At 65.2% G+C, this 56,523-nt stretch carries 48 protein-coding genes and 2 tRNA genes (2 of these 50 cut by a window edge); 24 read left to right on the plus strand and 26 right to left on the minus strand.

The genetic code is table 11. The annotated features are described in order from the left end of the window. Both OKA04_RS08945 and OKA04_RS08950 read right to left on the minus strand, forming a co-directional pair. On the minus strand, positions 1 to 304 hold the 5' portion of the coding sequence (locus OKA04_RS08945; RefSeq protein ID WP_264500808.1) for a pirin family protein. It extends 422 nt beyond the left edge of the window; the window shows 304 of its 726 coding nt (coding positions 1-304); its start codon is at positions 302 to 304; its stop codon lies off the left edge, out of view. 553 nt (positions 305 to 857) lie between these two features. After that, positions 858 to 3,611 carry a phosphoenolpyruvate carboxylase gene (locus OKA04_RS08950; protein WP_264500809.1) on the minus strand — a complete coding sequence of 918 codons (2,754 nt, stop codon included), beginning with the start codon at positions 3,609 to 3,611 and terminating at the stop codon, positions 858 to 860. Positions 3,612 to 3,781: 170 nt separating this feature from the next. Between OKA04_RS08950 and OKA04_RS08955 the strand changes: the two genes are divergently transcribed. The 3 genes from OKA04_RS08955 (at position 3,782) to OKA04_RS08965 (ending at position 6,559) form a co-directional block, all read left to right on the plus strand. Next, positions 3,782 to 5,209, plus strand: a complete 1,428-nt coding sequence (locus OKA04_RS08955; RefSeq protein ID WP_264500810.1) for a phospholipase D-like domain-containing protein — start codon at positions 3,782 to 3,784, stop codon at positions 5,207 to 5,209. Between the two features lie 103 nt (positions 5,210 to 5,312). Continuing rightward, the gene (locus tag OKA04_RS08960; RefSeq protein ID WP_264500811.1) at positions 5,313 to 5,756 is read left to right on the plus strand and encodes a hypothetical protein; all 444 of its coding nucleotides are present in this window, start codon (positions 5,313 to 5,315) and stop codon (positions 5,754 to 5,756) included. 92 nt (positions 5,757 to 5,848) lie between these two features. Further along, on the plus strand, positions 5,849 to 6,559 hold the full coding sequence (locus tag OKA04_RS08965) for a PIN domain-containing protein (protein ID WP_264500812.1): 711 nt from the start codon (positions 5,849 to 5,851) through the stop codon (positions 6,557 to 6,559). A gap of 466 nt (positions 6,560 to 7,025) precedes the next feature. On the opposite strand, the gene OKA04_RS08970 is transcribed toward OKA04_RS08965, so the two are convergent. Both OKA04_RS08970 and OKA04_RS08975 read right to left on the minus strand, forming a co-directional pair. Then, positions 7,026 to 9,761, minus strand: a complete 2,736-nt coding sequence (locus OKA04_RS08970) for a helicase-related protein (RefSeq protein ID WP_264500813.1) — start codon at positions 9,759 to 9,761, stop codon at positions 7,026 to 7,028. A 177-nt stretch (positions 9,762 to 9,938) separates the two neighbouring features. Beyond that, complete coding sequence (locus OKA04_RS08975) at positions 9,939 to 10,895, minus strand: thioredoxin family protein (RefSeq protein ID WP_264500814.1); 957 nt, start codon at positions 10,893 to 10,895, stop codon at positions 9,939 to 9,941. Positions 10,896 to 11,260: 365 nt separating this feature from the next. Between OKA04_RS08975 and OKA04_RS08980 the strand changes: the two genes are divergently transcribed. After that, positions 11,261 to 11,647 carry a hypothetical protein gene (locus OKA04_RS08980; RefSeq protein WP_264500815.1) on the plus strand — a complete coding sequence of 129 codons (387 nt, stop codon included), beginning with the start codon at positions 11,261 to 11,263 and terminating at the stop codon, positions 11,645 to 11,647. Positions 11,648 to 11,694: 47 nt separating this feature from the next. Here OKA04_RS08980 and OKA04_RS08985 read toward each other — a convergent pair whose 3' ends face one another. Further along, entirely contained in the window at positions 11,695 to 12,129 is a 435-nt protein-coding gene (locus OKA04_RS08985) for a hypothetical protein (RefSeq protein WP_264500816.1), read from the minus strand. Between the two features lie 172 nt (positions 12,130 to 12,301). Here OKA04_RS08985 and OKA04_RS08990 point away from each other — a divergent pair, with 172 nt between their 5' ends. Next, on the plus strand, positions 12,302 to 13,090 hold the full coding sequence (locus OKA04_RS08990) for an EI24 domain-containing protein (protein WP_264500817.1): 789 nt from the start codon (positions 12,302 to 12,304) through the stop codon (positions 13,088 to 13,090). Positions 13,091 to 13,188: 98 nt separating this feature from the next. On the opposite strand, the gene OKA04_RS08995 is transcribed toward OKA04_RS08990, so the two are convergent. Then, positions 13,189 to 13,986 carry a hypothetical protein gene (locus tag OKA04_RS08995; RefSeq protein WP_264500818.1) on the minus strand — a complete coding sequence of 266 codons (798 nt, stop codon included), beginning with the start codon at positions 13,984 to 13,986 and terminating at the stop codon, positions 13,189 to 13,191. Between the two features lie 131 nt (positions 13,987 to 14,117). On the opposite strand from OKA04_RS08995, the gene OKA04_RS09000 reads away from it, so the two are divergent. After that, complete coding sequence (locus OKA04_RS09000) at positions 14,118 to 14,582, plus strand: hypothetical protein (RefSeq protein WP_264500819.1); 465 nt, start codon at positions 14,118 to 14,120, stop codon at positions 14,580 to 14,582. 55 nt (positions 14,583 to 14,637) lie between these two features. Here the strand turns inward: OKA04_RS09000 and OKA04_RS09005 are convergent, their stop codons facing one another. From OKA04_RS09005 to OKA04_RS09025, 5 genes are all read right to left on the minus strand, one after another. After that, complete coding sequence (locus tag OKA04_RS09005) at positions 14,638 to 16,224, minus strand: DmsC/YnfH family molybdoenzyme membrane anchor subunit (RefSeq protein ID WP_264500820.1); 1,587 nt, start codon at positions 16,222 to 16,224, stop codon at positions 14,638 to 14,640. A gap of 27 nt (positions 16,225 to 16,251) precedes the next feature. Beyond that, a complete protein-coding gene (locus tag OKA04_RS09010) occupies positions 16,252 to 18,003 on the minus strand; it encodes a NirA family protein (RefSeq protein WP_264500821.1) in 1,752 nt (583 codons plus the stop codon). 137 nt (positions 18,004 to 18,140) lie between these two features. Further along, positions 18,141 to 18,749: an RNA polymerase sigma factor gene (locus tag OKA04_RS09015; protein WP_264500822.1), complete on the minus strand. Its 609-nt coding sequence runs from the start codon at positions 18,747 to 18,749 to the stop codon at positions 18,141 to 18,143. Then, positions 18,746 to 19,237 carry a Spy/CpxP family protein refolding chaperone gene (locus OKA04_RS09020; protein WP_264500823.1) on the minus strand — a complete coding sequence of 164 codons (492 nt, stop codon included), beginning with the start codon at positions 19,235 to 19,237 and terminating at the stop codon, positions 18,746 to 18,748. Before OKA04_RS09020 ends, OKA04_RS09015 begins: the two co-directional genes overlap by 4 nt. Next, a complete protein-coding gene (locus OKA04_RS09025) occupies positions 19,234 to 19,539 on the minus strand; it encodes a hypothetical protein (RefSeq protein ID WP_264500824.1) in 306 nt (101 codons plus the stop codon). The genes OKA04_RS09020 and OKA04_RS09025 overlap by 4 nt, the downstream gene beginning before the upstream one ends. Before the next feature lie 101 nt (positions 19,540 to 19,640). Here OKA04_RS09025 and OKA04_RS09030 point away from each other — a divergent pair, with 101 nt between their 5' ends. Next, the gene (locus OKA04_RS09030; protein WP_264500825.1) at positions 19,641 to 20,201 is read left to right on the plus strand and encodes a hypothetical protein; all 561 of its coding nucleotides are present in this window, start codon (positions 19,641 to 19,643) and stop codon (positions 20,199 to 20,201) included. A 218-nt stretch (positions 20,202 to 20,419) separates the two neighbouring features. Here OKA04_RS09030 and rplI read toward each other — a convergent pair whose 3' ends face one another. The 7 genes from rplI to OKA04_RS09065 form a co-directional block, all read right to left on the minus strand. After that, the gene (gene rplI, locus OKA04_RS09035) at positions 20,420 to 20,893 is read right to left on the minus strand and encodes a 50S ribosomal protein L9 (protein WP_264500826.1); all 474 of its coding nucleotides are present in this window, start codon (positions 20,891 to 20,893) and stop codon (positions 20,420 to 20,422) included. Positions 20,894 to 21,432: 539 nt separating this feature from the next. Further along, positions 21,433 to 22,854 carry an Asp-tRNA(Asn)/Glu-tRNA(Gln) amidotransferase subunit GatA gene (gatA, locus tag OKA04_RS09040; protein ID WP_264500827.1) on the minus strand — a complete coding sequence of 474 codons (1,422 nt, stop codon included), beginning with the start codon at positions 22,852 to 22,854 and terminating at the stop codon, positions 21,433 to 21,435. Between the two features lie 50 nt (positions 22,855 to 22,904). Next, positions 22,905 to 23,198 carry an Asp-tRNA(Asn)/Glu-tRNA(Gln) amidotransferase subunit GatC gene (gene gatC, locus OKA04_RS09045; protein ID WP_264500828.1) on the minus strand — a complete coding sequence of 98 codons (294 nt, stop codon included), beginning with the start codon at positions 23,196 to 23,198 and terminating at the stop codon, positions 22,905 to 22,907. A 252-nt stretch (positions 23,199 to 23,450) separates the two neighbouring features. Next, a complete protein-coding gene (locus tag OKA04_RS09050) occupies positions 23,451 to 24,251 on the minus strand; it encodes a PEP-CTERM sorting domain-containing protein (RefSeq protein WP_264500829.1) in 801 nt (266 codons plus the stop codon). A 135-nt stretch (positions 24,252 to 24,386) separates the two neighbouring features. After that, positions 24,387 to 24,545 (minus strand): hypothetical protein, encoded by a 159-nt coding sequence (locus OKA04_RS09055; RefSeq protein WP_264500830.1) that lies wholly within the window; start codon positions 24,543 to 24,545, stop codon positions 24,387 to 24,389. A gap of 12 nt (positions 24,546 to 24,557) precedes the next feature. Continuing rightward, entirely contained in the window at positions 24,558 to 25,427 is an 870-nt protein-coding gene (locus OKA04_RS09060; RefSeq protein WP_264500831.1) for a nucleoside hydrolase, read from the minus strand. A 98-nt stretch (positions 25,428 to 25,525) separates the two neighbouring features. Next, on the minus strand, positions 25,526 to 26,377 hold the full coding sequence (locus OKA04_RS09065) for a helix-turn-helix domain-containing protein (protein ID WP_264500832.1): 852 nt from the start codon (positions 26,375 to 26,377) through the stop codon (positions 25,526 to 25,528). Between the two features lie 141 nt (positions 26,378 to 26,518). Here OKA04_RS09065 and OKA04_RS09070 point away from each other — a divergent pair, with 141 nt between their 5' ends. The 7 genes from OKA04_RS09070 to OKA04_RS09100 all read left to right on the plus strand — a co-directional run bounded on the left by OKA04_RS09070 (position 26,519) and on the right by OKA04_RS09100 (position 39,782). Next, positions 26,519 to 27,226 carry a PEP-CTERM sorting domain-containing protein gene (locus OKA04_RS09070; RefSeq protein ID WP_264500833.1) on the plus strand — a complete coding sequence of 236 codons (708 nt, stop codon included), beginning with the start codon at positions 26,519 to 26,521 and terminating at the stop codon, positions 27,224 to 27,226. A 102-nt stretch (positions 27,227 to 27,328) separates the two neighbouring features. Beyond that, a complete protein-coding gene (locus tag OKA04_RS09075; protein ID WP_264500834.1) occupies positions 27,329 to 27,697 on the plus strand; it encodes a hypothetical protein in 369 nt (122 codons plus the stop codon). 322 nt (positions 27,698 to 28,019) lie between these two features. Continuing rightward, positions 28,020 to 28,592: an ECF-type sigma factor gene (locus tag OKA04_RS09080; RefSeq protein ID WP_264500835.1), complete on the plus strand. Its 573-nt coding sequence runs from the start codon at positions 28,020 to 28,022 to the stop codon at positions 28,590 to 28,592. 5 nt (positions 28,593 to 28,597) lie between these two features. Beyond that, positions 28,598 to 30,871 carry a serine/threonine-protein kinase gene (locus tag OKA04_RS09085; protein ID WP_264500836.1) on the plus strand — a complete coding sequence of 758 codons (2,274 nt, stop codon included), beginning with the start codon at positions 28,598 to 28,600 and terminating at the stop codon, positions 30,869 to 30,871. Positions 30,872 to 31,302: 431 nt separating this feature from the next. Then, positions 31,303 to 34,692, plus strand: a complete 3,390-nt coding sequence (locus tag OKA04_RS09090) for a hypothetical protein (protein ID WP_264500837.1) — start codon at positions 31,303 to 31,305, stop codon at positions 34,690 to 34,692. A gap of 11 nt (positions 34,693 to 34,703) precedes the next feature. Beyond that, on the plus strand, positions 34,704 to 35,381 hold the full coding sequence (locus OKA04_RS09095; protein WP_264500838.1) for a hypothetical protein: 678 nt from the start codon (positions 34,704 to 34,706) through the stop codon (positions 35,379 to 35,381). A gap of 60 nt (positions 35,382 to 35,441) precedes the next feature. Further along, the gene (locus OKA04_RS09100; protein ID WP_264500839.1) at positions 35,442 to 39,782 is read left to right on the plus strand and encodes a LamG-like jellyroll fold domain-containing protein; all 4,341 of its coding nucleotides are present in this window, start codon (positions 35,442 to 35,444) and stop codon (positions 39,780 to 39,782) included. Positions 39,783 to 40,311: 529 nt separating this feature from the next. On the opposite strand, the gene OKA04_RS09105 is transcribed toward OKA04_RS09100, so the two are convergent. Further along, positions 40,312 to 41,859, minus strand: coding sequence for a sialidase family protein (locus tag OKA04_RS09105; RefSeq protein ID WP_264500840.1), 1,548 nt, complete (start codon positions 41,857 to 41,859; stop codon positions 40,312 to 40,314). A gap of 22 nt (positions 41,860 to 41,881) precedes the next feature. Beyond that, complete coding sequence (locus OKA04_RS09110; RefSeq protein WP_264500841.1) at positions 41,882 to 43,075, minus strand: sialate O-acetylesterase; 1,194 nt, start codon at positions 43,073 to 43,075, stop codon at positions 41,882 to 41,884. Positions 43,076 to 43,154: 79 nt separating this feature from the next. Here OKA04_RS09110 and OKA04_RS09115 point away from each other — a divergent pair, with 79 nt between their 5' ends. Both OKA04_RS09115 and OKA04_RS09120 read left to right on the plus strand, forming a co-directional pair. Next, a complete protein-coding gene (locus tag OKA04_RS09115) occupies positions 43,155 to 43,742 on the plus strand; it encodes an RES family NAD+ phosphorylase (protein WP_264500842.1) in 588 nt (195 codons plus the stop codon). A gap of 155 nt (positions 43,743 to 43,897) precedes the next feature. Next, entirely contained in the window at positions 43,898 to 44,161 is a 264-nt protein-coding gene (locus tag OKA04_RS09120) for an MbcA/ParS/Xre antitoxin family protein (protein ID WP_264500843.1), read from the plus strand. Positions 44,162 to 44,174: 13 nt separating this feature from the next. Here the strand turns inward: OKA04_RS09120 and OKA04_RS09125 are convergent, their stop codons facing one another. From OKA04_RS09125 to OKA04_RS09140, 4 genes are all read right to left on the minus strand, one after another. Further along, entirely contained in the window at positions 44,175 to 45,170 is a 996-nt protein-coding gene (locus OKA04_RS09125; RefSeq protein WP_264500844.1) for a metallophosphoesterase family protein, read from the minus strand. A gap of 87 nt (positions 45,171 to 45,257) precedes the next feature. Continuing rightward, the gene (locus OKA04_RS09130) at positions 45,258 to 46,691 is read right to left on the minus strand and encodes an aldehyde dehydrogenase family protein (RefSeq protein ID WP_264500845.1); all 1,434 of its coding nucleotides are present in this window, start codon (positions 46,689 to 46,691) and stop codon (positions 45,258 to 45,260) included. A 90-nt stretch (positions 46,692 to 46,781) separates the two neighbouring features. Beyond that, on the minus strand, positions 46,782 to 48,014 hold the full coding sequence (gene phnA, locus OKA04_RS09135) for a phosphonoacetate hydrolase (protein WP_264500846.1): 1,233 nt from the start codon (positions 48,012 to 48,014) through the stop codon (positions 46,782 to 46,784). 204 nt (positions 48,015 to 48,218) lie between these two features. Then, positions 48,219 to 49,169, minus strand: coding sequence for a hypothetical protein (locus OKA04_RS09140; RefSeq protein ID WP_264500847.1), 951 nt, complete (start codon positions 49,167 to 49,169; stop codon positions 48,219 to 48,221). A 176-nt stretch (positions 49,170 to 49,345) separates the two neighbouring features. On the opposite strand from OKA04_RS09140, the gene OKA04_RS09145 reads away from it, so the two are divergent. After that, the gene (locus OKA04_RS09145; protein ID WP_264500848.1) at positions 49,346 to 50,044 is read left to right on the plus strand and encodes a hypothetical protein; all 699 of its coding nucleotides are present in this window, start codon (positions 49,346 to 49,348) and stop codon (positions 50,042 to 50,044) included. 51 nt (positions 50,045 to 50,095) lie between these two features. Here the strand turns inward: OKA04_RS09145 and OKA04_RS09150 are convergent, their stop codons facing one another. Beyond that, complete coding sequence (locus tag OKA04_RS09150; RefSeq protein ID WP_264500849.1) at positions 50,096 to 51,409, minus strand: bifunctional UDP-3-O-[3-hydroxymyristoyl] N-acetylglucosamine deacetylase/3-hydroxyacyl-ACP dehydratase; 1,314 nt, start codon at positions 51,407 to 51,409, stop codon at positions 50,096 to 50,098. A 106-nt stretch (positions 51,410 to 51,515) separates the two neighbouring features. Between OKA04_RS09150 and OKA04_RS09155 the strand changes: the two genes are divergently transcribed. Genes OKA04_RS09155 through OKA04_RS09165 form a run of 3 tightly spaced genes read left to right on the plus strand, consistent with a single transcriptional unit; the run spans position 51,516 to position 53,608 of the window. After that, positions 51,516 to 52,244, plus strand: coding sequence for an RluA family pseudouridine synthase (locus tag OKA04_RS09155; protein WP_264500850.1), 729 nt, complete (start codon positions 51,516 to 51,518; stop codon positions 52,242 to 52,244). A gap of 46 nt (positions 52,245 to 52,290) precedes the next feature. After that, entirely contained in the window at positions 52,291 to 53,046 is a 756-nt protein-coding gene (locus OKA04_RS09160) for a Nif3-like dinuclear metal center hexameric protein (protein WP_264500851.1), read from the plus strand. 4 nt (positions 53,047 to 53,050) lie between these two features. Beyond that, positions 53,051 to 53,608, plus strand: coding sequence for a DNA-3-methyladenine glycosylase (locus OKA04_RS09165; RefSeq protein ID WP_264500852.1), 558 nt, complete (start codon positions 53,051 to 53,053; stop codon positions 53,606 to 53,608). Positions 53,609 to 53,776: 168 nt separating this feature from the next. On the opposite strand, the gene OKA04_RS09170 is transcribed toward OKA04_RS09165, so the two are convergent. Further along, positions 53,777 to 53,847 (minus strand) — tRNA-Gly (locus OKA04_RS09170). Positions 53,848 to 54,010: 163 nt separating this feature from the next. Between OKA04_RS09170 and OKA04_RS09175 the strand changes: the two genes are divergently transcribed. From OKA04_RS09175 to OKA04_RS09190, 4 genes are all read left to right on the plus strand, one after another. Then, a tRNA-Gly gene (locus OKA04_RS09175) sits at positions 54,011 to 54,081 on the plus strand. A gap of 41 nt (positions 54,082 to 54,122) precedes the next feature. Continuing rightward, a complete protein-coding gene (locus OKA04_RS09180; RefSeq protein ID WP_264500853.1) occupies positions 54,123 to 54,716 on the plus strand; it encodes a hypothetical protein in 594 nt (197 codons plus the stop codon). Positions 54,717 to 54,773: 57 nt separating this feature from the next. Further along, on the plus strand, positions 54,774 to 56,003 hold the full coding sequence (locus OKA04_RS09185; RefSeq protein WP_264500854.1) for an outer membrane beta-barrel protein: 1,230 nt from the start codon (positions 54,774 to 54,776) through the stop codon (positions 56,001 to 56,003). A 146-nt stretch (positions 56,004 to 56,149) separates the two neighbouring features. Then, positions 56,150 to 56,523, plus strand: partial view of a polysaccharide biosynthesis tyrosine autokinase gene (locus tag OKA04_RS09190; RefSeq protein ID WP_264500855.1) — the start only. The gene runs 1,810 nt beyond the window's last position; only the first 374 of its 2,184 coding nucleotides appear in the window; its start codon is at positions 56,150 to 56,152; the stop codon falls past the right edge of the window.

A 56,523-nucleotide genomic window follows, 5' to 3' on the forward strand; every position in this document is an offset into this window, starting at 1 on the left:
CGCTCATGAGCTGGATCTGGCCGGGCTTCAGCACGCGAGCATTTCCCATGCTGTCCTGGTGGGCGAGGCTGCCCTCCAGGATGTAGGAAAAGATTTCCATGTCCCGGTGCGGGTGCGTGGGGAAGCCGCCGTGCGGGGCGATGCGGTCGTCATTGATGACGCGCAGCGAGCGGAAGCCCATGTGCGCGGGATCGTAGTAGTCGGCGAAGGAAAAGGTGAAATGGCTGTCGAGCCAGCCGTGGTTCACATGACCGCGCTCGCCGGAGCGGCGGATGTTGAGGTCGGTGTTCGTGTTCGCTTTCACGTCCCCATCCTGCCATGGAATCGCCGGGCGGCTAATGCCGTGTGGGTAGGCTGAGCATGCGGGAAGCGGGGGGGAAGACAGTGTGCCGGGTGATCAGTGACCAGTGATCGGTGGAAAGGCAGGCGGGTCGGTGGAGCGAGCGGTGACGAGTTGGAGGGGCGCGCGGGAGTGCTGTCGGTTCAGTTGGAGTCGCTCGTGGGATCGGGGCGGCTTGGGTCGAATGTCTTTTATAACAAGGATGTCGTCGCGCTGAACGAATCCGGCGGTCGCGGACTGTGGCGGACAGATCGCGCGGGACCGCGTAGCGGTCAAGGAGGGTAGCCGTGGGTTTCAACCCACGGACCCCGGGGCGTGGTCCGCATGGTGTCACGTCGTGACACAGGAACCGGCCCGGTGCGGATCGGCATCCGGAGGGCGGTCCGCCCGTGGGGTTCCGGTGTCGCTACGCGACACGTTGCGCACGCCGGTCCTCATCCGTGGGTTGAAACCCACGGCTACCGTCCTTCACCGCTACGCGGTGGTAGAGGGTCACGCGTCTGCGCGAAACCATCTTTCAGCCCGTCGTGCGGAGGCCGGAGGCAATGGCGTTGATGGAGAGCAGCATCTTCGGGAACATCGCCTCGGCTTCGGCTTCCTTCTCGTCGGCCACAAGTCTGCGCCATTCGCGGAGGATGGCGATCTGCTGGCGGTGCAGCGTTTTCAGCGGGGCCTCGCGGATGGCGAGGGTCTTCGCCATGCGCGGGCGGCGGCCATTCAGGTGGCCGTCGTAGAGGCTCTCCAGGAGATCGCGCGTGCGGTGGAATTCCGCGACGATGATGTCCATGAATCTCGCCCGCAGCGCCGGGTCCTCCACCAGCGAGGCATACTCGTTCATCAGGTCGAGGTTCGCGGAGGCGAGGTTCGTTTCCACGTTCGTGAAGACGTAGCCGAGGAAGGTGGACTTCTTCAGCGCGTCCTTCAGCGCCTGGAATTCACCGGGCGTGGTGGTTTGCAGCGCCTCCAGCGCGGAGCCGACGCCGAACCATCCGGGCAGGTAAAAGCGCGCCTGGGTCCATGAGAAGACCCACGGGATCGCGCGGAGGTCGGCGATCGAGTGGCCCTTCTTGCCGGTGCGGCGTGCGGGGCGGGAGCCGATGCGGGAGTTCTCCAGCGCATCGATCGGCGTGGCTTGGCGGTAGAAGTCGATGAAGCCGTCCGTGCGGAGTAGCGCCTGGTAGGCCTGCTGGCTCTTCTCCGCGAGGAAGGGCAGGAAGGGCTCGGCGGGGTCCGCCTTTGGCTCGGTGTGGCGGTGCGTCGCGGTGGTGATGGCGGCACCGGCAAGCAGCAGTTCCAGGTTGTAGGTGGCGTTGGCGAGGTTCGCGTATTTCTGGGCGATCGTCTCGCCCTGCTCCGTCATGCGGAATTCCCCGCTCATCGCGCCGTGTGGGAGCGAGGCCATGAACCAATGCGTGGGACCCGCGCCGCGGGAAATCGTGCCGCCGCGGCCGTGGAAGAAGCAGAGCTTCACGCCGTGCTCGTTGCCGGTCACGGTCAGTGCCTCCTGCCCGCGGTGGAGCGCCCATTGCGCGGCGAGGATGCCGCAGTCCTTGTTCGAGTCGGAGTAGCCGAGCATCACCTGCTGGCTGGGCTTGCCGGTGCCGGCGCGCATCGCATTCGTGCGCCGGGTGATGGGGTGATCGAGGAAGGGGCCGAGGATGCCGGGCGAGCGGTCGAGATCGTCCATCGTCTCGAAGAGCGGCACCACCTCCAGCGCGCACCACGAGCCCTCGGCATCGTGCTCCATCAGGCCGGCCTCGCGGGCCAGCAGGAAGACGCCGAGCAGGTCGGAAAGCTGGCGCGTCATCGAGACGATCAGCGCGCCGAGGCCCGCATCGCCCCACTCCGCGCGGTGCTTCACCAGCACTCGGTAGCAATCGAGCACCAGATCCGCCTCGCCGCCGATGCGGGCGGTGTCGTGGAGGAAGGGGCGCGGGGACTTCAGCTCCTCCATGAGGAAGGCGAGGCGCTTCTCCTCCGGCCACGAGGCGTAGCTGTCGCCCTCGGGAATGCTGGCCGCGGAAAGCAGCAGCGAGATCGCCTTGTCGTGGAATTCGGAATTCTGCCGCACGTCCAGCAGCGCGAGGTGGAAGCCGAAGATATCCAGCTTTTGCCGCAGCGGGCGGATGAGCTGTTCATCGATGAGCGCGCAGCCGGTGCCGCGGATGCCGGTGGCCAGCAGCTCCAGGTCGGCGTCGAGTTCCTTCGGCGTCCTGTAGCCGTCCTTCCCGTCGATCTGGCGCTGCAGGCGGGCTGCGATCAGGCCGCCGAGGTGGCGCCACGGCTCCTCGTGGTGGCGGTCGTGCAGGTCGTTTGCCACGTCCTCGTCGCCGAGGGAGAAGGTGATCTCGTCGATGCGGCGCTCGAGCGCGTCCGGGATCTCATTGAGCTGGCGGGAGAGGGTGAGCTGCCCGGCGGTCTGCTCGACCTCGCGCTTGATGAGCTGGAAGGCGGCGCGGCGCATCATTTCCAGCGCCTTGCCCGTCACGTCCGGCGTCACGAGCGGGTGGCCGTCGCGGTCGCCACCGATCCACGAGCCAAAGGACAGGCGCGGGATGTTCCCGGCGGCGCGCAGCATCTCCAGCGGGAAGCCGGCGTCGCGCCACGCCTCGGTGAAGTGCATGTCGAGGCGGTTCAGCGCGGCGGGGAAAAGGTCGCGGAGGTAGTGGATGGCATCCCGCAGCTCGCGGAAGATGTCCGGGCGGACGAGGTGGATTTCTCCCGTGCGCCACAGCGTCTCCAGTGCGGTCACGATGCGCTCGCGGATGCGGTTCCGCTCGCGGTCCGTGTACTTCGGGTATTCGTTGCGGACGAGCTCCTCGTAGAGCGCGCGGTGGCGCTCGCGGACGGAGGCGCGCTTCGCCTCGGTCGGGTGGGCGGTCAGTACGGGCTGCACGTCCACCTCGGCCAGCACTTCCAGGATTTCCTTCGGCCCCAGGCCGAGCGACGTCATGTCGCGCAGCGCGCGGGGCCAGAGGCCGCGGATGGAGCCGGCGCCGAGCACCTTTTCGCGTTCGCGGCGGATCGCGGCGGCCACGCGTTCTTCCACCATGTTCAGTAGCTGGAAGCCGATCGAGTAGAGCTGCTGGGTGCCCTCCGGCGGGTGGCTGTCCGGCACGGTGCCGGACCACGGCAGGTAGGGGAGCAGGGCTTCCTCGCCCATGCTTTTCAGGGCATCCCCCAGACAGCCGATCAGGAAGGCGAGGGTGTCATCGATCAATTCGAAGCCTTCAAGGCGGAGCTGTTCGCGGGTCGGCTGGGGTTCAGTCATCGGCGCGGCCAGTGAAGCAGCACGGATGCCGGGGCGTGAAGCCGAATGAGTGGCAGGGGCGTCACTCCTTGGATTTGTGGGAAAAAGAACGCCGGGCAATGACACGAAAGCCCGCCTTGCAAGACGGCTGTCCCCGGCTTGATTGGTGGATGCTGTCATTCTCCCGGCGGGTGCCCCGGCTGCTCCTGCCCCTCTCCCCGCTGCTTTTCTCCGCCTGCGCCTCGCTGCACTCGAATGCCGACCGCTCCACGGACCGTCGTCCGGCGGCCAGCGACCCTGTCACGGGGAATACCCAACTGGTGGTGAGTGCCTTCCGCGCGACCACCCTGGCCGCGGTGCGCCAGCCCTACACCACCGTGCGCACCGGTCTCGCCGTCTTCTGGCACCGGCCAAAGGAGATCGTGAGCGGGAATATCCCCGTCCGCCTGGAGCTGACCCCGCCGCCGACCGAGGTGCCGGGAACGCCTGAATTCGAGGCGCTGCTCGACCGCTCGGGGCTGCCGGAGACGGAGACCGGGCGGCTGACGTGGCTGGTGGACGGGCCGGGATTTTTCCCGGAATTCGACCGCCAACTCGAGGCCGCCCAGCACCGGGTGGACATGCAGTTCTTCATCTACGACAACGATGACATCGCGGTGAAGTACTCCGACCGCCTGAAGGCAAAGGCGGAAAAGGTGCCGGTGCGCATCCTCTTCGACGATCTCGGCAGCACCTTCGCCCACACCGCGGCACCCGAGACGCCCGCACCGCCGGGATTTGTCCCGCCGCCGGACATCGCCGCGTATTTGAAAAAGGACTCGGAGCTGGAGGTGCGCCGCACGCTGAATCCGTGGCTGGTGTGCGACCACACGAAGCTGCTCGTCTTCGACCACCGCGTCGCCTTCATGGGCGGCATGAACATGGGCCGCGAGTACTACTCGGAGTGGCACGACCTGATGGTGAAGGTGGAGGGCCCGATCGTGGGGACGCTCCAGCGGGAATTCAGCCGGGCGTGGCGGAAGGCGGGACCGTGGGGCGACCTGGCGATGTTTCAGAAGCCGCGGTTCTTCCGGGAGCCGAAGCCGGTGGCGGACGGAGTGCCGCTGCGCCTGCTGCGCACGGATGCCGCGGCCGGGCAGGAGCACGTGCTGAAGGCGACACTGCTGGGCATCCGTGCCGCGAAGAAGCGCATCTGGATCGAGAATCCCTACTTCGCCCACGATGACATCGCCATCGCTTTGGAGGCGGCGGCCCGCCGTGGCGTGGACGTGCGCGTCATCTTGCCCGCGCGAGGCGACTCGACCATCATGGACGTGGGGAATCTCGGCACCGCCCGCGGTCTCATCGCGGCGGGGGCGCGGGTCTATCGCTACCCGAAGATGACCCACATGAAGGTGATGATCTGCGACGGCTGGGCACAGATCGGCTCGGCGAATCTCGACATCCTCAGCATGAGGATCAACCGCGAGCTGAACATCGCCTTCTCCGACCCCGCCACGCTGCGGGAGCTGGAGCGCAAGGTCTTCCTGCCGGACTTCCGCGCCTCGGAAAGGATCCGCTACGAGGAGACCACCATCCCCATCGCGCCAATCGCGGAGGCGGTGGCGGACCAGCTCTAACAGGTGCGGGAAGCCCATCTGGGTGTGCAGGGCGAGATATGGTTTTCCTGAGGGAACGAAGGTAGTGGTGACATTTCCGGTTCATCGGTTAGAGCACTGCGTCATGAACAGGATACCCATATATGCGAGCCAGCTGATGGCGGGGCTCGTGCCGGCTCGGTTTGACAAATGGAAGCTCGCACGATGGAAGGTGGGAGACGGCGAGGTCGTGGAGGGTCCGGTGATCATTGCCGAACTGCAGTGCGACTTTGCTGTCGTGCGGCATGAGGTGTTCTACAGCGGGCGGCTCCATCATCGGATTGCCGAGGGGGAGTCGTTCATGGTTTACCAACCTATTGCATCCATCAGCTGCTCCGATGAGGAATATGCGGCTTATCTCCAGGCAGAGAACGCGCGCCATATTCGCGTCTACATCGAGCCGGATGAGCTCCGGGAAGTGGAGGAGTTCAAGTCCGAGGAGACCAACGAAGCTTTCGTGACCCGCATTTTCCGAGCCGGCCTGAAGCAACTCAGGAAGAATCGTGAATCCGCGGAGGACCCGCTTTGAAATCCGTCAACGCGCGAGGAGGCGGCGATGGTTGAAAGATCGAAGCTACTTGTGGCGTCAGAGGCGACTTGCTGTTAGACTGAAGCTTCCCCATGCATTCCGACCCCGCCAGCTCCCCGGTGAACCACTTCTTCGTGGATTTTGAAAATGTGAAGGAGAAGGACCTGCCCGTGCTCGGGCGGGAGGACCACATCGTGTACCTCTTCCTCGGTCCCCTGCACAAGAAGCTGGACGTGGGCATGGTGGAGCGGTTGTTGCAGAACTCGCAGGCGGTGAAGATGATCCGCAGCCCGAGGCCGGGGAAGAATGCCCTGGACTTCGTGCTGGCGTATCACTTGGGTCAGGCGGTGCAGACCGATCCGCGTGGCATCTTCCACCTGATCTCCCGCGACGAGGGATTCGACTCGCTGGTGGACCTGCTGAAAGGCCGGGGCGTGCGGGTGAAGCGCCATGATAGCTGGGCCGCACTGGAGAGTCCAAAGCCCGCGGAGAATGGGAATCATGCCGCCTCGCGGACAGGCGATCTGAACGGCGGCCCGGCGACGAACGGCTCCGGCCGGGTGCCGGAGAGCGATGAGGAAGCGGAGGCGTCCGCCATTTCCTACGGCGCGGAGAAATTCCTGCGGAACCTGAAGAAGTCCGCGAAGAACCGCCCGAAAAAGAAGTCCACGCTGGTGAGCCACGCCAAGAGCATGCTCGATAAGGACGCGGGCGAGGAGGAGGCGGAGAAGGTGGTGGAGGAGTTGCTGAAAGCCGGCAGCCTGAAATTCGACAGCAAGGGCGAGGTGACTTACTTGCTGTAGTTGCGCGCCTGCGTCACCTCACTTTCGTGCTTGGACCCGCGCCGCGGCGTGGGAGGATGGCACATGCTCCGTGCGATCCTGATTGGTCTGGCGATTTTGCCCCTTGCTTCCTGTGTCCGGACGGTGGAACCCACCGCGGAGGAGCGCTTGCAGATCGACGCGGGTAGGGAGCTTGAGAAGATGGAGTGAAGGCTGCATCGGCAGCCATGGAGCTGCCCGGATACATCACCCGCCAAGTGCATCGTCCCGGCATCGTGGTCCGCATCGCTCAGCGTGCGGTGCGCCGGTGGGGAAGTCATCAATGAAGTCCGCATTCCCTCTCGTCCTCCAAGAGCCGAAGTTAAAGCCCTCCGCCATATGGCTTCGCCGCACGCGGAGCGATGCGGACCACTATGGCACCGGGTCTCTATCAGCTTCGCGGGTGGCTTCGGGCCGGTCTAATGACCGGCGCTCCGAGTGTCTGATCTCACACGGCCGGGGCCTTCCAGACGAGGCGCACGGCATCGACGCGGACGCGGGCGTTCGTGATGGCGGTGGCGAGTTCCACCTCGCGGGCGACGAGTGCGGCGACTTCCTCGGGGCGCACGTGGTCGTTCGCGGCGGCGAGGTCCTTCAGGCGGTTGATCTCGCTGTCGAGCTGGGTACGCATGGCCTGCATGGCGCGGTCGATGACGGCGCGGCTGGCCTCGGTGCCCAGCTCGCGGACGCGGTCGAGCATGGCGGGCAGCACCTTGCGCTTCACGGCTTCATTCCGCAGCAGGGCGGCCGGGTCGCCGCGGCGCAGCTTCGCCGAGGCGAGCGAGGCATCCGCGGTCTGGTCGCCGCCGGCGTGGTCCACGGCGATGCGCAGCGGCACGGGCGGCAGGAAGCGCTCCGCGTGCAGGTGGGCGGGGGCGACGCACTCGACGACCACCCATGCCTCCAGCAGCATGCGCTTCTCGGACGGCGACTCCCAGATGCCAAAGGTGGCATTCCCCGCCTCCGAGCCGAGCAGCAGATCGAGAGCCGCGCGGGTCATCGGGTGATCCCACGTGAGGAAGGCCTCCTGCTCGCGCTCCAGCGCGCGCTGGCGATCCAGCGTCACGGTGATGCCTTCATTCGGCAGCGCGGGGAAGGCGTCCGATTTCAGGTTCCCCGGCAGCAGGAAGTAGCGGCGGCGGCCCAGCTCCTCGATGTGCAGGCCGCAGTGCTCGAAGAGACGGAGCAGGAATTCCTCGAACTCCGCATCGTCATCCCACGCCTTGATGGCGGCCACGGCCTGCGCGGCTTCCTCGGGACGATGCGAGCATTTCTCTAACAGACGGTCCTGCCCGCGGGCGAGGCGTTCGGAGATCCGCTCGCGGCATGCCTGGGTCTCCGCCAGCAGGCCTTTCAGCTTGCGTGAGTTTCCGAGGGCGGCTTCGAGGGAGTCTGCGAGTTCCCGCTGGATCTCCGCGGCACCGTGCGGGCTGGCGCGGAAGGCATCCAAGCCCTCGTCCATCCAGCGCACGCGCGTCTCCTCCTCCGTGCCCTTCAGGTAGGGGACGTGAATGTTGATCGTGCCTTTTTGCCCGATGCGGTCGAGTCGTCCGATGCGCTGCTCCAGCAGGTCGAGATTCTCCGGCAGGTCGAAGAGTACGAGGTGGCGGGCGAATTGGAAATTGCGGCCCTCGCTGCCGATCTCCGAGCAGGCGAGCACGCGCGCGCCATCCTCATCGGCGAAGAAGGCGGCATTCCGGTCTCGCTGGATGAGCGTGAGGTCCTCGTGGAAAAGCGCGGCGACCGAGCCGGTGGCATCGCGCAGGGACTCCACGATCTGCTCCGCAAGCTCGCGCGTGCGTGCGATGACGAGCACCTTTTCCTCGGCGGGAAGCTTTTTCAGCAAGCTGCCGAGCCACTTGATCTTCGTGGCGACCTCGTCCTCGCCCTTCAGCGGGGCGAGCAGCGGCAGGCGCTCCGGGAAGCCGCCGAGGCGGGCCCGGGTATTCCGGAACATGACGCGGCCGATGCCGCAGCTATCGAGCAGGTCGCGGGTCAGCCGTTCGCGTGCGCCGGGCTTGTCCAGCATGAAGTCGGCGGCGGCCTTCATCAGGCGCGGGCGACCCTTCGTCAGCGCGCCGAGGCGGTCGCTGCCCTTGCCGCCCCCGGCGAGCGATTCCACCACGTCCGCGACTTCCTCGTAGTGGCGCGTCTCCTCGCGATAGCGGGCGAGATCTCCGTAGCGGCCGGGATCGAGGAGCTGCAGGCGGGCGAAGTGGCCTTCCGGGCCGAGCTGTTGCGGCGTGGCGGTCAGCAGCAGCAGGCCTGCCGTCTCCGCGGCCAAAGTACGGACCACCTCGTAGTTCGCCCCGGCTTCCTCCGGCGACCACTCCAGGTGGTGCGCCTCATCGACCACGAGCACGTCCCAGCCCGCCTCGCGTGCCTGGGCGGCGCGGGCCTCGTCCTCGGCGAGGAAGTCGAGCGGCGCGAGCACGAGCTGGCTGTCCAGGAAGGGATTGCACTCCGGATCACCCTCCTCGATGGCGATGCAGCGCTCCTCATCGAAGAGGTCGAAAGTGAGATTGAAGCGGCGCAGCAGCTCCACGAACCACTGGTGGACCAGCGGCTCCGGCACCAGAATGAGCACGCGGGACGCGCGGCCGGTGAGCAGCAGGCGGTGGACGATGAGGCAGGCCTCGATGGTCTTGCCGAGGCCGACTTCATCGGCGAGCAGCACGCGCGGCTGCAGGCGGCCCGACACCTCGTCGGCGATGAAGAGCTGGTGCGGGATGAGATCCACGCGGGCGCCCGCCAGGCCGCGGGCCGGGGAGCGGCGCATCTCGGCGCGGCGGCGCAGTGCCTCGCCGCGCAGGTCGAAGTCACCGGGGTCATCCAGCTTCCCGCCGAAGAGCCTTTCCTCCGGCTTGCTGAAGCACATGGAGTCCGCGAGCTGGGCCTCCGTCACCTCGCCATCCGCGGTCTGGTAGATGCGCAGGCCGCTCTCCTCGCGCACCTGGTCCACCACCGTCTCCACGCCCTCGTGGGTCGTGATTTTGTCACCCGGCTGGAATTTCACGCGGCGCAGCGGCGCGGTGTCCACGGCGTAGCAGCGCTGCTCCCCGGCGGCGGGGAAGACGATCTCCACGCGGCCGTGGGAGCCATCGAGGATGATGCCGAGGCCGAGCTCCGGTTCGCTATCGCTGACCCAGCGCTGGCCGCGCTTCCATGTGGTGGTGACTGGCATTCGTGGGGAAAAGGGGCGCGCACCCTACGCACGACGCCCGACTCCGCAAGCACCGGGAGCGGGAAGTTCGGAATTCACGGAGGCTCATCCGCAGACCGGTGCTCCCGCAGAAAGGAAAAAGCCGCCCGGGCGGACCCGGGCGGCTGGGAAATGTCGGTGAGGACAGGTGGATGCGGCTTATTCGCCCGCGTCTTCCTTGCCTTCTTCTTTCGGAGCGGCGGCAGCCTTGGCCTTGGCGGCTTCGACGTTCTTCTTGAAGTTTTCGAGTTGGCCGACCATCGCGCTATCGGGAGCGATCGCCTTGGCCTCGTCGGCGGTCTTGATCGCCTCGTCGAACTTGCCGGTCATCGCGTAGATCTGTGCCTTGATGCCGACGATCTGCTGCTTCTGCTCGCCCTCGAACTCACCCTCGGACTTCTCGACGAAGGCCAGTGCTTCGTCGTGGTTCTTGGATTCGTTGAGCTTCTTGCCGAATTCAGCGAACTTCTGCTTCATGGCCAGCTTCTTGGCGTAGCCGGTCTCGTCCTTCGGGTCGGCAGTCTTGATCTGCTCCACCACGTCGCCGTAGAAGGCACCAACGGTCTCGTCCTCGAGCTCCATGGCATCGAGGGCGGCCACGAGGGCCTTTGCCTTGGCGGTGCCTTCAGCCTTGCCGGCATCGGCGAAGGCCTTGTCGCGGGTCTCCTTCTTCGCGCGGAGTTCGTCGAGGTGGGCGACGTACTTCTCCGGGCCGCCGGCCTGGTAGCCGGTCTTCGCGAAGGGCTTGCCCTCGGCGTCGCAGAGCAGGATGGTCGGGAAGCCTTGGATGCCGTACTTGCCCTGCAGCTCCTCGTTCTGCTTCTGGGTCTCTTCGGAAAGCTTGGACTTGTCCTCCGGGTAATCGAGCTCCACGAGGACGAATTTGTCCTTCACGCCGGTCTTGAAGGCGTCGTGCTTGAAGACCTCGTCATTCAGCTTGATGCACCAGCCGCACCAGTCCGAGCCGGTGAAGTCCATGAGCAGGTCCTTCTTCTCGCTGTCGGCCTGTTTCTTGGCCGCGGCGAAGTCGTGGGTCCATCCCTCGCCGCCAGCGAAGGCGGAGGTGACGGCGAAGGTGGCGGCACAGGCGGCCGCGAGGATGTGTCTGGTATTCATTATGGTATCGGGACGGATTGCCCTCGTCTGAGACGAGCCGAGAGCGTTGCAGGTGACGCCCTTTTTCCAACTATTTCTCGGAGGCGTTATAAAATATTCCTGTGACGAAAGCGGTCTATTCCGGGTGGAAAACTCAGGATTCCCGGCGGGCGGAACAACGTGCGTGTCCGGGCAGTCCGCCAGCGGAATTTTCAACGGGCGGCAATACCTTGAACCGATGAACCGCATGGAAAATCGGTCGTAGATCATCATGGCATCGCCCGGGCGATCGAGATGAGGATGTGAACATGATCGAGTGTCTGCCACGCGGGATTTGTTCGTGGGACTATGAGTTGCGCGGCTCAGCTCATCACGCTCGCACCGAGATGCGTTGGTATAGTGAGCGAGGAGGACTGTGGGTGGATGGCGAATCCTTCACGGTGTGCAAGGGCGGGGCATGGAGCGGCCATTGGCGTCTGGAAGGGGCGGAGGGAGTGCTATTCACCGCGCAGAAGATATCCGCTTTCCGAAGAAGCTTCGAGATCAGCGGTCATGGGGTGAAGGCCACGCTGTGTGCCGAGTCGGCCTTTGGCCGGGCGATGAGGCTGGAAGGCGGAGGGATGAACGTGCTGATCCGGCCCGTGCATCCCTTCACCCGCCGTGCGGAAATCCATGGGGAGGTGCGCGACTTCCGGCTGGTAGCCTTTGCCTTCTGGCTGACGGCCCTGATCTGGCGGCGCGCGGCGTCTTCGAATAACGGTGCGGGCTCCTGAACGCGCATCAGGCAACGGGGGATATGGCGCGACTGCCCGTCACCCATTCAAGCGCCGTATCCGATGATGAAGGAAACGAGATTCCCGACCGCGGAGATCACCAGCGCTTGCTTTGGCGTGAGGGGCTTCTCGGAAAACCGCCGGGTGATGGCGACCATCCCTCCGGCCTCCACCAGCCAGATCAGGAGCTCGATGAGCAGCACCAGCCCGGTGATGGGATAGAGCATGCGGATGAAGACGGTGTAGCTGAGCGCATTCAGCACGGCGAAGGCGAGGACCACCTGCGGGCGCTGTGCGCCACGGCAGATCAGGATGGCGGCCGTGGATGTCACGACGACTTCTGCGGCCAGCGCGAAGACCACCGCCGCGATCCCGATGCCATTGGCGAGGCCTGAGGTGGGATCGAGCGAGACGGGGTTCGCCAAAAGAGTACCGGTCAGCAGGAAGGGCAGGGCACACAGGGCGATCCGGAGTCGAGGCATCGGGGCAGGGGAGGGTAAGGGAATGTCTCATGCGAGCGTGCCCGCCACTGCCAGACAAGTGCGGATTTACCGGGGTGACGTCAGATCGCGCGTGCACCGACCGGGTCGAGAATCCGGGCGCTTTTATACTTCTACCGATCCTGCCCGCGATTGAAGGATAGGAGGAGCAACGATGGAACTTCCTCCCCCCGGTCCTACCCGTGCCCCGGCGCTTGGCTTCGGCCATGGCGTGCGGGCGGTGCCGCAGGCGCTCGGCATCATCCGGCGGCGGCCGGGGGTGCTGCTGTGGATGGTGCCGCCCTTCCTGATCACGCTGCTGCTGGACGTGCTGGTCTTCTGGTTCGCCTTTGGCTGGATGCAGGAGCGCATCGGCGGGTGGCTGCCGTCGTGGGCACAGGCCGGCTGGGTGATCACCGGCGCGCAGGCCTTTGCGGCCATCGGGCTGCTCTTCGTGCTGGGGTGGACCTTTGCGTGGAGCTTCCTGCTGCTTTCCAGCCCCTTCCAGGACTACATCTCCGCCGCGGTGGAAAAGGACCGCGGGAACTACGTGCCAGATCCCGAGGGCATCCGCGGCTTCCTGAAATCCACCTCTCTCGGCGCCTTCCAGGCCCTCGTGCTGATGGTGCTCACCCTGCCGGTGATGCTTCTCGGCATCATCCCGGTCTTCGGCACCATCATCGTCTTCGCTTGGAGCGCCTTTGTCATGGGCTTCTCCTTCTTCACCATCCCCGCCGGGCGCACCGCCCGGCGCCTCTCCGACCGCGTCGCCCTCGTCCGCCAACACCTCCCGGCCATGCTCGGCCTCGGTGCCCTCGTCGCCGCCGCCGCCCTCGTCCCGCTGCTGAATGTCCTCTGCCTGCCCGTCTTCATCGTCGCCGGGACGCTGCTCTATCTGGAAGGAGAAGGCGTGGTCCCGGAAGACAGGCCGACCCCCGATGGCGAGGCGAATGCCGATGGGTGAGGTGACGCTGTTAACCACTAGGTCGTAGGTTCGATCCCTACCGCCGGAGCCAATCAGGAGATTTTATCCCACTCTCGCAACTGGGCACGGGATTGAGTTCATTCCGAGGGTTCCGATTGATGACGAGGATCGCCATGACCCGGTTCGGGCCCGGAAGGAGCGGCGGGTCGTTCAGCATCGCCATGTCCGCCTCCGTTTTGTTCCGGACGATCGCCGAGGTAATGGACTGCTCCATGTTGCGATAGCCCGAACAGTGCCTTTTTGCCCCAGCCCGAATACAAGGCTATCACAATCAGCTTCTCGGTCTTCGCTTCGCCAATGGGTTCGGTGAAGGTCGTGCCGAGGATGAAGGGTACGCCCACCTCTGTCGCGAAAACCACCTTCGACCTCCACCTGCCAGTGTTGCTCCTTGAGAGAAGATAGGCTTTCCCTTCAGTGATGCTGAGATGCGCCAGACCACCCGCCACAAGGTAAGTGTCTCCCTCGAATCTCTCCAGGTGCGTCACATGGGCATCGACGACCTTGGTCCACCGCTTTGCCCCGTGCTGTGAAAAAAAGAGAGCGCCACCGAACTCCCCGGCGTCAAACGAGGCGAGAAATCCTCCATCGATGCGCCAGATCTTGTCAGGGGTTTCGAAAGCTTGATTGAATGTCGTCGGTGCTGCCACATCAGGCCAGTCTTCCTGAGGCACGAGTGGTGGACTCCATCCCTCGGGCGGCTTCACCTTCAGTCCGAGATCGGTCATCAATTCTCCTTTGAGTGGCTTCGGCTCATCGACGTAATGACTGACGGAAGAATCCGATCCTGCGTCCGGCGCAGGATCGGCAACTCCCGTGATCGTTGCGAAATTCGCAATCGCAAGCGAGTAGATCAGGCCGTGCATTTGATTCTTCATTTTGGAGCGAAAGATTTTTACTCGAGCGGGTAAGGATCTAGCCAACTCGATCGGGAGATGCCAGAGATTCCTATCTGTCGTTTTCAAGCCGACTTGAAGGATGGCTTCTGAAACACTGACGTGTCACGATCATGAAACGCACAACCGCGAACCGTTTTCTTTTCGCCGGGGTGGCCTTGTCGCTGGTGTCTCTCTTGTATTGCGGTTCGGCACTCAGGCCGTTTCTCATTTCGCCCATCTTGGTAATCGAGGCGAACGTGCCTCGCGATGCATTCCCATTGGCTGGCAGCGTCTATATGGATTACGGGATGGGAAAGAGGTTGAAGTTTGATCTGGATGCCTATGTCGATATGCTCAAGGAACCGTCCAGGCACAAGGTTCGGAATGTCGTGGTCCGATATCCCATGGATGATGCTGTCCTCGTCCAAGATTTGAACAAGGATTACGAGATTATGCTTTTGAATTTGGAGGATCCACCCGAACGCCTCTGGCGCATAAGCAGTGGCGGCTCCCTGCATGCGACTTGGTTTAGGGGGAAGCTGATCAGTCTGCAGAATGGCGGGGGGGAATCGGATACCCGCTCCGGGGACAAATGACGGTCTTGGCGGCAGACGTCGGCACTATGCCGGGTTGCATGCTTCATGCGGCTTCCTAATGATGCCGACGTGGCCCGAAGTTTCCGGGCATCTTCGGGGCGTGGACGCTTTGGAAGAAGAGTTGACGTTCGAGGAGTTCCGCGATCAGAAGCAGAGGCAGCGACAGCCATGGCTGGATCAACGCGACGGCGACGGCGGTGATCGCGAGGATCATGCGGCCTTCGTAGATCCGGCCGAGCGGGCCGCGCTGGAGTCTCGCGGTGTGGAGGTCGGGCGACCACGGGGCATTGCGGTCATTGGCGAGATGGGCGATGCGGGCTTCGGGGATGATTTTCGCGATCACGGCGAGGGCGAAGAGCATCATGGCGAGCGGCGACGGGGACGCTAGCGCATGACCGAGGGCGGCGAAGGAGGCCACGGTGCCGAAGAAGCGTGCGGCGGTGAGCGGGAAGCGCCACGAAGTACGACGGGTATCGTGGTAAATCATCACGCTGGTGAAGACGGCGAGCAGGCCGAGGGGCGGAGCCGAGAGCGCGGCGATGCGGGCGGTAAGATCCTTGTAAGGAAAATCGGGCGCAAAGGGCAGCGCGGCGATGACCATGGGGACAGGCGCGAACATGGAGAAAGCCAGGATCTCCCGGGACAGCCACGAAGTGCGCAGGCCGAGGAAGAACCGCCACGCCTTCAGCGGCTGGCCGAGGTGGAGCAGCGAGGCCCCCATGCCTGCGAAGAAGAGCACGTTTCCCAGGATGGCGGTGGCGGTGTTTCCCATGCCAATGCCACCGAGCAGCATGCCGACGCCTGCCTGCGTGAGCATGAGCATCAGGACAAGCGGCCAGTGCGCGTGCTCCGGCACCAGCGCCTCGCGATCGGCGGCGATGGCGCCCTGCGGCACCTCGCGCCCGACATAGCGGGTGGTAGGCCGGGTGATCGTGGGGTCCGGCGCGCCGGGGAGGAAATCCTGCGGGATGGCACTCGCGCCGGTCCTTACCTTCACGATGCGGATGGCCTCGGTCGGGCAGGACTGCACGCACGCGGGAGCTTCTCCCTCCGCGAGGCGCTGGTGGCACATGTCGCACTTGCGGACGATGCCGCGCTTCGCCGAGTACTTCGGCACGTCGAAGGGGCACTTGAGGATGCAGTAGGAGCAGCCGATGCACTGGTCATCCAGATGACGGACGATGCCGGTGTCGCGGTCCTTTTCATACGCGCCGACCGGGCAGCCATTCATGCAGCCGGGGTCCTCGCAGTGGTGGCAGGCGGTGGTGACGGTCTGCTGCCAGCCGGGCGTCGCGCTGCCGCCATGGATCATGCCGACATCGCGCCATGCTTCCTCGTCATCCAGTCCATTGAGCGAGTGGCATGCGGAGACGCAGGCCTTGCAGCCGGTGCAGCGGTCGAGCGCGACCTCGAAGGCATACTGCTCGCCCTCGCGGGGCTTCGTCAGCGGGATCAGCGTGCGATAGTGCTCGGCCAGGTCCGGCGCGGCATCGTGGTAGTCGGAGTAGCGGGCGATGGGGGTTTGCAGCGTCTTCTGCTCCGCGATGAGCTGGTCGATCAGCGTGCGGACCTCCGTGGACGGGTGCGGGTCCGCCTTCCGGGAGGCGGGGATCGCGGGCAGGCGCTGGAGGGTGCCGGGCACGGGGCGGGGGCTGGGATGAGATTGAAATTAGGCTGCGGCGCGGAGGGAGACGAGGCCCTGCAGCTCCGCAATGGATAGCCGGCGGGTGAAGGCGGCGAAGGATTCATCACCCTCGCGCCGGGCGAGGTAGGCGCAGAGCAGTTGCTCGATGAGGGCATTCATCTCGTCCGCCTTCACCGACTTCCACACCTCGCGGGCGATGGCCTGCTGGTCATCACACCCGCCGCCGAGGACGACGTGGTAGCCATCCACGGTGGTGCCGTCGGCGGCCTTCACGCGCGTGCCCATCAGGCCGATGTCGCCGATGTAGTGCTGCGCGCAGGAATGGTGGCAGCCGGTGAGGTGGATATTCACCGGCCGGTCGAGGATCATGCGGGAAGCCAAATGCGCGCCGAGCGCGACGGCGTGGCCCTTCGTATCGGCGGCGGCATACTTGCACCCGCGGCTGCCGGTGCAGGCGATGAGCCCGCCGGTGAGGTTGTGATTCCGGTGGTCGAGGCCCGTCGCCTGGATCGCGGTGAGCGCGGCCTGCAGGTCCTCCTCCGCGACGCCGGGGATGATGAGATTTTGCCACACCGTCAGGCGGATCTCCCCGCGGCCGAAGTGATCCGCGACATCGGCCAGCGCGAGCATCTGCGACACGGTCATGCGGCCGACCGGCGTGCAGATGCCGATGTAGTGCTTGCCGTCCTTTTGCGGGTGGATGCCGAGGTAGCCTTGCTTGTCCTTTGGCGCGGGCGGCTCGCAGGACTCCAGCGGGAGATGGCGGAGGGGAAAGGCGAGCTTCTCCTGCGTCGCGGCCAGCGTCCTCGGGATGCCCCAGTCGTCCACGAGGTACTTCAGGCGGGCCCGCTTGCGATTCGTGCGGTCGCCATGCTCGATGAAGACGCGGATGAGGGCAGCGGCCACGGGAATGGTCTCCGCCGGGGTGAGCAGCACGCCACAGTCGGTGGCGAATTGCTGATGGCCGGTGATGCCGCAGAGCTGCATGCGGAAGTAGATGCCGGGCGCGATGCCCTCGACATTTGCCCCCACCTTCACGGCATAGAAGCCGATGTCATTCGTATCCGCGCAGACGGAGACGCAGCCGCCGGAGTCATAGGAAATGTTGAATTTCCGCGGCAGGCCGTAGAGGTCGCGGTTCTTCAGGATGTAGTGATGCATCGCGCGGGCGTAGGGCATCACGTCGATGAGTTCCGCGGGGTCGAATCCGGTGGTGGGCGTGGCGGTGATGTTGCGGATATTGTCCGCGCCGGAGCCCTGCGAGGTCAGGCCGAGGTCGGCGAGCTTCATGAGGACGGCGGGGCAATTCTCCGGCATCAGCTCGCGCACCTGCACGTTCGCCCGCGTGGTGAGATCCACGTGCCCCGGCCCCCAGTCCTGCGCGATCTCGGCGATGCCGCGGAATTGATACGTGCTCAGCGCTCCCCCCGCGACGCGGCAGCGGAGCATGATGCTCTCCTGCGCGGGCGAGACGAAGAAGAGCCCGTGGAACTTGTAGCGGAAGACATCGCCGTCCTGCGGGAAGTCACCGGTGGCGGCATTGGCGAGGATGCTGTCGTAGCAGTCGAGCCCGTGCTTCTCGTGCTTGATGCGCTCCTCCTTGCAGAGGTCGTCGAGCGGCGTGCCGTGGACGGCCTGCGCGGGCTCGTGGGTGAAGCGGCGCGCCTCATCCTGCCCCAGGAAGGGCAGCTCGCGTCCCTGCAGGATGCCGGAGACGAAGCCGGAGAGGTAGGAGGATTGTTCGGTGGTGAAGCCGGATTCGCTGGGGCTGGGCATGACCATGGCAGTAGTCCTTTCTGCCATGGGGAAGAGCATCCGGCGTGCGGGGACGACCGGATGCACGCGGACCGGCGATGAATTCACCGGGGGCTCATCGATGAATCCGGCTCACATCGGGCCGGCTGCTGTCTCGGTCAGGGTGTGCGGTCCCACCAGACAGCGAGTGCCTGGCGGGCGCGGTAGAGGCGGCCCTCGATGGCGCGCGGGGAGCACTTCAGGATGGCGGCGCACTCGGCGTGCTCCAGGCCCTCGAGGCAGGAGAGGACGAGCACTTCACGGAATTTCTGCGGCAGGGTGGCGAGCCCGCGGTCGAGCTTCGCGAGGTCGGCATCGCGCATCGCCGCCTCATCGGGCGCGGCGCGGTGGCAGGGCAGCTCCGGCGCGAGGTCGTGCAGGGCAAGGTGGGGCCGGGTCCTCGCGGTGGGGCGCTTGCGGTCGCGGCAGAGATTCAGCGCGATCTGGAAGAGCCAGGTGCTCAGCCGGGCGCGGGGCTTGTAGCGGGCGATGGCCCCGTGGGCTCGGATGAAGGTGTCCTGGCAGGCCTCGCGTGCGTCGCCCGCGTCGCCGAGGTAGTGGTGGCAAAAGTGATAGACGCGCTGCTGGTGGCGCTCCACGAGCGCGCGGAAGGCCTGCGTGCATCCGCCCTGCGCGGCGTGGACCAGCGCGAGCTCCGCGGCCTCGTCAGGCGTCTCCACCGCGGGCATCGGCAGTGAGATGGGGAAATCCGCAGCGGAGCCATTCATTTCGCGAGAATGCTGTCGTGGGTCCACTGCAGGAGCTTCCCGGACTGCTCGGGGTCCAGGTGCTCCTTCATCGCGAAGAAGTGGTCGAGCGTGGCGCGTTGCAGGCGGGCCTGGGCGTCATTCAGGCGATGCAGTGCGGCGTCGATTTCCGGCGCGGCGGACTTCCCCGTGCGGACGGCCGTGGCGAGGTCGCGACCGGCGGCGGCGATCTCTTCCTCCAGCCGCTGCTTCTCGACCTCGTAGGCGTGCTCGATGGGCTCCAGCGTGGCGTGCTGCTCATCGGTCAGGCCGAGATTGTCGTGCATCCACTGGTGGAAGTCCGCTGCGGCATCATGAGCCGCGTGTCCTTCCCCGTGGGCATGGGTATGGGCATGGGAATGCGCGGCCTGCCGTGGCACGGCGAGCGTGACCAGCCAGGCGGTGATGCCCGCGAGCGCGATGGTGGCCAGGGACCACGCGAGGCGTTGCTTGCCCGGGACCGGCGTCATCGCGTCGCGAAGAGGGACGGGCCGGAGAACATCGTCAGCGGCGGCGGGGCCGATGGCGAGGACGATGGAGCGGAGGTGTGAGCCCGCGGAGCAGGCGATCCCCCGAGGAAGCCGATGCCGCCCGCGACGAGCATCGCCATGGCGGCGAGCGCCACGAGGTCCCGTGGGCGGGGAAGCGCCACGGGCGCGGATTTCGCCGCGGCATGCAGGCGTGCCATCACCTCGTCCGCGAAGTTTGCGGGGAGTGGATCAGGGCGAGATCGCCGCGCCTGTGCGAGTGCTTCCTGTGCGGAAACGGGCATGCCCGGCAGGCTGACAGGATCACGGCGCGGGGCGAGATGAAATGAATCGCGGCTTCTCAGATGAGGATGGGTTTTTGTAGTTTCGCAAGGAGGTTCAGGAGATGCGTGAAGACGACCCATTGTCAGACGAGGCAGAGGAAGAAATCGGGACGCTCAGGCAGCGGGGTGAGGAAAGTGGCTGGGCTGAGTTGGACCGGGCTGCGCTTTTCCACGCCTTTGACAGGTGGCTTGCCCATCCGCGGTTGCTGGATCATGCCGACAAGAGCTTCCTGCGATTCCTCGTCCTGAATGAAATCACGTTTCTGATCTCGCACCCGTTGATAGGGGATCACGCGTGGGAATACATCCGGAATGCGGCGAGGCAGCTCGGGCCGGAGGATCCGCACGGGCTGCGCGATGCGTGGATCATCTCGACATTCGAGCTGGCGGCCGAGTCTCCCGAGGATCCGGATTTCCTGGAGAAGCTCTTCAGCCTCGCGGCGGACGAGGGGACGCGTTGGGCGGTCTTCGGTGCTTATAAAAATCTACCATGGCGGCTGAGGCTCCACGCGCACCGGTATTCGAAGGGCCTGATCACGGATGAGGATTGCGACCTGTGGCTGATCGAGCAGGGCCACGGGGAGGACGAGATATTGATGCAGAAGAGCGGGCCGGGGGAGTGATAGGAGAGGGCTCGTTCCTCATATCGCGTCCCTACAGGCCGCCTTGCCAGGCGTGGGAAATGGCGGGGCGGCGCTGCGCTTGCCCTGGGCTGAGGGATGGTGCCCCGTTGGGGCGTTGGATCTGGATGTCCGGTTCAGTTCAGTCACCCGGCAAAAGAAAAACGCGGCACCCTGCCGGGAGCCGCGTTTTTGGAAATCTGGTGCTTCTCGCAGCCGAATCAGCCTTCCTCTTCCTCTTCGCCGTTTGCTTCGACGTTGATGGTGAGGATGACGCTGACGTCCGGGTGGACGCGGACGACCACGTCGCTCTTGCCGGACTTCTTGATCGGCTTCTCGAGTTCGATCGCGTGGCGGTCGAGCTGGATGCCTGCGGCTTCGAGTTCCTTGTGGATGTCGAGCGAGGTGACGGAGCCGAAAGCCTTGCCACCCTGGCCGAGTTCGAGCGTGAACTTCGGACGGAGCTTGGCGATCTTGTTGCCGAGTTCCTTCGCTTCTTCGAGCTCGGTGGCTTCGCGCTGGGCGCGGGCGGCCTTGAGGTTCTCGACGTGGCGGAGGTTCGCGCGGGTCGCTTCGTAGGCCTTGCCCTGTGGGATCAGGAAGTTACGGGCGTAACCGGCACGGACCTTGACGACATCGGCCTCGGCACCGAGACCTTCGATTTTTTCTTTGAGAATGACTTGAGCGTTGGCCATGAGCGTCGCGGGTCGTTTGTTGGGGCGGCGGAGTTAGGCTCCCGGCCGCTTTCAGTCAAGGAAAGATTCGGTTTTGGGGTGAGCGGGGTTTTGAAATTTTACGCGGGAGGGGGATTTCGCGCGGGGTGGAAACCTGAGTTTTTAGCTCTGGATGGAGGTGGAAAGGGGCGATTTTTTGGGATTCGCGCTCTTGTGGTAGCCGCTTCGTAGCGGAAGCGCTGCGCGCTTCCGGCTGGGTGCGGGTGGAATGACGGGGCGGGCTGTCCACTTATGGAGCGTGCCGGCGATGGTCCGGGTGCGCGGCGTTTCCCGTGGTTCGCACGACCGTCCAAGCGAGCCGGTGGCACGCGTTCCCAGGGGGCGCCGACTTCTTCCCGGGGTGCGGTCCGCCCCCAGCCGGAACGACCTAGTCGTCCCGCTACCGCCTTCGTAGCGGATGCGCTGCGCGCTTCCGGCTGTACGGGGCGTGTTCGGGGAGCGCAGGCCTCTTCCCGGAGCGCGGCCCGCCCCCAGCCGGAACGACGAAGTCGTCCCGCTACTCAAATCTCCGCAGCCTTGGCGACGCGGAGGAGCGTGGACTCCGCCAGGTGCGGGGCGAGGATCTGGAGGCCCACGGGAAGCTGCGTGCCGGTATCCGAAGCCACCGTGCCCGCGGGGACGGAGATCGCGCAGAGGCCCGCCAGATTCGGCGCGAGGGTGAAGATGTCGGAGAGATACTCGTGCAGCGGATCGCCGGAGTTTTCACCGAGCTTCCGCGCCGGGGCAGGGGCCACGGGCGTGAGAATCGCGTCCATCTTCTGGAAGGCGTCCTCGAAGTCCCGGCGGATCAGCGTGCGGACCTTTTGCGCGCGGGTGTAGTAGGCGTCGTAGTAGCCGGAGGAGAGCACGTAGGTGCCGAGGATGATGCGGCGCTTCACCTCCGGGCCGAAGCCCTCCTCGCGGGAGCGCTGGTAGAGGTCCAGCAGGTCCTTGGGCGCGGCGGCGCGCTGGCCGTAGCGGATGCCGTCGAAGCGCGAGAGATTCGACGACGCCTCGGCCGGGGCGATGATGTAATACGTGGCCACGGCGTGCTCGGTGTGCGGCAGGGAAATCTCCACGATTTCCGCCCCGGCAGCCTCCAGGCGCTTCACGGCCTCCTCGACGCGGGCGCGGACCTCGGGGTCGATGCCCTCGCCGAAGTATTCCTTCGGGATGCCCAGCTTCATGCCGGCCACGCCCTTGTGCAGGTCGGCGGAGTAGTCCGGCACCGGCACATTCAGACAAGTGGAGTCGCGGTGGTCCGGACCGGCGATGGCCTGGAGCAGCAGCGCGGCGTCCTCCACGGACTTCGTCATCGGGCCGATCTGGTCGAGCGACGAGGCGAAGGCGACGAGCCCGTAGCGCGAGACGCGGCCGTAGGACGGCTTCAGCCCCACGATGCCGCAGTGCGAGGCGGGCTGGCGGATGGAGCCGCCGGTGTCCGAGCCGAGCGCGGCGATGGCCAGGTCCGCGGCGACGGCGGCGGCGGAGCCTCCGGACGAGCCACCCGGGATGCGGGTGGTGTCGCGGGGATTCCGCGTCACCATCAGCGCGGAGTTTTCCGTCGCCGAGCCCATGGCAAATTCATCCAGATTCGTGCGGCCGTAGAGCACCGCCCCGGCATCGCGCAGCAGGCCGGTGACGTGGGCGTCGTAGGGCGAGGTGTAGCCGGCGGAGAGGAATTTCGACCCGCAGGTGCAGGGCTGGCCGAGCACGTTGATATTGTCCTTCAGCGCGATGGGGATGCCGCCCAGCGGCTTCGACAGGTCCGCCGCGGCGGCCTGCGCGCGGGCATCGTCGAGATTCGTGGAAAGGTAGGCACCGATCTCCTCATTTCGGGCGGAGACGGAGGCGGCAAGCGCATCGACGATCTCGACGGCGGTGATGTCACCGGCGAGGAGCTGCTTGCGGAGGGACGAGATGGAGGCGGAAGCGAGGGACATGGGACAGACCCGGAGGGCGGAAGTCGGAAAGCTTTGGGGGCAGTGATCGTTCAGGCGTCGGCGATGACCTTTGGCACGCGGATCTGGCCCTGCGCCTGGTCCGGGGCATTCGCCAGCACGGCCTCGGTCGGGATGCTCTCGCGCGGCTCGTCCTCGCGCATCACGTCATAGACGGGTGCGGGGTAGGAGGTGGGCTCGATGCCGGTCACATCCAGCGCCGCGAGGGATTCCACGTGGCCCAGGATGGCCTCGAGCTGCCGTTGGAAAACGGCGCATTCCTCCTCATTCAATTCGAGCCGGGACAACCCGGCGACATAGCGGACATCAATGTGCTCCGTGGCCATCGCGGGCGGATTGGAGAGGAAAGCCCCGGCGGGGGGAAGGGGAAAGACGGGCAGCGATCCGCCGTTTCATCCGGGACCCGTGATCTGAGATTTGAGATTTGAGATTTGAGATTTGAGATTTGAGATTTGAGATTTGAGATTTGAGATCTGGCGGGTCGGAGACGAGGAGGGCGTGTGATCCGTCTGCCCGGAGGAGACAGACGGATCAGACACGCCACCCGGACCACTGGTGCCGGGTGAAAGGGGCGGGCCTTACCTGCGGCGGCGCCAGAGGCAGGCCAGACCCGCTGCCATGAGCAAGCTGGTGGAGGGCTCTGGGATGGTCTCGAGGGTGATGCCGTAGTTGCCGCTGCCATCGGGGCGGAAGCGGACGAACTCATCGGCACCCACCGGGATGTCGCCGGTGACATCATGCGAGTGCCAGCCCTGGAGATCGGTGCCCGGGAAGTCCGAGGTGGGAAGCCCGGCCTGGCTTCCGGCGATGTCCTCGAGGCCGATCACCACTTCCGGGACGAACTCATAGAAGGAAAGGTCGCCATAGCTGAAGACGATGTCCCCGGCGAGGAAGCTCTGGCCGGCGATGGAGGCAGCGCCCGAGAAAATGATGGCCTGGAAGGTGACGAGGTCGGTCTGGCCGGGCACCGTGAGAGCCTGCCAGGTGATGCCGTAGTAGCCGGAGCCGGTGTGTTCGATGACCTTGGTCGTGGCGCCGACGCCGAAGTCGAACCAAAGCGGGGCGATCCGGTCTCCGCCGGACTCTCCCAGGCGCATGGGGTCCATGAGCGGGGGCGCGCTGCCGAGGGAGATATAGCCATTGAGGCTGATCGTGGGGACCATGTCCGCGTATCCGAAGCCGAAAAGCGAGCCGGAGATCGTCTGCGACCCGTTGACCTGGGCGTCTTCATTGAGGTCCGGGGTGAAGGCCAGTTCGAGACCCGAGGCGGGGTCCAGCACGAGGGCGGCGGATGCCGGGGCCAGCGTGCCGCAGGCGATGGCTACGGCGGATGCGAATCGGACGAATCCGGGACAGTAGGTGCTTTTCGTGGTCTTCATGAGGGGCCACGGATGCATGTGCCGGTAGCTGGAGGCAATGGATTTTTAAGTAAAATTAACTGTTAGAACATATCATGTTCTGGCCCTCAGCGTGTTGCGGTGAATGCGGGTTTTTTTCCTTCAGGACGTGGGTTTTTAGTCGCCGGCCGGAGGTTGTTTCGCCGCGAATCCTGCGATTTTCGCGTGGAAATCACCTAACATCAGCCGGTTGTCGATGGACGTGAAAACGCGGATGGTCCTGCCGCCTTCTACGGCGGCGTACTGGCCGTGGTCGTCGATGCGCGGGGCCTTCATTTCCACGCGACCTCAGGATGACGGATCGATTTCCCAGGAGGATTGCAGCGCGGTGAGCAGGACGAGCGGGCTGTCCCCGAGAACGTAGGCCTCGCCGAGCGAGCCTTTGGCGCGGGTCATGAGGTCTTCCAGTCGGCCGAGCAGGTAGCGCCCGAGGGGATTGCGCGCCGGGTCCATGCGGTGCTTCAGCTCGGCGTGGGAGACGAGCGCCTGGCGGTAGGTGCTGCGCGGGACTTGCCAGAGGGGCAGGTCGGAGCGGTTGAAGACGACCTGGGCGGCCTTGCGGTCGATGCTGAGATTATATTCCACCCGCGCGGCTCCGGGTGGGGGAGGGGTGCCGGGGTATTCCGGCCCGCCGATCCAGATGAGCCGCAGCTTCGACGAGATCCGCGGCTCGGTGAGCCAGGCGCTGGCGGCATCGGTGAGGCCGGCCCCGCAGACGAGGTAGAGCGGGGTCTTCACGTCCTCGCGCATCGCCTCGCGAATGATGAAGTCCACGGCGTCATTTCGCTGCGGCGTGCCGTTGTCCGCGAGCGGGGTGCCGGCCCCTTTGAAAAGGGGGACCTTTCCGGTGAGGCCCATCACGGCGAGCAGTTCGCCCGCCATGTGGACGGCGTGCTCCGCGGTGCCGGGATAGCCGTAGAATCCGCGGGGATGATTGTGCGAGCCGACGATGCCGCGGACCTCGACGGACGGGGAGAGGAGATGGTGGGCGAGCTGGAAAAGCCCGTCGGGATCGCCGCCGAAATCATTGTCGATGATGACGCGCGCGCGCTTCGCGATGGGTGGCGCGGAGTCCCCGGCATGGATCGTTTGCGCGGCGGAATGCGGCACCGCCAGCACCAGGGCGAGCAGGGGGGTGGCAAGGGATAGTCGGGTCATCTCGATGAAGCGTGGAGCTTCACCGGTAACCGTGCGTTCTCCCGTGCCGCCGCTTCAAGTGCTCCATTCGGGGGAGCGCCGGGGCCTTCATGGGATGCTCACGCCGAGGACGGCGAGTGGCCCGGGGTAGCGCCCGCGCGACGCCGGTAGTCGGAGGGCGAGCAGCCGTGGTGGGCGCGGAAGGCCTTCGAGAAATGGAAGGCATCGTAGTAGCCGAGCGAGGTGGCGATGGCGTCGATCTTCAGGTCCGTGCGCTGCAGGGTGAGGGCGGCGCGGGCCACCCGCATGCGGCTGCGGTACTTCTGCGGGGGCTCTCCGGTGGCGGCCTTGAAGGCCTTGCGAAAGGAGTCGTAGTCGAGGCCTACCTGCGTGGCGATGTCGCGGATATCCGCGGCGCCGGCACCGCGGGCGAGCGCGTGGCAGGCCTGCTCCAGCCACGCCGGCGTGGAATCGTCATGCGGGCGCGAGGCCAAGGCATCGGCGATCATGCCGTGGATCTCCGCGACGCGGTGGCTGGCATCGACGGGCCGCACGGTCGGCTTCAGCACGCGGAAGAACCGCTCCGACCACTCCGCCAGCGGATCCAGTCGCCACACGGGCAGCGCGACATTCAGGCCGTGGGACCGCCATGCATCGAAGGCCGGGCCGTCGAAGGCGACGAAAACCTCTTCCCAGTGGTCACCCTTTTCCGGCCCGTACTGGTGGGGCACTTCCGGGAAGACGAAGATGAGATCCCCGGCGGAAAGCCTGCGGTCCGTCCCGCGATTGTCGCGGAATCGCCCCTTCGTCTCTCCCAGTAGCAGGACCATGGCATACATTCCGTAGGTGCGGAAGTGATTGAAGCCGGTGCCGCCGATGCCGGCCAGATGGCCGCCGTAAACGCGCTGGCCGAGAGGATTCGCGGAATCGAAATACGAGATGATGCCGGGATTCCCCAAGTGGATGTCCATCCCGGATTTTACATGGATTTGTCCAAAGCGTCCATTCCCAGTACGTGCCAATTCCGGTTAAGTGGGTGATGCAATCGAGCCACCTCGCGGCTCGGTCCGCCCACCCTCCAAGACTTCAAAAAGAGCCCCATGAAATTGTCCATGAAATGCAAGGCACTCGCTGCATTCGCCAGCGCCTCCATCGCCCTCGCTGCCACGCAGGCGTCCGCCGCCACGGTGATCGAACTCAGCAACCCGGGATTCGAGACCGATGCCGTAGGCTCCGGCGCGGGAGGCTCCTTCGTGCCTGCGGGCTGGACGTCCTTCGCCAGTGGAGGCGGCAATCACTTCGTGGGAGACGGCGCATGGCTCGCGGGCGATGCGGTCCTGGGAGCTCACACGGGTGACCAGTATTACCTCGCGCACGTCTTGAACAATGGCCACCGCACGATCCATCAGGACACGAGCCTCGCCTGGTCCTCCCTCGTCGCCGGCGACGTGCTGACGATGTCCGTGTGGACGACCTATCGTAGCAATCTCGCTCCGGGCCTAGTTTACATGTGGCTGAATGACACGGACGCGCCGAGTGCGAGTCCGAATTCCGGCCCGATCGACATCGCCGCCGACGCGGCCCCGGGCGTGTGGACGCAGCGCGTGTGGAATTTCACCGTGACGCAGGGCATCCTGGACACCGCGAGCGCCAATAGCTGGGGCACCGTGAATCTCCAGCTCGGCATGATCGGCAGCACGGGCGACCGGCAGGCGATCTTTGACGACGTCTCGATGGTGCTTACCCCTGTCCCTGAGCCGTCTACTGCCCTGCTCGCCGGTCTCATGGGCGTGTCCTTCCTGATCCGCCGCCGCCGTTGATCGCGGGCTGACCTGCTTTTCCGGCCCACGCCCGCTCGCCGGTGCGTGGGCCGCATTGTTTGTAATGGGGGTGAAAATCCGCTGGCGAATCTCCCCGCTCCCATGACTTTGCTCATCATGGGAGATCCCGTAGAAAAGGTGCCGGAAGATGGCTGGGAGAAGACGTGGGCGGCACTGGAGGCCTTGCCCCCTGAGGAGCAAAATGCGCCGCAGACCATCCGGCTCCGTCTCTACTGCGCGATCGGCCTGGAGCGGTGGAATACGGTGCGGGAGCTGGCCGAGCATCTTGCCCAGGGGGATGACGAGGACCGCTGGGCCGCATCCGGCGGATTCCGCGTGCTGGCAGGCGTGGCCACCCGCGCGCGGGAAATCGAGGCGGCGAAGGTGCTCGTGCTCTCGGCGGTCGAGGCGTGGCCGGAAGTCCGCCAGGAAATCGCCGACGATCCGGAGTTGGTGCAGCATCTGCCCTAGAACATTCGCTTTCGACTGTAGCCGTTCAGGAGGCTTCGTCGGAAGAGATCGAACCGCGAAAAACGCGAAATCCCGCGAAATTCTTGGATCGGGATGTTCTTCCTGCCTTTCAGATTTCGCGCCTTTTCGCGTCCTCCCGCGCCAAGAATCGATCCGCGAATGGCCCGCGGTCTGTGGCTAGGCGTCACGCGCCGGATGGTGACGGAATGCTTTCATCTTGCGGTTGGACACCGGGGGGAGGCGGGGCCTAGGGTTTACAACCTACTGCTTGCCTCGGTGAACCCATGACGATGCAAACCCGGAACCCCAACCCCGTGCGGCCATGAGCGAACAGGTCCAGTGCGCCACCTTCGCGTCATTCCAAGACGGCCCGTTTTCCACGGGCGGCCTCACTTCACACCGCATGCTGCCGCTGGTGTATGACAAGTTGCGGAGGCTCGCCGCGTCGAAGATGTTCCGCGAGCGCGGGCTCCAGACGCTCCAGCCGACCGCGCTGGTCCACGAGGCATGGCTCCGGCTGGTCTCGTCGAAGTCGGACTGGCACAGCCAGGCGCACTTCCTCGGTGCCGCGGCGGAGGCCATGCGCCGCGTGCTGGTGGACCGGTCCCGGAGCAAGTCCGCGCTGAAGCGCCAGACGGTGGAGCCGGAGCCTGACTCCTCCACCGTGAGCCACCCGCACGTGGATCACCTGGTCATCATCCACGAGTCGCTGAAGATCCTCGAGAAGGAGGACCCCATGGCGGCGGAGATCGTGGTGCTGAAGTTTTTCAGCGGCTTCACCAGCGAGGAGATCGCCTCCATGTCCTTCCAGAGCGTGCGCGCGGTGGAGAGGCAGTGGACCTTTGCAAAGGCGAGGCTCTTCAAGATCATCCGCGACGATCTCCAGAGCTGTTAGGCCGCGTGAACGACGCAGCCACAGAGCTGGCGCTGGCCAGTGCGATCTTCGAGGCCGCCCTCTCGCTGGACGACCCCGGCACGCGGGAGAAGTTCCTGGAGCGCGCCTTTCAGGACGACCGTGAGGGGCTGGAGCAGATGCGCGAGCTGCTGGATTCCTCCCGCGACTCCACGCCCTTCTTCCTGGAAGCGGGGGAGGCGAGGGGGCACGTCGCGACGGAGCTTTTCCGCGAGATTTCTCCGGAAGAGGATCCGCCGGCCGCGGCAGCCGAGCCATCGTCGGTCACGCGGGATCTCATCGGCTCATCCATCGGCCAGTATCATCTGGTGCGGTGCCTGGGCGTGGGCGGCAGCGGCATCGTCTATGAGGCGGAGCAGCGCGAGCCGGTGCGGCGGAGGGTGGCGCTGAAGATCATCACCATCGACACGGAGAGCGCCGCGGCGAAGGCGCGCTTCGACATCGAGCGGCAGGCGCTCGCGATCATGGACCACCCGAATATCGCGAAGGTCCTCGATGCGGGCGGCACGCACAATGGCCGACCCTACTTCGTGATGGAACTCGTCACGGGCGAGGCGATCACCACGTACTGCGACCGGGAAAAGCTGGGCATCCGCCAGCGCATCGCCCTCTTCGCGGACGTGTGTGCGGCCATCCAGCACGCGCACTCGAAGCGGATCATCCACCGCGACATCAAGCCGTCGAACGTGCTCGTCACCGTGCAGGACCAGGACCGCAAGCCGGTGGCAAAGGTGATCGACTTCGGCATCGCGAAGGCGGCGAGCCACGACCTGAAGGCCCATCCGCTGCTGACCTCGCACGATCAATTCCTGGGCACGCCGGCCTACATGAGCCCGGAGCAGGTGGAGATGATCGGGCTGGACGTGGACACGCGCAGCGACATCTACAGCCTCGGCGTGCTGCTTTACGAGTTGCTCACCTCGCGCACGCCTTTCGACCGGTCAGAGCTCGCGAATTCCGGGCTGGCTTCCATGCGGAAGAAGCTGCTGGAAGCTCTACATCCGAAGCCCTCGGCAAGGCTCGGCGGCATCCCCGCGCCGGAGCAGGAAGCCATCGCGGAAGCACGGGGCACCAGCGTGCCGAAGCTCTCGGCGGCCCTTCGCGGGGACCTCGACCTCGTGGTGATGAAGGCGCTCGAGAAGGATCGCAACAAGCGCTACGAGACGGCGAACAGCCTGACCACGGACCTGCGCCTGTGGCTGGAGAACAAGCCGGTGTCGGCGAGGAATCCGAACAACATCTACTCCTTCCGGAAATTCATCGGGCGGAACAAGATCCCCTTCTTCTCCGCGTGCGCGGTGGCGGCGTCCATCCTGCTCGGATTCGGCACATCGCTGCGGCTGTATTTCCGCGAGCGATCCGCGCTCTACGAGCAGGCGAGGCTCAGCCGCGAGGCCGAGCATTCGCGTGATCTGGAGCAGCAGCTCCGCAACCAGGCGCAGGCCCGCGCGAATGTTTCCCGCGCCGCCTTCCTCCTCAGCGAGGGGAAGGAGAAGGAGGCGGACGAACTCCTGCAGGCGAATCCGCTGGAGTCCATCGAGCCCTCGAAGGAAGCCTCTTCCGTCTTCCGCAGCCTGGGCGGCTGGTATGGCACCTATGGCGAGTGGGACAAGGCGGTGCAGTGCTTCCGCCTGATGAACCAAGCCACGAAGTTGAACACGGCCTCCGACATTCTCCGCGGCTCGGATTTGCTGGTGACCGCGTCGGCCCTGCTCAAGTCCGGCGACTTCGCGGGCTACGAGGCCTTCCGCCGGGATGCGCTGGAGCGCCTGCTGCCCGTGGGCGACTCGCTCGAGGCGGAGCATCTGCTGAAAGCCTGCCTGCTGACGCCGCCTTCGCAGGACGTGCTGCACATGCTGGAGGACGCGGCCGCGCGTTGCCAGGAGACCATCGATGGGGAGGCCCGCGGCGAATACCCCGCGTGGGAGGCATTCTCGCTCGCGCTCTACCAGTATCGCATGGGCGACTTCGAGGAAGTGATCGCCACCGGGCGCACGGGGCTGGAGATCTCGGGGATCAAGGACATCTGCGCCGCGTCGATCCGCCTGCTCACCGCGCTATCGCATCAGAGGCTCGGCAATGCGACGGCGGCTGAGGAAGATTTCCGATGGGCGAAGGACCTCATCCTCGGGAACCTGACCACGGAGATGACCGAGGAAAAGGCCATCATCCCGAAGTGGTATGACTGGTCCGCCGCAGCCATCCTGCTCGCCGAGGCGGAGCAGGGCGGCATCGGACGCGCCACGTCCCAGGCCCGGTGAAGCAGCACTTCAGGCAGCCGGGCTCTCGATCACGGCAGCCGACTTTGACCGGCGCAGCATCCATCCCGAGGTCCAGCGGAAAGGCCAGTAGGCGATCGCCGAGAGGGGGATGCTGTTAGAAAGACGCTACGGACGCGACGGGCCAATCATATGTGTGAAGTGCTTGGATAGCGTGCGGTTGTGACGATCCGGTCACGTGGTGGGAGGGGCGATTTGCAGCGCGGGGAAATTCGGGAAATCTCGGCGGACTGGCGGATTTGATTCCGCATAAATGGTTAGTCCGGCGATCTGCGACTGCCATGAGAAACATCCCCTTCTTTCCCGAGACCTCCCGGTTAACGAGATCGGAGAGTGGAGCCGTGCCCGGTTCCGGCAGGTGCCGCGGAGGGCGATCTGTTAGATCCGGCGGGCATCCGCGGGGCTTCGCGCTGGTGACGGTCCTGACACTTTCGGTGTTGCTGGTGATGCTCGCACTGGGCCTGCTCACTCTCGGTGGGATCAGCCTGCGATCGGAGGGCGCGGGCCAGGCGGCGCGGGAGGCGCGGGCAAATGCGCGGCTGGCGCTGATGATGGCGCTGGCGAGGCTGCAGGAGGAGGTGGGGGATGACCGCAGGATCACCGCCGATGCCTCGATCCTGGGGAATACCGGGCAGCCTCATCTGGTCGGCGTGTGGGAGTCATGGTCGCCCGGTTTCACGGAGGCGCCGGACCGCGAGGCTCCGGACTACGACGCGGAGAAGTCGTCGCGCTTCAAGCGGTGGCTGGTATCCGGCGCGGACGAGATCACGCGTAGCGAGGACCTGGGCCGCCTAGAACCGGGCGGGAATGACGTGGCCTTGTTCGGCAGGGAAACGGATGGCTTTGATCTGAAAGGCGCGCCAGTAGGTGTTCCCGAGGGTCGATATGCGTGGGCGGTCTCGCAGGAAAACACGAAGGCGAAGGTGAACGTGGCGGGACCCGAGGACGATCCCGACGATGAGGTGAAGAACGCACCCCTGCATGTGCAGCCGCGTCCATCGCTGGCGCTTTCCGAAGTACTACGCCAGCCGGAGTCCGGGTGGGACCGGCGCGCGGGCTCCGTGATCTCGCTGAACCAGGTGGAGCTGGATTCGGGCCTGATGGATGCGGGGCAGTCGTTTGGCCAGGCGCGCGCGAGCTTCACCGCGAGTTCCTTCGGAGTGCTCAGTGACGTGGTGCGGGGCGGTCTGAAGACGGACCTCAGCCTGGGTCTGGAGCTGGAAGATGCAACATTCGCGCAGGCCTCGTGGGGCGGTGTGGCAAATCCCTTCCGCTCCGCAGGCGCTCCCGAGGGCGTGCGGACTCCGGCCACCTACAAGGGCCAGCGCGCGCTTTTCACCCCGCTGGTGGAGAGCCCCATCGTTTCCTTCACCACCGACTACGAGCCCACGAATGTGGCGAACCGCTTCTACGCGGCGGGCGTCCCGACCTTCGATCACCTGCGCTCCTTCGCGCGCCTGCCCTATCACCTCTACGGCGGCCAGAGCCCCACGGTGGCGGAGCGTGGCGAGGATCACGCGGGCATCGCGCTCGCCGCGGCACCGCAGGCGAAGACCTTCTTCTCACCTGCCAAGCCGCCGACGGGGAAGGGCTCCGCGCTCTCCATCCGGCCGGTGCTGAACCGCGTGATCTTCCTCTTCAGCGCGCGTCTGGGCGCGGACAACCAGGTGCGGCTGGTGATGACGCCCGTGGTGGTACTATGGAACCCGTACAACATCGCCCTGGAGATGGAGGGCACGGTGGTCTATCCGTGGATGGACGTTCCCTTCCGCATCCAGTGGGATTTCTCCGGGCCCACCGTGGGGGAGAAGCGTGAGACCGTCTTCATGTCATCCATGATGACGAAGCAGCACGGGCGCTCGATCGATCCGTATTTCTTCTGCGAGCTGACGGCCAAGGGCGACGGGCGGACGAACGTGCCGATCCGCATGGAGGCGGGCGAGGTGCGGATCTTTTCCCCCGCGAGCACGACCACCTCGGAATTCAAGCGCATCTCCGCGAATGCCGCGCGCACCGTGAGGATGAAGCCGGTGGATGACATCCAGCAGCTCAATACGAAGGGCGGGCTGAGCATCCCGATGGAGGGCGGGAATGGCGGCGACGGCTTCACCGCGGTGATGGGCCCGGACGACTCGGTCACCGTCACGGTGATGGAGTCCGGCGCGACGGGGCGCTTCAATTATTTCATCGGCATGGAGGATGCCACGCGCATCAAGATCCCCTCGGACTTCGCGACCGGGCAGGTGATCGCGGAGGTGCAGACGATCAAGTTTTCCTCGCCGGTGCCGCGCGTCACCTCGCGGAAGCTGACCTATGGCGACCTGAAGGCGGAGCGCCAGCCCTTCGGCGTGCTGGAGACCTTCCAGCATGTGGCAAATCGCGGGCTGCCCGGCGTGGCCACCGTGTCCGACCTGCTCTACACGACAAATCCGCGGCAGTCCGCCATCAGCCACCAGCTTGCCGCCGGGTCCTTCACCGCGGTGCCGCACTACCAGTCGCACCTGCGGCCGGTGTCCACCTTCGACAGCGCGATCCAGACGTCCTTCAATGGCCAGCGGAGCTATTGGGGCGGCGCGCTGGACCCGCAGTTCGGACGGGACCGCCTGCCGTTCTTCGAGATCCCGCGTGATCCCGTGCTTTCGCTCGGTGCCTTCCAGCACGCGAATCTCGGGTCATCGACATTCTCGACATCGTATCAGTTCGGCAACAGTTGGGCATCTTCCTACCTGCCGATCTCCAGCGTGGGCAAGCTGGACAAGAGCAAGGTGGCGGGCGGCGTGCCGGTTTACGACACCAGCTATCTCGTGAACGAGGCGCTGTGGGATGGCTTCTTCTTCAGCGGCATCTCGCCGGTGCTGGAGCCGGGTGCCGCCGGCACTCCGGGGAAGGCATGGGAGACACCGCGTGCGAATGTCGTGAAATCCAGCCGCTCCGTGCTGGAAGACTTCGTGGCAAATTCACGCGAGCATCCGCTGGCGAATCCGCGCATGCATCTCCACCAGGGAGGCCTAACAGATGAGTCGCTGGTGGACTCACTGTCCTCGCCCGCTGGCTGCCGCATGGCCGCCGCGCACCTGATGGTGGACGGTGCTTTCAATATCAACTCCACCGATGTCGAGGCGTGGACCGCGCTGCTCGCGGGCCTGCGCGGGCAGGACTTCGAGGTCGAGGGCGGTGCGCAGGCGGCAGCGGACAGCACGTCCTTCCCTCGCTTCCGCCAGCCATCGGGCAGCGAGGGGGACATCTGGAATGGCTTCCGCTCGCTGACGGACGCGCAGGTCCGCGAGCTGGCCGCCGGGATGGTGGAGCAGGTGAAGGCGAGGGGGCCGTTCCTTTCGCTCGCGGAATTCGTGAACCGCCGCGTGGAGAAGTCCGATCTCGGCAAATCCGGCGCGGTGCAGTCGGCGATCGATGCCGCGGGCGTGAACACTCAGGCATCGCAGAAGCCCTTCCCGATGGACGGCTACCCTGCCGAGGCGCAGTCGCACATCATCCCGGACAGCGGCGTGGCGATCCCCGGCTTCCTGACGCAGGCGGACGTGCTGCAATCGCTCGCGCCCGTCATCACGTGCCGCTCGGACACCTTCACGATCCGCGCGTATGGCGAGTCGCTGGACAAGTCAGGGAAGGTCGCCGCGCGCGCCTGGTGTGAGGCCGTGGTGCAACGCACGCCGGATTTCATCGACGCTGTGGATCGTCCGGAGACGGCTCCCGATGAGGCGAGCCCGGTGAACCGGCAATTCGGCAGGCGCTTCGAGATCGTTTCCTTCCAGATGCTCCATCCTTCCGAAATCCGATCATGACTCCGGCTCCGATGCTGACTTCCTTTCGCGCGGCTGCGGTCCTCGCTGCCGCATTCCTGTGCGCGCATGCAGAGGCCGCGTCGGTGCGCTTCCTGGCGTGGGATCACCAGGTCTCCTCGCTGAAGCTGATGGTGCGCCACGACGGAAAGGATCGCCCCATCGTGGACCTCCACGCCGACAAGCGCTCGGAGCCCGTGACGGATCTGCCTGGCGATGCGGAACTCATTCTCGTGAATCCGGCAGCGAAGGGCCCGGAAGGCGATCCCGCCACTGTCGCCGTGAAGATCCCGCAGGGACTCGCGGAGCCGCTCGTCATCCTGTTGCCGGACGCGGCGGGCGACGCCGGCGTGCGGGGCTTCGCGGTGGATGATTCGTCCGCCGGTTTCAAATACGGCACCACGCGCTTCCTGAATACCACGGGCAAGCCGCTGGCTGTGAGATGCGAGAAGAGCGTCCTCCGTCTGGACAAGTCCTGGGTGCCGGTGGACGTGGACCCCGGCGGTGCCGCACGCAACGTGCCCGTCCAGATGGCTCCGGCGGAGAAGACCTCCACGGTGCTCTATTCCTCCATCTGGGAATACGACCCGGGCGTCAGGAAGCTCGCGCTGATCCTCGCCGGGACCGCCCGCGAGGCCGGGATGATCCAGGTGAAGATCATTACCGAGAGACGCCGCGATCCCGCGCCGTGACCGACCCTCCCTCCGATTTCTAATTACTAGTCCTATCGTACCATAATCCCCGACTCCAACGTGAAGCCCCACTTTTTCCATCATCGCACCTCGCTCCGCACGGCCATCATCGCGAGCTGTCTTTCCACGGCCATCGTCCACGGCGCGGTGGAGGTCGCCGGCGAACTCCTCATCGACCTGGATGCCACCGACTATAGGACGGAGGAAGGCGTGTGGCCGCAGCACTCGGTCACCGGCATCCCCGGTGACTTCATCAAGCAGCCGACCGGCACGCCGCAGCTCCAGACGATCGGCGGCAAGCTCGCGCTGGTGCTGGATGGCGATGGCGACTACCTCGCCGGTCCCGTGACCACCGCCGCGCTCGACGCGCCGAATGCGACGCACTCGGTGGAGTACTGGGTCTTCCAAGGCCAGACGCGTCCCGAGGAGTCCGTCGTCTCTTGGAGCGCTCGCGGCGGTCCGGCAGGCACGCTCGCGGGCTTCCGCTACGGCAGCCACGGTGGCTCCGGGGCGATCGGTCGCTGGGATTCCGCGGACGCCGCATTCGCCGCCCCGCATGCCGGTGGTCCGGCGGTCGGCGTGTGGCACCACATCGTGGCCACCTTCGATGGTACCACGCAGCGCGTCTATGTGGATGGCCAGCTCAATGCGAGCAAGGCGGTGACGCTGGATGCAAAGGACGGCCTGCAGATCTACGTCGGCACCGAGCGGAATACGGACGGCACGGACGTGGGTCGTCTTCGCCAGTTCTCCGGGGCCATCAGTCGCATCCGCATCCACTCCGGTGCGCTGTCCGCCGTGCAGATCCTGAACAATTACAATACCGAGGTGGCCGCGCATCCGGGCATCACGCCCGCGCCGCTCAGCCGCCCGCCGGTTCACCGCTGGTCCTTCAGCGAGGCCGCGGGCCCGGCAGCGAATGGCGCGATCGTTTCCGATAGCATCGGCGGCCTGACCGGCGTCATCCGTGGCAATGGAGCGACCTTCACCGGCACGGGCGTCACGCTTCCCGGTGGCCTGCCAGCCACCCAGCCCGCCTACATCGACCTGCCGAATGGCATCGTCTCCAGCAAGCAGCGGGTGACGCTGGAAGTGTGGGCCACCCAGGCCTCGACGCAATCCGGCAGCCGCATGATGAGCTTCAGCAAGAGCACCATCGGCGAGGTGAATACGCCGGGGAATTCCCCCTCCTTCAACGGGGCCGAGTCCATCGCGCTCTACGCGAACACCGGCACCGCCACGAACATGCGGCTGGAGCGAGTGGGCGGCACGATGTCGAACGGCGGCAACAACCGCCAGTCGGAAGGCGCCACCACGCTGAACGTGAAGATGCACTACGCCATCACCTACGATCCGGATTTCAAGGAGTGGCGCCTCTACCGCAATGGCTACCTCATGGAGACGCTGCCGGAAACGCAGGGCCCGACGAGCATCGGCGACGTGAACAACTGGCTCGGCCGCTCGGACTTCGGTGCCGATTCGGGATTCGCCGGAGTCTTCGATGAGTTCCGCGTTTACAATTACACGCTCACCGAAAGCGAGATCCGCGGGAATACGGAAGCAGGTCCCGACACGCTCACCTCGGGCGCGGTGAACGTCTTCCGGTGGTCGCCCGCTGCGGGTGGCACGCATGCCTTCAACAACGCCGGGGGGCAGGACAATTGGAATGCCGCGTCCGCCTTCCCGAATGCCGCCGGTGCCATGGCCAACGTGGTGAACAACATCACGGGCGACCAGACCATCGAGCTGAATACCACCGCGAAGCTCGGGAACTTCACCATCGGCGATGCGGACGGAAGCCATCGCTTCACCGTGACTGCGGGCACCAGTGGCGTGCTGGAGATGAGTGCCGCGCCGGGTGCCTATGCCAGCCTCACCCAGACCTCGACGAGCGGCGCGAACGAGATCTCCGCTCCGCTGCTGCTTTCCTCGGAGACGGAAATGGCGAATACCAGCTCCACGGCCTCGCTGACGCTCTCCGGCCCGATCTCCGGTGCGGCTCATTTTTCCAAGGCAGGCACCGGCCCGGTGATCCTCACGGCTGACAACTCGGCGCATGCGGGCAGGATTTCCGTGAACAGCGGCCAACTCGTCATCGGGAATGGCGGCACCACGGGCACACCGGGCAGCGGCCCGCTGGCGCTCACGGACGAAGGCGTGCTGGTGCTGAATCGCCAGGATGCGACTACATTCTCTAACAACCTCACCGGAGCCGGGATCATTCGTCTCGCGGGTGCGGGCCAGGTGACGGCCACCGGCACCATCGAGACCACTGGGCCGCTGCAGGTCTATCCTGGTGCCTCCCTCGTGAATCAGGCGATGGCGAGTGTCGGCAGCACCAGCATCGAGGGCGAATTCGTGAACGCCGAGCCGCTGATCTTCACGACCGGCGAGCTGTTCGTCGGCGATACACAGGCGGCGTCGGGCCGCCTCCTCGTCAGCGATGGAGTGGTGAATGCCGGCTCAATCATCGTGGCACGGAATCTCAATACCTCCGGAGTCATCCTTCAGACCGGCGGTGTGGTGCACGATCGCTCCGGCGGATCCGACAACGTGATCGGCGGCACGAACAATACCTCGTCGCTTTCCTGGGGTGCCTACCGCATGACCGGCGGCGAGCTGAATAGCAGCACGCACTTCCAGATCGGCGCGCACGGCATCGGCGTGATGGAGGTGGAGAATGCGACGGCGAACTTCAACTCCGGTGTCATCTCGATCGGGCGCTATCAGAATGGCTCGATCTCCCGCGGTCGCGGCGTGCTGGATGTGCGCGAGGGCGGCGTGATCAACCAGACCTCCACCGGCAACCGCATGGTGGTGGGTGAAAAGGGCACCGGCACGGTGAACGTGCGCGACGGCGGTCTCCTGAATCTAACAGGTGGCCTCACCGTCAGTGCCGGTGCCGCCGCGGACCCGGGTGACGGCACGGTGAACCTGCTGCCCGGCGGCACCATCGCGACGCAGGTGGTCGCGCGTGGTGGATCGACGCTGCGTGCGCCTTTCAATTTCCAAGGCGGCGTCCTCCGCGCGCGTGGCAATCAGCCCGGGTCGAACCAGACGCTCTTCATGACCGGGTGCAATGCGTATCTGTATGCGGGTGGCGCGTTGATCGACTCGAATGGCTTCAACATCCGCGTGGGCCAGATCTTCGAAGATCCCACCGGCAGCGGTGTCACGAGCATCCCGGTCACCAATGGCGGCTCCGGCTACCTCGCTGCGCCGTATGTGGAGATCACCGGTGGCGGCGGCACGGGTGCCACGGCCATGGCAAGCGTGACCGATGGCGTGGTGACCAGCATCACCGTGACGAGCCCGGGCATCAACTACACCTCGGCTCCCACGATCAATATCCTCGGCGGTGGCGAGGGCTCCGGCCTCACGGTGGGCACCCCGGTGCTCGCGCAAAATGTCGCGGGCGATCTGGTGAAGCAGGGCGCGGGATCGCTTTCGCTCGAGGGCGCCAGCATCTACAGCGGCCTCACCCGCGCGGAGCAGGGGACGCTGCTGGTGAATGCGGATCACTCTGCGGCCACGGGTGAGACGCAGGTCTCCACGGCAGGCACGCTCGGCGGTGTCGGCATCCTGGGTGGTGACGTGACGGTGGCCGGTGCGATCAATCCCGGCCGCGCTGTAACGGGTGACACGACCGGTGTGCTGACCGCTCTGCAAGACGTCTCCTTCACCGCTGGCTCCAGGCTGGTGGTGGACATCGACGAGAGCAAGGACGTGAAGAACGACATGCTCATGGTGATGGGCGATCTCGACCTGACCGGCGCGACCCTGTCGGTGAATCTGACGGGCGCGCCTGCCGGACTGCCGTATGTGATCGCGAACTTCGGCAGCCGCACGGGCGAGTTCGCGTCGGTGCCGGAGGGCGTGACGGTGGTTTACCATGAGAACAGCATCGAGATCACCTCGATCGCGGGCACGCAGTCGCCCTATCAGGAGTGGATCGCGGGCTTCTTCCCCGGCGAGACCGACCCGCTCGTCATCGGCCCCGACGCGGACCCTGATGGCGATGGCAGCTCGAACCTGCTGGAGTATGCCCTCGGCGGTGATCCCGACAGCGGGACCGGCAAGCCGGTGGTGCATGTCTTCTCGTCCGACCGCGGGCTGGGGGGTACTGTGAAGGACATCGTGATGACCATCGCGGTGCGGCAAGGTGCGTCGGCCTTCGAGGGATCGCCATCCCCGGCCATCGCATGGGACGGTGTGAACTACGTCGTCGAGGGCAGCTCCGACCTCACGGACTTCACGCATCCGGTCTCGGCCATCGCCCCGGTCACCGATGGTCTCGGCAATCCACCGGAGGGCTACGAATTCCGCAGCTTCATGCTGCAGGGTCCGAACAAGCCAAACGCAGGATTCCTGCGCGTGAAGGTGAGCGGAACCGCACCGTGAACGGGCACCGTTGTTAGATCAAATCACCGGCGGCCTTATTCAAGGTTCAAGGTCGCCGGTGAATCCCAGCCCTTATGACCCGCTCGCCAAGCAGGTCACGGGGGCATTTTTTGTTCGGATGATCCGTAGCGCCACATCGGCCTTCAAGCCATCGAAGCCCATGTCGGCGCACCTAATATCGGCTAAAGCCATCGCTCCCGGCTCCGCCGATCCTGTGCTCCCCTGGGAGCGCCGGTCATTAGACCGGCCCGAAGCAGCTCTCAACGCGGACGGAGACCCTGTGCCATCGTGGTCCGCATCGCTCCGCGTGCGGTGAAGCAGTTCTGCAAGCTGGCCCTATCCTCGGCTCTTGGAAGACGCGTGTAGAAGCGGGCCTTATCGGTTCCTTCCCCTGACCGGCGCACCGCACGCGGAGCGATGCGGACCACGATGGCCTCAAGTCACCACGGCCTCCAATGACCACTTCGCTCACCCGCCCAAGCCGGCTGAAGCCAGCGCTCCCGGCTCCGCCGTCCAATCCTCCAGTTCCTCACTCGCCCCATCCCGCGACGGGCAGGCGGAGGAAATACATGGTACTATGTCCCTCGTAGATGATGCCGAGGTGCGTATCCCCGGCGGGGGCGAGGCAGGAGTAGCCGAAGCCGCCGCGGGAATCGTAAAGGACGGCATCCTGCTCCGGCCAGGTGAGCCCCTGGTCGGTGGAGCGCTTCACGGTCATGGAATGGCGGCCATCGGTGGCGTCGGGGCTCGAGAACCACAGCGCGCCTTTCCACGCCAGGATGCTGCCCATGCAGACCGGGTCGCGCAGCGCCTTGCGGTCGGTGGGGTGGGGCGTCCAGGTCTTCCCAAGATCGCGCGTGGTCGCGATGGTGCGGGTGCCGCCGCGGTTGTCCCGGCAGTTGATCATGAGGCTGCCGTCGGCGAGTTCCGCGACCTGGGCCTCGGTCGTGTCGCTCTTCACGCCGGTGCCTGCCTGCCAGGTTTTGCCATGGTCGCTTGAGGAAATCACGGTGGACCACGGCTTGCCATCGGCCGCACGATATTGGGCGGCGAAGACCAGCGTGCCGTCCTTCATCGCGATGCCCGCGCCGGGGCCATTGAAGAAAAGACGCATCGCTGGGTCCTTCACCTGCGCGGTGATGTTCACCGGCGGCGACCACGTCTTGCCATCGTCGTCGCTGTGGGAAAGCACGAGCTGGCCGGTCTCCTCCGGCGACAGCCCCGGGCCGGAGCCGTGCCAGGCGCGATTCCCATGACTCCACAGTGCAGCGATCCAGATGCGGCCGTTCGCGGGATCGACGAGGATCGCAGGGTCGCCCACGCCATCGTGGCCGTGCTTCGGGTCGTCACCCATGTTCATGGCCACGCGCATCTTTTCCCAAGTCTGCCCGCTATCCGTGCTGCGCGACACGCCGACGTCGATATCCGCGGGAAGGTCGCGCGGGTGATCGTAGCGGATGTCATAGACGGCGATCAGCGAGCCCGCACGGGTCTGCGCGAGGCCGGGGATGCGGTAGGATGCCGAGCCATCGTCGCCGGGCAAGCGGATGGCGTGGCCGATGCGCTGGCTGCCGGGCGGAGAAGGCTGCGCGGGCTCTAACAGCTTGCCGCCGACCTTCACGCCGTGGAGCGAGGCATCGATGCGATGGTCGAGCGATGCGGTCTCTTTCAAGAACGGCGAGATCCAGAACCAATGCTCCCCGGGCGCGAGCGGGTGATCCACCGCGAGGGAAATCCTGCCACTCACATCCTTGCCCTCCGCGAGGGTCGCGCCGGGCTGCGCGGCGGGGTCGGCCTTGCCCGTGACGATGCGGTAGGACGCGATGTCCGCGAGATCCGTGGTCCCGGCGAAGTCCAGCTCGATGCCCTCCAGCGTCACGCCTTCAGCTCCTTCCTCGACGACGATGCGGAAGCCGAGCACCGGATTGTGGTCCTCGCGGATGAAGGCGGGGCAGACCGGTTGTGCCGTTTCCACCCGGACCGCAGGCGTGTCCGCCGCGGCAATGGCGATGACGAGCGAGGCCACCGCCGTGTGGAGGACGCGATGTGCGAAGGATCGTGAAGGGAAAGGAGCCATTTGTTAGAAGAAGATTGCGCCGCTATTTCAGCGGGATGCTGGCGGCGAGGCGGCGTGCGATGGGCAGCTTGTCCGGCGGGTGGACATCCGGGCTGTCCCAGCCGAGGTCCTGCGTCACGACGAGATGTACATCGGGCAGCGCACGCGCTACCTGCGCCTGCACGCGGCGATAGTCCGGCCAGTGCCGGCGGATCGGGCGGGTGTCGCCGATGCGCGGGAGTTGGACGATGTGAAAGGGCAGGCGCGGCTGGCCAAGCTCGCGCCGCCAGCCGGTGACGAGGTCCGTGATGAGCCGGCGATTCCATGCGTCATCGCCGATCTCCGCATTCGTCTCGCCCTGATACCACAGCACGGCGTCAAAGGGGAATCCGCTCCACTCCCGCAAGCCGGACTCGAAGAGAAAGCCCGGCGTGAAGGGATGGCTCGCCCGCGGGTGCTGTCCCAGATTCCCCCGCGCGCGGCCCTGCGCCCACGGGCTGATCTTCCGCGAAGTGAACCAGCCGCCATCTAACAGCTCGCGGTAAGCTCGACGGGCTGACAGCACATTCCGCGGCAGCCATGCCTCCGTGCCCGAGCCTCCGACGGCATTCTCCACGAGGCCGACCGGTACGCCATCGCGCTCGTGGATCATGCGGCCCGTCCACCAGGCGAGTGCGGAGAATGCGGTGGCGGAGCCCTGGCTCGCGCGCTGCCATGTGCCCTGGAAGTGTTCGCGCTCATTCAGGCGGGACAGCGTGGCATCATCGTAAGCGCCCGCATCGGTGGATACACCCGTGAGATTACAGAGCCGCATGGCAGGGAAGCGGCCTGCCGTCCGCGCTTCCGCTTTCCCGCCGATCGCGAGGCCGAGCGGGAAGTCCATGTTCGATTGGCCGGAGCAGAGGAATACGCGGCCGACGAGCAGATCATCCAGCCGCATCCGCCGCCCGTCCGCCTCGATCACCATCGTCGCGGGCCTCGCCGTGGGCTCCATGGCAGGCAGCGGGATACGCCACGCGCCGGAGGGCGCGGCAGTGGTCGTGTAGGCCACGTCGCGGAACTTCAGCACCACGCTAGACCCCGGCGAAGCCGTGCCACACACCGGCACCTCACAACGCATCGGCAGCACCATGTGCGAGGCGAAGTGCCGGGCGATGGTGAATTCTCCAGCGACGGCCGCGGCAGCGATGCCATGGACAGCCAGGATGAGGCGGATGATGATGCTCAGGATTCGCATGAGATAGGGGATGACATGTCAGGCGATTTTGATTCCTGCATGCGAGTCATTTTGGCACGGATCACCGGTCATTCACTTCATGATTCTCCATCCGCTCTCCGCCTCGCTGGTCCGGCGCATCGCAGCCGTGTGGGAGGATGCATGCACGGCATTCACGGGGGAGTGTTTCCGTTTCGTAAAGCCCACCTACAGCAGGACCGCCGACCTCTTTGCCGGGAAGGGTGCTCTCCATGCCAATGGCCGGTGGTTGCTGCAGGGAGTCGCACCGGCGACCTATACCTCGCTGGAGCCGGAGACCGCACTCGCGGAGAGCCTTGCCGCGGCGCGCTACTTTGGATTCCCGCTTTCCTCGGCTACTCCAGCCGTTCTCGTGACGGCGAGGATGAAGCTGGCGAGGGTCATCGATCTCAGGGACGGCTCCATCCGGCGCCGGTTGCGGGTCTCGGAGAAGTCGGTGCTCGAATGCGACTGGCGATCCTTCAACCGGGAGGGGGACGAAGCCATCACGCAGGCGGTCGGACGAGCGGCGCTGCTGGCGGGCTTCGAGGGGATGCTGGTCCCCAGCGCTGCGCGTGCGGGCGGCGGGAATCTCATCGTATTCCCGGGAAACCTCGCCTCCGGCAGCACGGTGAGGGTGGTGAAGGAGGTTGAATGGCCCGGTTCTTGAAACCTGCAAATTTGCAGGTTTTGATTGCGGTCCGTGAAGTCCGGGTCTAGTCTGCGGGCATGAAGGCGACCGTAAGGCGATCCACACCGGCATCGGGTCCGGCGCTGATGGCGTGGCGACGGGAGAGGGGTATTTCACGGGAAGTTTTCGCCGAGATGGCAGACTTTTCGGTGAGGAAGCTGGCGACCTATGAAAAGGCGAAGCAGATCCCGGCCAAGGTGGTGCGGCCGGTGACAGAGACGGTGCGCTTGATCGGCGCGCTGGGCGAGCTTGCCGGGGATCAGGATGCGTTGGCAAACTGGCTTCATGCTCCGAACCGCGCCTTCGGGAAGCGTTCGCCGATGGATCTGATCAAGGCGGGCGAGTCCGACGAGATCTGGCAGATGGTCCATCAGCTCCGGCAGGGCAGCTTCGCGTGATCCGCTTTTCCCCTCACCCCAGCGCCAGCATGCGCGCTCGGAGGAGCGGGGGTGTGAGCCAGAGGTGCTCGGGTTTCATGGCTTCCTGCTCCTCGTAGGTGGTGCGGGACTCCTCGATGCGCATTTCCTTGCGGGCGGGGTCCAGGGTGATGAAGGTGAAGGGTGGATTACTGGATTCATAGTAGGTCGTGCTGCCATTCGGGGGCATGCCAAAGGTGGAGCTGGTCAGCGTGAGGTGGTGCACGCCGTGGCGGATGCTGTGCTGCTCGTCGTGATCGTGGCCCGCGAGGACGGCGACGACCTGCACGCGTCCGCGCCGCGCATTGTGGGAGTCGATCGCGAAGTTCACGGCATCCCAGTTTCCCTCGTGGCTGCCCACGCCCGATGGTTGGTGCTGGAAGATGACGATGGGCTTGTCCGTGGCGGCCAGGTCCTTCGCCAGCCAGGCGAGTTGCTCCCGGTCGATGCAGCTCACGCGGGCGAGGTGACCGGGCCCGCCCTTGCGGTGGATGGGATACCAGTTGCCATTCGCGTAGGAGACGGTCGTCCCCTCGTCATCGATGAAGTGGTTCCGGTCCAGCACGACGAAGTGGAAGTCGCCCACGTCGAAGGAGTAGTGGCGGTGCGGGATCTGCCATGCCTCCAGCAGCTCCTCCTTCGTCTGATAGTCGCAGTCGTGATTCCCGATCACGTGATGCCTCGCTCCGGGAAAGCGGTTCCACTCGGCGAGGAAATCCCGCGCGGTGGAGATGCCGCCCTTCGCGCAACAGAAGTCTCCGCACTGGAGGATGAAGTCCGGCCTGCGAGCGATGGCCGCATCGATGAATGGCGTCAGCCGCGCGACCTGGTCCTTCCCATGCGTGCCGTGATGGACGTCCGTGATGAAGCCGAAGGTGACCGCCCCGACAGATGAGGTAGGCGTGCCATCCTGCCCCTGCCCGACCGCGGCGAGACCTGCCCCGGCGAGCGGGATGGCGGCGAGAAATTGACGGCGGTTGGTCGCGGGCATGATCGACCATGACGCGCCGGATCGGCTGAAAATTTCACATTAACGCCACAAAAGCATCTTTAGGTGATGATTTCTGCCGGGGATGGACTACCACGGGAGCGACCAAGTTTTCTCGTGAGTGAAGAACTTGATCGCCTCGATCACGCCTTCCTTCACCCCTAGCCCGGAGTCCCGGGTGCCGCCGAAGGGGGTGAGCTCCAGCCGGTAGCCGGGCACTTCGTTCACGTTGGTGGTGCCGGTCTTGAGCTGCTTGCAGGCCTGCATCGCGAGCGTGAGATCGTTCGTCACGATGCCGCTGCTGAGGCCGAAGGGGCCGGCATTGTAGTAAGCGATCGCATCGTCCAGATCGCGGATCGGCAGGATCGGCGCGAGCGGGCCAAAGCTCTCCAGCGCCACCATCTCCGCATCACGCGGGACGTCCGCGATGATCGTGGGCTCTAACAGCGCACCGCTCCGCGCGCCGCCGTGAAGCACGCGCGCACCCATCGCCACGGCGGCATCCACCCGTCGCTCCAGCTCCTCCGCGGCGGGCGCATGGATCATGGTGCCAACCACGGTGGCCGGGTCCTCGGGATCGCCGCAGGGATAGTCGCGCTTCACCAGATCGACGAAGCGCTCCGTGAATTCCGGCAGGATGCTCTCCTGCACGAGGATGCGCTTCACCGCGGTGCAGCGCTGGCCGGAGTTCCGGAAGGAGCCTTCCGCGGCGAGCTTCGCAGCGAGATCGAGGTCGGCATCCTGCATTACGATCAGCGGGGAATTCCCGCCCAGCTCCAGGCACAGGCGCTTGTAGCCGCAGGTGCGGGCGATGTGCTTGCCGATCTCCACGGAGCCGGTGAAGGACACGATCTCCACGCGCTCGTCCGTGATCATTGGCGTGACGATGTCGTCGATGCCGCCGAGGAAGAGGCTCAGCATCGGCCCGGGCAGGCCGGCCTCGTAGAGGACCTTTGCGAATTTCAGCGCGGTGAGCGGCGTGCGGTCGGAGGGCTTCAGCAGCATGGGCGCACCGGCCGCGATTGCCGGGGCGATCTTATGCACCACCTGGTTCAGCGGGTGATTGAAGGGCGTGATGGCCGCGACGAGGCGGACGGGATAGCGCGAGGTGAAGATCTTCCGCGGCTTGCCGATCGGCGAGATGTCGCAGGAGAAAATGCGGCCGTCATCGCGCAGCGCCTCCATGGCGGCGAAGTCGAGCACGTCCGAGCTACGGCTGGTCTCGTATTTCGCCTCGCGGATGGCCAGCCCGGTCTCGCGGGTGATGAGCGCGGCGAAGTCATCCCGGCGCTCCGCCATCAGCGCGGCGGCCTTTCGCAGGATGTCGTGGCGGTCGCGGCGGGTCAGCGATTCATTTGGAAACGCGAGCGCGCGGGTGATCGCCTGCTCCAGGTGCTCCGGGCCGATGAGGGCGGCGCTGCCGGTGAGCGAGCCGTCCCACGGATAGCGCACCTCTAGCGTGCGGCCGGTGGTGACGGCCTCGCCGGCGATGTAGGAGGGGAGATGAAGCGGGGACCAAGACATGGGTCGGGAGATGGATGGGGAGCGCGTTGCAGGACTGGTGCAGCCGCCGTCCAAGCGGAATGAATTCTGCGCTCCCGGTGTGGGATGGGATCAGACGTGGCAGGCGAAGTGGAAGACGTCGAAGTTCCGCGGATCACCTTCCGCGAGGCGCTTCAGCTCCGGCGTGAGTGGCTTGGAAATCACCAGCGGCACGAGTTCCTCATAGCGTCCGCCGTGCGAGCGCAGGCCGCCGTGCAGCACGGAGAGATCGTGGTGCTCCGCGGACTTTCCCACCACGACATCGCGGCCGGAGAGCACGACGAGATCGCCGATGCGGTCCGGTGCCAGCTCCAGCTTGTCCACCGCCTGCTCGCGCGTCAGCACCTCCGTGATGCCGTCCTGTGCGAAGAGATACTCCGCGATCTCCGCGCGCCGCGAGGCATCGTCCAGGTGCACCATCACCAGCGAGCCGAGCGCGCCGTGGTGCACCACGTAGGGATCGGTGATCGGGCAGATGACGCGCAGGCCATCGCCGAATTTCTCCCTCAGCAGCGACTCGACGAAGATGACCTTCGGATTTCCCTCCGCATCGTTCTTCGCATTCATGCCGTGGTCGGCGGTCAGCGCGACGGTGCAGCCGGCATCGAGCAGGCGACCGATGGCCGCGTCGATCCGCGCGTGGAAGTCCAGGATCTCCGGTGCCTCCGGGCCGTGCTTGTGCTGCATGAAGTCCGTCGTGGAGAGATAGAGGAAGTCCGCCACACCCTGCTCGGCCAGAGCGGCCCCGGCCTCCAGCACGTAGATCGAGGCATCGCCCGAGTAGATCTCCGGGCGCGGCTTGCCGATGATGGACGTGGCGTCGTCGATGCCGTGCGTCTCCTTCCGCGCCTCGTCCACCTTCTCCGACGAGAAGACGATGCCGCCGCGCTCCACCACGCCATCGCCGAGCACGGTGCGCAGCTTTTCCTTCGCGGTGATGAAGGCGACCTTCCGCCCCGCATCGGCAGCCGCGGTGAGCAGCGTGCCGCAGCGGCGGTACTCCGGGCCATTCATCATGACCTCCTCGCCGGTCTCGGGATTCAGGAAGAAATTCCCGCAGATGCCGTGCACGCGCGGCGTCACGCCGGTCACGATGCAGGTGTTGTTCACGTTCGTGAAGGACGGCAGCGCGCCACGCACGATGCCGCGCCAGCCATCGCGCGCCATCGCGGCGAGGCGCGGCATCTTCCCGTGGGCGATCGCGGTGCTGAGATACTCGTCCGCGCAGCCGTCCAGGCAGATCACGGCGATGGGATTTGCGGGCAGCGGGTAGGTGCGGCCATTGGCTTCGAAGGTGGGCGTCATGTCAGGAGAAGGGATTTCCGTGGGTGCGGACGTCGTGGTTGCCGGGATCAATGATGTTTCCCGAAAAGAAACTTTGGCATCCGTGAAGGCAAGTTGTGAATGCACGCATGTCGTTTCTGTAACGTGGCGCATGCCACCCGCCGGAAAACGAAAACGGCCGCCCCGGAGGACGGCCGCCCGAACATTGCCGAACCCGGGAAATCCTCAGAAAGTCCAGACCAGGTCCAGCGTGAAGCGGTCCTCCATCACGCTGTTTTCCTCATCGGTCAGGGGCAGCTCGTAGGCGAAGCCGAGCTGGAGATCGTCCGTCAGGCGCGAGCGGAAGCCGACCGCGGCGGTGACCAGGTCGCGGTTCCGCGTGGCATTCGACGCGCCGAAATTCAGCAGATCGTAGCCCTCGAAGGCGGCGACCACGGGCACCGCGCCACCGGCCTGCGCGGAGAAATTCGGCCGCCCGTTCCCCGCCTCCAGCAGGTGGTGCCAGTTCACCTCGACCAGCGGGATGAACCAGCGGCTCACCTCGTAGCTGGCATGCGCGCTGATGAAGGAGGTGGTGGCCATCTGCCCGTCGAAGGGCAGGTGAACGCCCGCGGCACCGGCGACCTGGAGATCGTCCCAGAGCTTCAGGCCGGAGACGATCACGTTCGCCGCGCCGTCGCCCTCGCCCTGGAAGACATCGTGGTTTCCCGTGGGAAACTCGAAGGTGACGGTGCCGCTGACGGCGGTGCTACTAGAGGGATCGTAGATGAAGGCATACTTCAGGCCGCCGCCGATGTTCGCGAAGCCGGACTCGTTTTCCCACAGCGCGGTGTTGTCCGGATTCATGTCCACGTAGCCGTCCTTCGTCGCCACCAGCGAGAGGCGCTCGCTCAGCGCGATCTCGAACTGCAGCGCATACACCTGCACGTCCCCGCCCATCGCGAGCGGCCCGGCGGTGCTGCTCACCGAGTCCGGCAGGCGCTGGTACATGAAGATGGGGTGCAGGTTCGTCGTCGGCAGCGCCAGGTCGAAGAGCGTGGGATTGCTGATCGGGCGGCGGGCATTCTCGAAGCCCGAGGTGGTCACCGGCGTGGCGGACTGCGTGATCACGGTGCCCGCCATGGCGGATGCGGAGCAGAGGAGGGCGGTCAGGGAAAAGAGGCTAGCGGCTTTCATGATGCGTTCGTCTGGGAACGCCATGACAATCCCTGAAATGCCACGACGCCTCTAACCGCGTGGTCCGTGAGGCTGCGCATATTTTGCTGCGGACCGTGGCGGGCATCTTTAGCGGTCCCGTGGCGCTCGTCATTTCAGGTTCGACGCCTCCGATCATTTGGTGGAGTCATCTTGCGATGACATCCTCATTCCGACGGACGCGCCATGCGAAGAAATCCCCGACCATTGCCGGTGTGGTGCTGGCGGTGTCGTTGGCATTGCTCACCGGCGTGATGGCGGAGGCACCGCATCCTGCGGCGATCACGGAGGTGACGATCGAGGAACTGGGCATCCCCTATCCACAGCCTGTCCTGAACCGTATGGAGATCGCGAAGCTACAGGCTCCGGAAGTGCGGAAGGTTTGGGAAGAGATCATGCCGGGGGTGGTAGAGATCATGCCGGGGATGGCAGATGATTCGGTCACCGATATCAGTTCCACCCCGTATGCCGATCTCTACCGCGCCGGGGATGGCACGACGTTTTGCTGCGACCAATCCACGATGTCGCTGTGGGTCCGCCGCGGCGATGACTGGAAATGTCTGCTTCAGTCTCTGGCGGTATCAAAGACCTTTGGAGGCATGCCGCCGCGTCTCCCGGTGAGATATCTGGGCAAAGGCTTCTTCGCCTTTTCCGAGACCACGCCGGGGGAGGAGAAGGAATTGCCGGGAGACAAATTCCCGCAGGCCCGCGCGATCACCTACCTGCTGGACTCGAAGAGCGGTGCGGTGATCGCCCGCAGCGAGTCCTTCCGCTATGATCACAATCCCCCGGTGAAGATCCCGGCGGAGTGGTATGCCCGCATCGGCATGGAGCCGGTCCCGGAGCAGAAGAAGTGACGAAAAGCGGAGCGCGGGCGGAGTGCCCCCCGCGCTCCCGGGATGATCCCATCACTGCGCCACCAGCGCGAACTTCAGCTCGGCTTCCGAGGCGACTTCATTGCCGACGAAGCAGCGGCAGCGCGTGGAGCCGATGGAGCCGCGGATCTTCAGCACCTCGGCCTCGATGTGCAGGGTATCGCCCGGCAGCACCGGTCGTCGCCATTTCACGCTGTCCGCGCTCATGAAGTAGCCGATCTTGCCGGCATTCTCCGGCTTGCGGAGCATGAGGACGGAGGAAACCTGCGCCATGGCCTCGAGCTGCAGCACGCCCGGCATGATCGGGTGGCCGGGGAAGTGGCCGATGAAGAAGGGCTCGTTGATCGTGACGTTCTTGATGCCGGTGCACTTCGTGTCGCCGACCATGTCGATGATGCGGTCCACCAGCAGGAAGGGGTAGCGGTGGGGCAGGATCTTGAGGACGTCATTGATGTCCAGGACGGTCTCGCCGCGCGGCAGGATGAAGGGCGCGGCAAGCGAGCGGACGCGGGCGTATTCGCGCTTCAGCGTGGCGGCGAGCTTCGAGTTCGGCCCGTGGCCGGGCTTCACGGCGATGACGTGGCCGAGGAAGCGCTTCCCGGAAAGGATGAGGTCGCCGATGATGTCGAGCGCCTTGTGGCGGGCGAATTCATTCGAGAAGCGCAGGGCTTCCTTGCTCATCACCTCGTTGCCGCGGACGACCACGGCGTTCTCGAGCGAGCCGCCCTTGATCAGGCCCTTTTCCAGCAGCGGCTTGACGTCTTCGTAGTAGACGAAAGTGCGCGCGGGGGCGATTTCCTTCTCATACGTCTCCGGCGTGACCTCGGTGGAGAAGTACTGGGTGAAGCGGCCATCCGGTCCGACATTCGTGACGGAGACGCGGAAGGTCTTGCTGGGCACGATGGTGATCAGCGAGCCGTCGCCGGTCTCCTGATGGATGGGCTCACGGATTTCCCAGATCTTGCGCGGCGCATCCTGGGCGGCCAGGCCGGCCTTCTTGATGAGCTCGACGAAGGGGCGGGAGGAACCGTCACCGATCGGCGGCTCGTTCGCGTCCATCTCGATGATGGCATTGTCCACGCCCATGCCGGTGAGGGCGGAGAGCACGTGCTCCACGGTGTGCACCTTCACGGAGCCCTCGGCCAGGGTGGTGGCGCGCTCCACGGTCTGTACCTTCTCCGCATCGGCATCGATGAAGGGCTGGTCCGGCAGATCGACGCGGCGGAATTTGAAACCATGGTCCGCGGGAGCGGGCTTCAGGGTGAGCGTGACCTTCGCCCCGGTGTGGAGCGAGGTGCCCTCTAGGGTGGCGGCGGAGGCAAGGGTGTGCTGCGCGTCGGCGGACATGCGGGAAAGGGAAAGTTCCAAGTCAGAAGTGCCAAGTGCCAAATGAATCGCGGTCAGTGATTTCTGGATTGGCAGCGGGAGCGATCCGCCCGGAACTTCGCCGCCGATGCGCGCGGTGTGCGATTTCCAGGTGATCGACGAGTCGGACGACTGGATCGTCGTGGAGAAGCCCGCGCCGCTCGCCGTGCACCCGGCGAATGGAAAGGTGGAGGCGACGCTGCTGGGCGGGCTGGAGGAGCTGCTGCGGTATGAAATCGCGAACGGCGCCCGGCTTTCCATCCTCACCCGGCTGGACCGCGAGACGAGCGGGCTGGTGCTGGTGGCGAAGCACGCGGCGGCGGCCCGGCATTTCTCCCGGCAATTCGAACGGCGGGAGATCGGGAAAGAGTACCTGGCCATTGTCCACGGCTCGCCCGGGTGGGACGAGACCCACGTGGAGGCGGCGATCACGCGGGTGGGCGGGGAAATCTGGCTGCGGCAGGGCGTGGACCCGTCGGGGCGGGACTGCGTGACGGCATTCCGCGTGGAGCGGCGGTTTTCAAATGCGCTCGGGGACTTCGCCGTGTTGCGCTGCTTTCCCGAGACCGGGCGCATGCACCAGATCCGCGTGCATCTGGAGCACGTGGGCCACCCGCTGGTGGGGGACAAGATCTACGGCACGGACGGGAGTCCTTATCTGGAGCAGATGGCGGACGGGCTCTCGGAGAAATCCGTGGCCCGCCTGATGCTGCCGCGCCACGCACTGCACGCGTGCAAGCTGGTGGCGGAGTGGCAGGGCATGCGCGAGTGGCGCTCCGAGCTACCGGTGGATCTCGCGGCCTTCGCGGGCGCGTGAATCACTCCGCAGTGGCCAATCCTGCATCTGCAATCCAAGATCCGGCATGGCGAGCCTGCATGAGATCGTGGCGTTTCTCGATGGAGAGCTGGGGATTCCCGGCATCCCGGACTATTCCGGGGCGGTGAATGGCCTGCAGCTCGAGAATGGCGGCAGCGTGACAAAGGTGGCCGCTGCGGTGGATGCGTCGCTTCCCGTGGTGGAGGCGGCTGTGGCGGCAGGCGCGGACCTGCTGGTGGTGCACCACGGGATGTTTTGGCAGGGGACGCAGCCGCTCACGCGCGCATTCTATAAGAAGATCAAGACGGCAATGGATGCCGGGCTGGCGATCTACTCCGCCCACCTCCCGCTGGACGTGCATCCTGTGCTGGGAAATAACGCGCTGCTCGCCGCCGAGCTCGGGCTGGAGGTGCGCGGGAAATTCCTAGAGTGGAAGAATCTCCAGATCGGCCTGCTTTGCCGCGCCCGAACATCGCGGGACGCCCTGAAGTCCCGGCTGGAGGAGGCCGTCGGCGGGCCGGTCCATGTCTGTCCCGGCGGGCCGGAGGATATCCGGGTGATCGGCCTCTGCACCGGCGGGGCTGGCTCCCAGATCGCCGAGGCGGCGGCTGCGGGAGTTGATACATTCATCACGGGCGAGGGGCCGCACTGGAGTTATCCGCTCGCGGAGGAGCTGGGCGTGAATCTCTTCTACGCTGGCCACTATGCCACGGAGACCTTTGGCGTGAAGGCGCTGGCCGACCGGCTCGCGCGGGATTTCGCGCTGGAGCAGGTCTTCATCGATCACCCGACCGGCCTCTGACGCCATGGAGCGCCTGGCGGCGTCATTTTTCGAGCGCAGCCCCGTGACCTGCGCGCGGAAGATCATCGGCGCGACCTTCACCTGGGGCGGCTGCTCCGGCCGCATTGTCGAGACCGAGGCCTACGCGGCGGTGGGCGACGAGGCCTGCCACACGTTTTTCAGGCCCGGCGCGCGGGCATTCGTGGACGCCCACCCGGCCGGGACCGCCTACGTGTATCTGAACTACGGCGTCCACTGGCTCTTTAATATACTGGTGAAGGGGCCGGAGGGGGCGGGATTCGTCCTCTTCCGCGCGCTGGAGCCGCTTTCCGGCATTGGAGAAATGACCGCCCGCCGCGGGAAATCGAAGCTGCGCGAGCTATGCTCTGGCCCGGGGAAGCTCACGCGGGCGCTGGGAATCGACGGCGCGGACCACGGGCGGGACTTCCTCTGCGGCCCGGACACCGGGATTTTCGCGGGCAATCCCGTGGAGATCGTTGCCGGGAGCCGCATCGGCATCTCGCGGGCGGTGGATTTCCCGTGGAGATTTCACGAGGCGGGGAATCCGCACGTCAGCCGGTGAGTGGATTCCATGACTGCACGACGTGTGAAATTCACATGCCGGTCTGCCGGACTCCTTATCTTTCCGTGCGTTGCGGGGAGTTGAGCGCGGGCATCGGGAAAGCGGATTCCTCGGCTTTCCGGACCATCACGGGGGAGGGGAGGACTTTTCTCCGGAGGCTCGTAAAAGTACGGGTGATGGGAATCGAACCCACGCCTCAAGCTTGGGAAGCTCGCGTTCTACCATTGAACTACACCCGCCGGCTGGCGGCGGAGGGGTATCCGGGACGTCCTGCCGATGCAACAGAAATCCTTACGTACAACGTGTTACGTGCCCGCGCGGCAAACCCCTGAATTCCTTGAGATTTCCGTCAAAAAGAGCTTGCCGCTTCTTCCGGAGGGCTGTTAGCTTCGCCTCGACTTCGCGGGTATAGCTTAGTGGTAAAGCTCTAGCCTTCCAAGCTAGCTATGTGGGTTCGATTCCCACTACCCGCTCTTTTCTCACCCGGTCCCGACATCCTGATTCGAATTTCGCCATGAAAACCACGTTCCGATTCGCACTCGTTGCGGCGGCTTTGAGCATTGTTCCTGCCGTTGCCACGGCTGAGGTCGATTGCCTGAATCTCGCTGCCTCCGTCAAAATTGCCGTCGCCGAAAAGCCGGCTGAGGTGCTCCAAATCGTCGAAAAAGAAGTTTCGGCAAATTCGAGCTGCGCCTGCGAGGTTGTGAAGGCAGCCATCGAAGCATCGAAGGCTGACGCCAAGGCTGTCGCTGCAATCGTCGAGACCGCCGCATCGGTGGCTCCTGACAAGATGCGCCTGGTTTCCCAGTGCGCCGTTGCCGTCGCTCCGGAAGCTCTCGCCGATGTGCAGTCCGTGCTCAGCCGCCTCGACCCGAATCGCGGTGAGTCCGGCTACAGCTCGAAGGGCACTGCCAAGGGCGCCAAGGACGTGGCTGTGAAGCCCGCTTGGAATCCTCTCGACTTCCCGGGCCAAGGCCCGGTCGGCCCGACCCCGGGCGGCCCGCCTACCTTCAATCCCATCCCTCCCGGTCTTCCTCCTGGCATCCCGGGCGTGATCGACGGTCCGGATGGTTCCCCGATCGACCGTCCGATCAAGACTCTCAAGTAACGCAACTCGCGGACTTTTTCAGAGTTTCTTAAATTTTTCCCTGCAGCTTCTTCATACATGAAACGCAGCCTTTATTCCGCCTTTGCCGTCGCGTCCACTCTCGGCGCGGCCCAAGCAAGCCTTTACTACATTCCGGACGAGTCCCAGGATAGCATCCCGCTTACTTGGAGCGTCGGCCTCAATTTCACGTGGGATGACAATGTCAATCCGACCTCTGCTATTGGTGAAGACGAGGCCATGAGCGTCAATCCGTTCGTCGGTCTGTCGTTCGTCTCGATCTCGCCACAGACCACTTGGGATGTGTATGCTCGCATCGGCGCGATCTACTACTTCGACGAGCCCGATGCCCTCGGTTCCGAGGACTTCTACACCCAGGCCCGCGTCGGCGTGAACCTGACGCACCGCGTCAGCGAGCGTCTTCGCTTCTCCAGCCGCAACTTCGTTTCCTACGAACTGGAGCCTGACTACTCCTACGGCTTCGCCACCACGCGCCAGAGCGGTGAGTATCTCTACTGGAGCACCGACAACTCCGTCGGTTTCCGCTGGACCGAGCGCCTTGCCACCTACACCGGTTTCACCCTCACTGGTCTTGACTACGATGAGGATGTCTCCAGCCAGGATCGCTTCACTTGGACGCTCTACAACCAGTTCCGTTACCAGCTTACGCCTCAGACGGTCCTGACCGCGGAGTATCGCTACTCGCAGATGGACGGTGACGACCTCGCTTCCGACTCCGAAGAGCACTACCTGCTCGGTGGCGTTGAGCACCGTCTCAGCCCGAACACGATCTTCATCGGTCGTGTGGGTGCCCAGTTCCGCGAGACCGATGGTCCTGCCGGTAGCGACAACACCAGCCCGTATGTCGAGGCAACGGTCCGCTCGAACGTGAACGAGCAATTCACCGTTCGTGGCTTCGCCCGCTACGGTATCGAAGGTTACGACACCGTTCGTGCCGTCGGTCTGGGCTTCTACGAATTCGGCGACCGCCAGACCTTCCGTCTCGGTATCTCCGGGGACTATGCTGTGTCGCAGGCTCTGAGCTTCTTTGGCGGCCTCGACTACATCCCGGCCTCCTTCGATGACGGTCGCTTGGTCAGTGGTTTTGGTCCTGCCGGTGTGGGCAGCCTCGACGAAGATGTCTGGAACGCCTACGTGGGCGTCTCCTACAAGTTCACCGAGATGCTCTACGGAACGCTGTCCTACAACTACACCGACACCGATTCCGACTTCGCGAATCAGAGCTACGACCGCAACCGCGTGAGCGTTGGTGTTCGTGCCGAGTTCTGATCTTGGCGTCTTCTAGGGAAACACTCTCCAACAAAGACAAGGATCACTTCTAGTTATCGAACTCCCGCAATGGCCAACCATTGCGGGAGTTTTTCGTTTGAATAGGGAGCGATCACCATCAATAAACCATTCAGCAATCGTTCGAAATGAACCAATCTACCAATTCATCATCGGAGGCATCCCTCCATGCCATTGACTATTGGCAGGTCGTCAAGAACCGCTATGGGGTCATCCTACTGACCTTCTTGTTGGTCTTCATGACGGCTCTGGTCATCACCTACGTGATGCCCAAAAGGTATCAGAGCACCGCAGTGGTGGAAGTGAAGCCGAAGGGCATGGGCACCGTGGTGCTCCGTGGCATGGGCGATGACCTCGGTGGGCGCGAGTCGTCTTCCACGATGTTCTTCCCGACCCAGTTCCAGATCATCACGGCGCAGAAGACCCTGGATACCGCGATCGAGAATCTCGATCTGGTGAACCGCTGGGGTGCCGACCAGGAGACCGTGCGTGGCATCCTCAA

Source organism: Luteolibacter flavescens, assembly GCF_025950085.1.
Lineage (GTDB): Bacteria > Verrucomicrobiota > Verrucomicrobiia > Verrucomicrobiales > Akkermansiaceae > Haloferula > Haloferula flavescens.

Excerpts from the sequence above, each read along its gene's own strand:
- OKA04_RS08950 (WP_264500809.1), bottom strand. The coding sequence starts at position 3,611 with ATGACTGAACCCCAGCCGACCCGCGAACAGCTCCGCCTTGAAGGCTTC.
- OKA04_RS08960 (WP_264500811.1), top strand. The coding sequence starts at position 5,313 with ATGAACAGGATACCCATATATGCGAGCCAGCTGATGGCGGGGCTCGTG.
- OKA04_RS08965 (WP_264500812.1), top strand. The coding sequence starts at position 5,849 with ATGCATTCCGACCCCGCCAGCTCCCCGGTGAACCACTTCTTCGTGGAT.
- OKA04_RS08970 (WP_264500813.1), bottom strand. The coding sequence starts at position 9,761 with ATGCCAGTCACCACCACATGGAAGCGCGGCCAGCGCTGGGTCAGCGAT.
- OKA04_RS08975 (WP_264500814.1), bottom strand. The coding sequence starts at position 10,895 with ATGAATACCAGACACATCCTCGCGGCCGCCTGTGCCGCCACCTTCGCC.
- OKA04_RS08980 (WP_264500815.1), top strand. The coding sequence starts at position 11,261 with ATGCGTTGGTATAGTGAGCGAGGAGGACTGTGGGTGGATGGCGAATCC.
- OKA04_RS08985 (WP_264500816.1), bottom strand. The coding sequence starts at position 12,129 with ATGCCTCGACTCCGGATCGCCCTGTGTGCCCTGCCCTTCCTGCTGACC.
- OKA04_RS08990 (WP_264500817.1), top strand. The coding sequence starts at position 12,302 with ATGGAACTTCCTCCCCCCGGTCCTACCCGTGCCCCGGCGCTTGGCTTC.
- OKA04_RS08995 (WP_264500818.1), bottom strand. The coding sequence starts at position 13,986 with ATGAAGAATCAAATGCACGGCCTGATCTACTCGCTTGCGATTGCGAAT.
- OKA04_RS09000 (WP_264500819.1), top strand. The coding sequence starts at position 14,118 with ATGAAACGCACAACCGCGAACCGTTTTCTTTTCGCCGGGGTGGCCTTG.
- OKA04_RS09010 (WP_264500821.1), bottom strand. The coding sequence starts at position 18,003 with ATGCCCAGCCCCAGCGAATCCGGCTTCACCACCGAACAATCCTCCTAC.
- OKA04_RS09015 (WP_264500822.1), bottom strand. The coding sequence starts at position 18,749 with ATGAATGGCTCCGCTGCGGATTTCCCCATCTCACTGCCGATGCCCGCG.
- OKA04_RS09020 (WP_264500823.1), bottom strand. The coding sequence starts at position 19,237 with ATGACGCCGGTCCCGGGCAAGCAACGCCTCGCGTGGTCCCTGGCCACC.
- OKA04_RS09025 (WP_264500824.1), bottom strand. The coding sequence starts at position 19,539 with ATGCCCGTTTCCGCACAGGAAGCACTCGCACAGGCGCGGCGATCTCGC.
- OKA04_RS09030 (WP_264500825.1), top strand. The coding sequence starts at position 19,641 with ATGCGTGAAGACGACCCATTGTCAGACGAGGCAGAGGAAGAAATCGGG.
- rplI (WP_264500826.1), bottom strand. The coding sequence starts at position 20,893 with ATGGCCAACGCTCAAGTCATTCTCAAAGAAAAAATCGAAGGTCTCGGT.
- gatA (WP_264500827.1), bottom strand. The coding sequence starts at position 22,854 with ATGTCCCTCGCTTCCGCCTCCATCTCGTCCCTCCGCAAGCAGCTCCTC.
- gatC (WP_264500828.1), bottom strand. The coding sequence starts at position 23,198 with ATGGCCACGGAGCACATTGATGTCCGCTATGTCGCCGGGTTGTCCCGG.
- OKA04_RS09050 (WP_264500829.1), bottom strand. The coding sequence starts at position 24,251 with ATGAAGACCACGAAAAGCACCTACTGTCCCGGATTCGTCCGATTCGCA.
- OKA04_RS09055 (WP_264500830.1), bottom strand. The coding sequence starts at position 24,545 with ATGAAGGCCCCGCGCATCGACGACCACGGCCAGTACGCCGCCGTAGAA.
- OKA04_RS09060 (WP_264500831.1), bottom strand. The coding sequence starts at position 25,427 with ATGACCCGACTATCCCTTGCCACCCCCCTGCTCGCCCTGGTGCTGGCG.
- OKA04_RS09065 (WP_264500832.1), bottom strand. The coding sequence starts at position 26,377 with ATGGACATCCACTTGGGGAATCCCGGCATCATCTCGTATTTCGATTCC.
- OKA04_RS09070 (WP_264500833.1), top strand. The coding sequence starts at position 26,519 with ATGAAATGCAAGGCACTCGCTGCATTCGCCAGCGCCTCCATCGCCCTC.
- OKA04_RS09075 (WP_264500834.1), top strand. The coding sequence starts at position 27,329 with ATGACTTTGCTCATCATGGGAGATCCCGTAGAAAAGGTGCCGGAAGAT.
- OKA04_RS09080 (WP_264500835.1), top strand. The coding sequence starts at position 28,020 with ATGAGCGAACAGGTCCAGTGCGCCACCTTCGCGTCATTCCAAGACGGC.
- OKA04_RS09095 (WP_264500838.1), top strand. The coding sequence starts at position 34,704 with ATGCTGACTTCCTTTCGCGCGGCTGCGGTCCTCGCTGCCGCATTCCTG.
- OKA04_RS09105 (WP_264500840.1), bottom strand. The coding sequence starts at position 41,859 with ATGGCTCCTTTCCCTTCACGATCCTTCGCACATCGCGTCCTCCACACG.
- OKA04_RS09110 (WP_264500841.1), bottom strand. The coding sequence starts at position 43,075 with ATGCGAATCCTGAGCATCATCATCCGCCTCATCCTGGCTGTCCATGGC.
- OKA04_RS09115 (WP_264500842.1), top strand. The coding sequence starts at position 43,155 with ATGATTCTCCATCCGCTCTCCGCCTCGCTGGTCCGGCGCATCGCAGCC.
- OKA04_RS09120 (WP_264500843.1), top strand. The coding sequence starts at position 43,898 with ATGGCAGACTTTTCGGTGAGGAAGCTGGCGACCTATGAAAAGGCGAAG.
- OKA04_RS09125 (WP_264500844.1), bottom strand. The coding sequence starts at position 45,170 with ATGCCCGCGACCAACCGCCGTCAATTTCTCGCCGCCATCCCGCTCGCC.
- OKA04_RS09130 (WP_264500845.1), bottom strand. The coding sequence starts at position 46,691 with ATGTCTTGGTCCCCGCTTCATCTCCCCTCCTACATCGCCGGCGAGGCC.
- phnA (WP_264500846.1), bottom strand. The coding sequence starts at position 48,014 with ATGACGCCCACCTTCGAAGCCAATGGCCGCACCTACCCGCTGCCCGCA.
- OKA04_RS09140 (WP_264500847.1), bottom strand. The coding sequence starts at position 49,169 with ATGAAAGCCGCTAGCCTCTTTTCCCTGACCGCCCTCCTCTGCTCCGCA.
- OKA04_RS09145 (WP_264500848.1), top strand. The coding sequence starts at position 49,346 with ATGACATCCTCATTCCGACGGACGCGCCATGCGAAGAAATCCCCGACC.
- OKA04_RS09150 (WP_264500849.1), bottom strand. The coding sequence starts at position 51,409 with ATGTCCGCCGACGCGCAGCACACCCTTGCCTCCGCCGCCACCCTAGAG.
- OKA04_RS09155 (WP_264500850.1), top strand. The coding sequence starts at position 51,516 with ATGCGCGCGGTGTGCGATTTCCAGGTGATCGACGAGTCGGACGACTGG.
- OKA04_RS09160 (WP_264500851.1), top strand. The coding sequence starts at position 52,291 with ATGGCGAGCCTGCATGAGATCGTGGCGTTTCTCGATGGAGAGCTGGGG.
- OKA04_RS09165 (WP_264500852.1), top strand. The coding sequence starts at position 53,051 with ATGGAGCGCCTGGCGGCGTCATTTTTCGAGCGCAGCCCCGTGACCTGC.
- OKA04_RS09180 (WP_264500853.1), top strand. The coding sequence starts at position 54,123 with ATGAAAACCACGTTCCGATTCGCACTCGTTGCGGCGGCTTTGAGCATT.
- OKA04_RS09185 (WP_264500854.1), top strand. The coding sequence starts at position 54,774 with ATGAAACGCAGCCTTTATTCCGCCTTTGCCGTCGCGTCCACTCTCGGC.